Raw genomic sequence first — 57,671 nt, 5'->3', positions numbered from 1 at the left:
TATTTTACTCACACTACTTACCTTTATAATTGCGTGTGTAGTGACACCTTCAAACCCACAACAAGTGCTGAGCGCGTGGGGCAGTGGTTTTTGGAACTTACTAAGTTTTGCCATGCAGATGCTGTTGGTATTACTCACCGGATATATGCTGGCAAGTACACCGATGATGAGCCGACTGCTCACGCAATTAGCAAAACTTGCCAATACTGCGCCAAAAGCTATTTTATTAGTGACTTTCGTATCATTACTCGCCAGTTGGATTAACTGGGGATTTGGCTTAGTTATTGGCGCTTTATTTGCCAAAGCAATTGCCCGCCACACACTCGTTGATTATCGCTTACTGGTTGCCAGTGCGTATTCTGGCTTTATTGTTTGGCATGGTGGCTTGGCAGGCTCAATTCCTTTAACTATCGCAACGTCAGGGCATTTTGCACAGCAAAGCATTGGTGTGATAAACACCAGCGAAACACTGTTTTCAGGATTTAATATAGCTATAGTTATTGGCTTATTTATCATTATGCCACTGGTTAATCGTTATATGTTACCCAGCGCAAAAGACAGCATTTATGTTGATAAAACGCTATTAGCAGAACCGATACCTAAGCCCTACAATGTTAGTCGCCCTGCCGATAAAATTGAACACAGTAAGTTATTAGGACTAGGCATTGGAGTACTTGGGCTAGTTTATTTAGCTAATTATTTTGTGTTTAGTGGCGGCTCACTTAATTTAAACAGTGTGATTGCACTGTTTTTATTTTCTGCGATTTTACTGCATCAAACGCCGTATAATTTACTTAATAGCCTGCAGCAAGCAGTCCCCAGCGGCGCAGGGATTATTATCCAGTTTCCATTTTATGCAGGGATCATGGCAATCATGGTACAAACGGGTTTGGCGCAGCAGATATCACAAGGATTTATCGCCATCGCCAGTGCACAATCATTGCCATTTTGGAGCTTTTTAAGTGCTGGCTTAGTAAATATATTTGTGCCCTCAGGTGGCGGCCAATGGGCTGTACAAGCACCTATAGTGATACCCGCAGCACAAGCTCTGGGTGCAGATATGCCGCGCGTCGCGATGGCAGTAGCGTGGGGGGATGCGTGGACTAATCTTATTCAGCCATTCTGGGCTTTACCGGTATTGGCAATTGCCGGCCTAAAAGCCAAAGACATTATGGGCTTTTGTTTAGTGCAGCTAATTATAACCGGCGTGTTTATATCATTGATGTTGAGTTTTTATCCGTAACGCTTGCTGCAAAAATACAGCGTGAGTAACACCTCACGCTATTTAAATTTGTTAACTCGATAGAATTTTCATTGGCAGGCTTAAAATTGCGTTTTCAGAATCAGCAAAATGCATCATCACAGCCACATGGCCTGCAACTACCAAAGCGTACATCACAGCCGAAAAACCTTGCCCGTATTTATCTAGTGGCAGTAAATGCGAATAGTGGCGGCCGCGCCATTCAAAGGCGATTTCCAGTGCACCGATAAATAAGAAAAACACTAATAGCATTAAACCAAAGGTGTAGCTTAGCCATAAGCCAAATAACACGCCTAAAATACAAATACTTAAACCAACCCATGAACGCATTGAGAAGCTAATACTTTTTAATACATGCCCGCCATCAAGCGGTAAAATAGGCAGCAAGTTAAATAAATTCAATAATGCGCTGAGTACTGCGACCCCGGCAAATATTTCCATCTCGGTGGCATAATAAAGCACCACACCAAGTACGGAGGTGATCAAACCAAATGCAGGCCCCATTAAAGAAATCACCACATCTTGCCAGCGGGTGGTAATTTTATCGTCGCTTACGGCAAGCCCGCCAACAAATGGGATTAAATAGATACCCTTGGTTTTAATACCAAAATATTGCATTGCTCTGACATGGCCGTACTCGTGGATCACCAAACAAGCAATTAGCATAAGCGCAAACTCAAACGTAAATAACCAAGCATAACCAGCCACTGAGGCGCCCGCTAATACTACCTTGACGACTTTCGCACTTTTAAAAATCTTAAAACCGAGCGCAAATAATCCAAGCAGCCCCTGCTTAGGTTTAGTTTTTTCAATAGGCGGTAATGTCAGTTGTTTTACAAATTCATTATCAATATGTAGCGCTATACTATGCTCAATGACCGTACTGGTGTCTAAACCAATCACTTGATTATTTAGCTTAAATTCAAAATAGTTAACACGTGGATTATCAAATCCGATTGCCTGTTGTTGCTGAAAAATTTTTACAATTTGTTGCCCCGCGAGCACTAAACTAAATTGTTGATCAGCAAGGGTCAGCTGTATTTGCATGATGTCACTTCAAATCTTAAAAATTATATCGTTAGTATACCCATTTTTTTAGCTAGATTATGGAATATATTTGCAACTATAAAGCTGACACCTTCGCTATTCTCGACTACTTTTAATTAACGAGTAAATTTTATTTCAGGGAAGAAAATGACAAAGCTAGCACGCAGCATTTTGGTCGTTGATGATTCAAAAGCTATTTTAGTAGTGATGCAGGCTATCTTAAATGAGCTTGATGTGCCCAATGTAACAACCTGTTTAGATGCGCAAGATGCCCTCAATAAAGTAAAAGCGCATCCATATGCTTTTGATGCCGTATTTACTGATCTGAATATGCCGAACATGGATGGCATGGAGCTTATTCGTCACCTTGGCGAGTTACATTACCCTGGGGCAATTGTCATTATTTCTGAAATGAATTCAAAAATCATTGATTTAGCGGCTGATTTAGCGCGTAAAAACAACGTACATTTAATTGGTAATATCGCCAAACCAGTACAACTCAACCAAGTTTATACACTGCTACAAAAACTAGAGTATTTAGCTTGTCATACTGAAAAGCCCACAGAACCAATTTCTGAAACGCAATTACTGCATGCGATAAGCCATAATGAGATAACGCCGTTTTATCAACCAAAAATAAACCGTACTAATAATAAAGTTGAAAGCGTAGAAGTATTAGCCAGAATTGTGACCGCAGCACAAGGTGCTATATTTTTACCTGAACGGTTTATTTGTGTTGCTGAAGATTTAGATTTAATTAATCTGATCACGTTTCAGTTGTTTGAAAAGGCAACAGGCGATTTCTCAGAAATAAAAACTCGTTTAGGCTACAAACTTAAACTGGCTTTTAATTTGTCCCCCTGCCAGCTAGAAGATTTAAGCTGCCCGGATAAGCTGGCTTTAATTTTACATCTTAATCAACTGACCCCAAGTGAGATTATTTTAGAGATCACAGAACAGCATGCTTTATCCAGTTCTGCACAGCTAGAAACTCTAAACCGTTTACGAATGCGCGGTTTTGGCATTTCTCTTGATGATTTTGGCACCGGCTTTACCAATGTACAGCAATTAAAAACATTGCCTTTTACTGAGGTGAAAATAGATCGTACCTTGATCAGTAATATTGAAAGTGATTTATTTTCTCAAGTCATTGTTAGTAGCTTAGTAAATATAGCCATTCAAGATGACTTAACAATTGTCGCTGAAGGCATTGAGCGCGTTGAAGAGCTTGAATACTTAGATCGTTTTAAAGAGCACATCTTAATGCAGGGCTTTTTGATCAGTCGCCCAAAAGGCAAAACTGAATTTATTCGTTGGGCGCAATCATGGCTACATATGGTTTCATTAAATAGTCATAGCCGACGTTAATTTTTTCGTTTCGCCATGGTATTCTCAGCACTTAACAATTTATTGCTACTTTCCAAGCGCTGACGCCAGCGTTGCTTAGCAACTGCCTGCATATTAGCTGATTGATCATGCTCATCGACTATTTCAAAGCCCATTAACGCTTCGATCATATCTTCGAGTGTCACAATCCCCTGCACATCACCATATTCATCTATCACTAAACAAATATGAGTACGCTCAGCTAGCAAAGTATGCAATAAAGTAGGTACATATAAAGTCTCTGGCACAGTATAAATAGGTTTTATCAACTTACTGATTTTATAGTTTTCACCCAACCTATGATACGCCAGCATAATATCGTTTTTATGCACAAAACCGATAATATCATCACCATTTTTATCATATACCAACACCCGAGAAAACGACGCTGAACCATGCTCAGCCAAATATTGATTTACGGTTAAATCTTTATGTACTTTAAACAAAACGGTACGCGGGGTAATTAACGCATCTAATTTGGCGTGACGAAAATGCAATAAACTACGGATGATTTCAGACTCTTCCTGATGTAAGGCACCTGATTGCGATCCCATATCAGCCATGGCTTCAATTTCTTGGCGAATATAGTACTCTTCGTTGTAATTACGACCCAACATACCGGTGAGTTTTTCAGCAAGCCACACAAAAGGTTTGAGTGCGATAACTAAATACTGTAATGCTTTGGTCACCATAGGAGCAAGCGTTCGCCAATGCTTTGCGCCCAGAGTTTTTGGAATGATTTCCGACAACACTAATACTAACAAAGTCATTATCGCCGAAGCAATTCCCACCGCCGCATCAGAAAAAACTACGGCAGCTTGTGCCCCTACACCGGCAGCTCCAGCAGTATGGGCAACCGTATTTAAGGTTAAAATAGCAGCTAAAGGCTGATCAACATTGGTTTTCAAGTGCTCGAAACGCTTGGCTAGTTTAGGCTTTTTTTTACGTAATACTGCAACATAGCTAGACGTTATACTCAATAATACGGCTTCCATAATCGAACATAAAAAAGAAATCGTAATCGCCGCTACCATGTAAACGATTAATAATGTCACTGTTACCTCTACGCTACTCAATTGCTCAACACCTTACCAAGTGTCAGCCCTAACCTCAAACCTTATACTGCTGAGCAATGGAATCCATCGCAGAGCACTTTTTGACATCACAACCACATGCTATATTAAATTAAATTCCCTACATCAGGCTCAATAATGAATTTTAGTTCACTATGGCGCGGAAAAACACCTCGCCTAACAACCACACTCGCGGTGTTAACTTTAAGCACGTTAAGTAGCGCTCTAGTGGCTGCACCATTAGATAAAGCAGATATTAAGTTTATTGGCCCAATTGCAGCCGACATGCAGCTAAAGCCATACCAAACTGAGCATCAAGATGCGATTATTAACGCCCTATTACCTAGCATTCAACAACCAACAACAAGCATTACGGTATTTGGCGAAAAATTAAAATGGCAAACCTTAGATAAAGTAAATGCATTAACCCTCGGCGGTCTACAAGCATTAAAGTTTACCACTCATGCTGAGCGCTTTAGCCAAGGCACATTGACACTTAAAGGTATCGAAAAAGCGCAGTTGTTTATCAATGGTGAAAAACAAACAGCCACAAAAGAAAGCTATGAACTGGCATTACCGCAAGGCGATCACCAAATAGTGATTATTGCTGAACAAGTTGCTAATTGGCACGATGTTGACGTTGATTTCGAGCCTAAAGCAGCAATTGATCGATTAACTTTTAGCAATAAAGAGCAACATGGTTTATCTGCCAAGCAACTGTTTGATGCCACAACGGTCAGTTCACTATCTTTAGCACCTGATGCCAAACACTATTTAGTGGCAAAACGCCATTATCAAGATAGCACGGGTAATCAAGCAAATGTGATCACTGAGCTAAAAAATGATGATAATCAAATAGTTTACCGTTTTGAGTCGGGTCAACCGAGTAACATTATTTGGAGCCCTGATAACAATTATTTAGTCTATCTATTAGATGGAAAATTAAAGCAATTAAACCGCAAAACCCTTAATCTTAAAGTGATTGCCAACAACCTAGAGGGCGCGGGTGACTTTGCTTATTACGATAACAACAGCTTAATCTTCAGCTGGTCCAAATCACCAGCAGCTGATAACAGCCTAACTAAACACTACCAAGGTTTACAAGATCGCTGGTCATATGCCCGCACAACCTCACAAGCTTACTTATTAGATATAAGTACAGGCCTGAGTAAAGCATTGAGCCAAGGACCACTTAGTCACAGTATTGAAGATTTTAATAGCAAACGTGGTACGGTATTACTGAGTCGTGGTGTGCAAGTAATGCAAGCGTCGACTCACCCCACCACAGAGTTAGTGGAACTGAATATTGCCAATGCGAGCAACACAGTTATTGGTCAGTTTACTACGTTTAATCAAGCTAAATACACAGGTGATGACATTTATGTCACTGCGGGTCCTGATTTTAAAGATGGTTTAGGCAGAAACCTACCTGAGAATATGCTTGCCAACAACTATGATGGACAGCTTTACCTATTAACTGATCATGGTAAAAATGCAGCACCATTAAGTCGTGAATTTGATCCTGCCATTGGTCAACTTGAAGTACTCGCTAATGGCGATGCCCTCGTTAAAGTCACTGAGCAAGATACGATTGCTTTATACCTGTACGATAAAAGCAAACAACGCTTTAGCAAACTCAAAACAGGTTTTGATGTAGTTGAACAATTCAGTTATTCAAACAACCGCAGCCCAGCTATTTTAGTTAGCGGCTCTAATGCATCATCTCCACAGCAATTAAAACAGTTAAGTATTAATAAAAACACCGCAACCACATTGTGGGATTCTAAACCACAAGCGTATGCAAATACCGATATAGCCAGCTTAGATGAATTTAACTTCATCAATACCGCAGGTGTTGAAATTAAAGGTCGTGTTTACTTTCCAAGCAATCTTGATAAGAACAAACACTACCCAGCATTAGTATATTACTATGGCGGTACATCTCCGGTTACTCGTGGTTTTACTGGGCGTTATCCTTTCAATTTATGGGCAGAGCATGGCTATGTGGTTTATGTAGTGCAACCGACCGGTGCAACTGGATTTGGCCAACAGTTCTCTGCTAAGCATGTGAATGCGTGGGGTCAATATACTGCTGACGATATTATGCAAGGTACCCAAGCACTATTAAAACAGTATCCATTTATTGATAAAAATCGTTTAGGTAATTTAGGCGCATCATACGGTGGCTTTATGACTATGTTACTGACCACTAAAACAGACATGTTTAGTGCCTCAATCGCACACGCGGGGATTTCTAATATTACCTCGTATTGGGGTCATGGTTGGTGGGGCTATTTATATTCTGGCGAAGCTTCTAAAAACAGCTACCCTTGGAATAATAGTGAACTATACAGCCAACACAGTCCGGTTTTCCACGCAGACAAAGTAACTACACCGCTACTGCTATTACATGGTGATGCTGATACCAATGTACCAGTAGGCGAAAGTCACACTATGTACACTGCGCTGAAACTACTTGGCAAAGATGTTGATCTTATTGAATATAAAGGAGCGGACCATCAAATTTTTGCTCGCGATCAACGCTTTAACTGGTGGGATACTATGCTTGCCTACTTCGATAAGCATTTAAAAGAGCAACCGCAGTGGTGGCAGTACTTATACCCTGAAAAGTAGCTTTGCATACCGTTCAACAGGTAAGCCTAGTATGTTTACCTGTTGATAATAATTAAATAATCACCTAAATAGTGCATAAATACTAAAAATCGCCCTTCTCACCTTTTACGAATGAGTGATAACATAGAGGCATCATTAAAGGTAATTAAGATACTATGACTATTCATGTTTTATTGGTTGAAGATGACGAACTATTAGTTAAACGCATAATCAATCATTTTGCAGAGACTGAATTTTGCATTGAGAATGATGCAACTGGCGCTGATGCCTTAGCTATAGTGCAATCTCGCGCTAATAATTATGATGCCATATCATTAGCAATTATTGACATAGTATTACCTAAACGTGATGGCTTACATTTAGCAAAAGAACTCAACACCCTCACAGACATTGGTGTGATCATGCTTTCAAGCCGAGATTCTCAAGCCGATCGTATTGCCGGACTTGCTCAAGGCGCTGATGACTATATTTGTAAACCTGTTGATTTATTAGAGCTTGAACTGCGTATAAGAGCACTTTATAAGCGCTTAAAAAGCAATAATAACAGTAGCGATGAAAGCGAAGAATTTATTGAATATGCTGACTTCAAACTGCATCCAGACAACCGCACTTTAATCACTGCTAATGGCATTGAATCTAGGCTCACTGAAGCGGAACATAAAGTGTTAATTTGTTTGATCTCAAACGCAGGAAAAGCCACGTCTCGTGAAAAAATATCAGAAGAAATTGGCCAGCCAGATTGGAGTCCAAATGACAGAACTGTTGATGTTTTAATTGGTCGCTTACGTAAAAAACTGAGCGATGAAAAAGACCAAAAACGCATCGTTACGGTACGCGGTAAAGGCTACATGCTGTCAATTTAATGCAATCTAACCACTAATACTGGGTTAATTGTGATAACAAACGTTCAAATGCACGATAATTGAGTGCCTCTTTTAGTTCATCTAAACTAATATTATCTTGCCCTTTTAGATCACTAATAGTTCGCGCTACTTTGATCACTCGATGATAAGAGCGTGGCGATAATGATAGCTTTTCACTGGCTTTAGCTAAAAACTGTAACTCTGGCGCTGCAAGCGCGCAATACACACTCATTTCTTTATTATTAAGTCGCGCATTGACTTTACCTTGGCGACGCAATTGCAGATTATATGCCGCCTCCACCCGCGTGCGCACAGTCGCACTACTTTGTTCTTCTTGAGTGCTTTGCAATTGCGCACTGTTTAAACGTGGTAGCTCTATTTGTAAATCAATACGGTCAATAAATGGTCCTGACACTCGCGATAAATAACGCATAACTTGATCCGGAGTCGCGCGCTTATCATTATGGCAACCCGTAGGACTTGGATTAAGAGCCGCAATTAATTGAAACTGTGCAGGAAACTCCATTTGCCTTGCCGCTCTTGAAATCGTTACAGTGCCTGTCTCCATTGGCTCGCGTAATGAGTCAAGCACCTTACGTTCAAACTCAGGTAGTTCGTCAAGAAATAATACGCCATTATGTGCCAGTGAAATCTCCCCTGGTTTTGGGTTTGAAGAGCCTCCGACTAGCGCCACAGCGGAGCATGTGTGATGAGGATTACGAAATGGTCGCTTGCGCCAGTTAGTTAGATCGACACTTTGGCCAATAATTGAATACAACGCTGCGGTGGAAAGTGCCTCATCATCAGACATGCCCGGCATAATAGTCGGCATACGTTGCGCGAGCATTGACTTCCCCGTACCAGGTGGCCCCAAAAAAAGTAAATTATGGCCACCCGCCGCAGCGATTTCTAACACCCTTTTCGCGCCCGGCTGGCCTTTTACATCACTTAAATCAATTAAGAATTCAACACCGCTATGTTGCTGTTCTGGGTAGCTAATATTAAGAGGTAAAGGCTGCTGATTGAGTAAATCACTCCATACTTCTTGGATAGAAGAGACCGCTTTGCGCTCAACGCCATTTACTAAACTCGCTAAACTGTCATTTACTAAAGGTAAAAAACAACAACGCCCTTGTGCTTTAGCTGCTAAAACTGATGGGAGTATTGCATTCACGCCACGCACTTCGCCATTCAGTGCCAGCTCACCATAAAATTCATAGCGTTCAATATCAGTGCAAACAATTTGCTCTGAAGCGATGAGAATACCAACCGCAATCGCTAAATCAAAACGCCCCCCCTCTTTGGGTAAATCAGCAGGTGCTAAATTGACTGTAATGCGTTGGTCTGGAAAACCAAATTTAGAGTTTTCTAATGCGCTGCGTACACGATCTTTGGCTTCTTTTACTGAGGCTTCGGGCAAACCTACAATATGAAATGCTGGTAAACCATTACCTAGATGCACCTCAACGATCACTTCAGGTGCTTGAATACCCACTTGGGCACGAGAATAAATTCGAGCTAATGACATCCTTTGTCCCTGTAACGTTCTGTTCTTTACAGTCTAGTCAGGATATTTAAAAATATGTAGTGTTAGTTGCCATTTCATTGCTGCAAGGCGTAACAGCAAGGTGGTTAACATCGCTAACACCATCGCTATCTCTGTCTCAATGTTCAATACAATTGCTTGGGTATAAACAATACCACCAGCAATACAAGTAATTGCATATAGCTCACCTTTTAATAGCATAGGAATATTGCCTGCCAACACATCTCGCGTTACTCCGCCAAAGCAACCGGTGATCACTCCCATAATAATTGCGGTTGTAGCTGGCATCCCCGCGAGCAATGCTTTTTGCGCCCCCATTACAGCAAAGAACGCTAAACCAAACGCATCTGCAACTTGTAAATGATATAAAGGAATTGATTTTTGCTTATTGATCAATCGCGTGGTAACAAAGACAGACGCAAATATCGCGATAAAATAACTTTGGTCGTGTAACCAAAATACCGGAACATCTAAAATCAAATCTCGAATTGTGCCACCACCTATCGCGGTGACCGTCGCCAGTACCACGACTCCAAAGCCATCCATTTTTTTATCATAGGCAATTAAAGTGCCTGACATGGCAAATACGGCGATGCCAATTAAATCAAACCAATGATAAAGTTCAGTCATATATCCAAGCCATCCCAAGATGCGAATCGAAGTTAAAATAAACAGTGCTTAACGACGCCGTTTTAGCACAATAAATCCAAAGTTATAAGTGAACTTTAGATTTATTGCTATTTCTATTAATTCAGTAACTGCTGCGCTGTCTGCAACTGCTTATAGCGTACGATCAATGTAACACCACGCAGTAGCATAAAGCAGGTCATTGCTAACCAAAGCGCATGATTTTGCCAAGCATTAAACACCCAAAACACGCCAAAGAACCCAACTAATGCTGAAATTAGCATAGTATTTCGCATATCTTGAGCTCTGGTTAGGCCAACAAAAATACCATCAAACAAAAAGCAACTCATTGCCGCTAATGGCATAAAAATCAACCATGGTAAGTATTCATAGGCGGCTTTGATCACTTCAGGAATATCTGTTAATAAGGTAATAATTTGCGAACCAAACAATGCAAAAAACACGCTATAACAAAAAGCAAATAGCACTCCCCAAAATACGCTTATTTTTACCCATAAGTTTATACGTCGTACGCTATGTTGACCTTTTGCTTGGCCAACTTTTGCTTCACTTGCATAGGCAATACCATCAAGAGCAAAGCTCACTAGCATTAAAAAGTTCAGTAATACAGCATTTACCGCAAGCGTTACCTCGCCAATGCGTGCACCATAGAAGGTCATAAAGCTAAAACACAGTTGTAAAATTAAGGAGCGAATAAAAATATCACGGTTAAGACTTAATAACGCCCACATTTTATCTCGGCTAAACCACCCACCTAAAAATAGCGGCACAGTCATTTTTTTCGCCAACCTAAAAACCAAGAATAACGCAAATAATAGCGCGGTATAATCGGCAATCAACGATGCCCAAGCAGCTCCGGCGACTTGCCAATCTAAGTACACAACAAAATAAATATCTAAAACAATGTTGGTGATATTAGTAACTAGTAATAAATAAAAAGGCCCTTTACCGTAATGAATCCCTAACATCCAAGCTAATAATACCAAGTTACATAATGCCGCTGGTGCACTAAAAATACGAATTTCAAAATAACTATAAGCTTGTGCGAGCACCTGCGCACTGGAACCAGAAAGGTAAGCTATGGCATTTTTAATAAGTGGCGATAAAGCAATTAAAGAAAATGCCACGATAAGCGCTAATACTAAACTGCGCTTTAATAATCCGGCTAATTGAGGATAATCTTTCTTGCCATAAGCTTGCGCAACCAGCCCTGTGGTACTCATGCGTAAAAAGCCCGCCAACCAAAATAGCAATGAAATTACCGTGGCGCCCAAGGCAATTCCGGCAAGAAAATGAGCACTACCAAGATGCCCTATTACTGCAGTATCAACTATTCCTAACAGTGGCACGGTTATATTTGATAATATCATTGGACCAGCTAACAACAGCAAGCTTTTATGGTGTGCTTTATGACGATTAAGAAATTTTTTCACAGTCTGCTATCGATCCTCTTTTGTCTATCTTTACCTGCTCACAGCGCAGTTATTTTACAGTATCACCATGTCAGTGAGACCCTGCCAGCAGTCACCAGTGTCAGTGCAGAAACCTTCACTGAGCATTTAAACTATCTAAAACAGCATGACTTTAACGTAGTGCCACTGAATGAATTACTATCTGCTTTACAACAAGGCCAAAGTTTACCAGATAAAACCGTCGCTATTACCTTTGATGATGGTTACAACAATAATTATGAACAAGCAGCGCCGATATTAGAAAAGTTTGCTTACCCCTATACGATTTTCGTTAATCCAAAATTGATTGATGAAGGTAAAGGCTATGTAATGGGCTGGAATAAACTCAGAGAACTTGCCAAAAAAGGTGCTCTGATCAGCAATCACAGCGCACAACATGATTACCTACATCGTAAATTAGCCGATGAAACACCCCAACAATGGCAGGCGCGTATTAAGCAAGATATTTTGTCATCACAACAACGGATCAAAGAAGAAATTGGCCATGACTATAAATACTTAGCATATCCATATGGCGAGTTTAATAACCAATTACAAAGTTTAGTGAAAGAGTTGGGCTTTATTGGTATTGGCCAACACTCTGGTGCCATCAACAAAGATTCTGATTTTAGCCGTTTACCACGCTTTCCGGCTTCTGGGTTTTATAGCAAGCTTGATACGCTAGTGACCAAACTAAACTCTCGCGCATTTTCAATCCAAGAGCTTACTTATATTGATAGCGTGACCAGCCAAAATCCACCTCAGATCAGCATTAAATTTAATATGGGAGACTTTCATAAAAGTCAGCTAGCTTGTTATGTATCGGGCATCGGTCAGGCAAAACTAGACTGGTCAGCAGCTGATACTGTGACCATAAATTCACCGAAAAATTTAGCTCAAGGGCGATCACGATTTAACTGCACAGCGCCATCAATTGCTCATAAGAATAGCTATTATTGGTTTTCACAACCGTGGGTAATTGTGCAGTAAAAATATAATCCCTTGATAATTATCAACCTGAGCCCGGGATAATCAGCTCAAGTTTATAAGGTGACTACTTTTTCATTGCTTGGTTTAGTAGATGCTGCGTCACTTTATCAAGCGAGACCACCGCTAAAGCTGCTCCGATCTCTACAGCGGCTTTAGGCATGCCCCATACCACTGACGATAGTTCATCTTGCGCTACGGTATAAGCACCATGCTGTTTTAGCGCCAGTAAACCTTGCGCACCATCGCTCCCCATACCCGTTAATAAAGCTGCGATGGTATTTTTAGGGCACACTTTAACCAGCGAGTTAAACAATACATCAACCGCAGGACGATGACGGTTAACCGGCTCGCTCTCATCAAGCTGACAATATAAGCTGCCTCCTTGCTGTATAACGCTTAAGTGTTGACCACCCGGGGCGATAAACGCCCAGCCAGCTTTTAACTTATCGCCTTGCTGCGCCTCTTTGACATTAATAGTACATGTCCTATCCATGCGCAAAGCAAATGAACTACTAAACACAGGTGGAATATGCTGCGTGATAACGATCGGAGGGCAGTTTTCTGGCATTCTTATTAGCACCTCTTTAATCGCCTCTGTTCCTCCTGTTGAAGCTCCAATCGCCAAAACCTTATTGATACTAAACTGTGCATTACTTAACGTTTCGATAGGTTGTACTTGGCTTAATTTAAAAGGCCGTACTCGTGCAGCCGCTGCCGTAAGGACCTTTTGTTGCACTAATTTAGCATACTGGCTTAATTGCTCAGATACATTGACTGTCGGCTTAGCTATAAAATCAACTGCCCCTAATTCCAGCGCCTCCAAAGTCATCGGTGAACCTTTTTGGGTGAGCGTTGATATCATTACCACAGGCATAGGCCGTAGACGCATTAGGTTTTTCAAAAAACTAATGCCATCCATTTTCGGCATTTCAATATCTAAAGTCAGCACATCGGGATTAAGCTGTTTAATCATTTCTCGTGCTTGATAAGGGTCTTCTGCACACCCTACGACCTGAATATCATCAGCCTGGTGTAGTACCTCCGTCAATACTCGTCGAATCAATGGCGAGTCATCAATCACTAACACCTTGACCATTTTTTACCCCTTAAAATAACTCAATATCGGTTTTAGAATCTTGTTCTTCAATATCGTGTAAATAACGGACTTCGCGTTTTTCAATCACATCAGTGTGCATGTCGCGCAATTTTTTAACCTGTGCTTTGCCTGTTTGAGGGTTAAAATTGACCTTACGCGGCCAAGGCCCCCCCACATCATGAGACACTAATTCTAGCCCTTCTTCTTGCACATAAGAATAAGCAAAGCGAATATTACCAAGGCCAATATCTGTCATCGAGCGAATAATTTTACCGCCGCCAAACAGTTTTATTTTTAGATTTTGCCTAGAGGCGCCATTTTTAAGTACTTCATTAATTAAAAACTCCATCGCCCAGTTACCATAACGACAATTTAAGTTATGCGCACTAGTTGGCTCTGCGCCTTTTTCAATCGGTAACATAAAGTGATTCATGCCACCCACACCAAGCTTGTCATCATAAATGCAAGCTGCAATACATGAACCTAGCACAGTGGAAATCATCTCATCGTTTTTTGACACGTAAAATTCACCGGGCAATACTTTAGCAATAACTTGCCGCTGACCTGAGTCCCAAAACCGCTTAATATGCTCAAAGCCATGTAATACTGGCTTAAAATGACTATCCATAAATCACCTTCTGATACATAGTTTTACCTAAGTTTTTAAACTCACTATGCTCCTTTCCCATGGTTTCAGAATGACCTAATAATAGGTATCCATGATCAGCTAAAATATGACAATAACGGTGGAATAGCTGATCTTTTGTTTCTTTATCAAAATAAATCACCACATTACGACAAAAGATCACATCAAAAGGCCCTTTCATTGGCCAGTCTTGTAATAAATTCAACCGCTTAAAATGAATTTTTTGCTGTAATTCAGGTTTAACTTTGAATAACTCACCATCTTTAGTTTTTAAAAACCAGCGCTGTAATTGATGTTGTTCAAGTCCATTCACATTAGCCGCAGTGTAGGTACCTGATTGTGCTTTAGCTAATACGTTTGAATCCAAATCAGTGGCTAAAATTTTCACATCCCAATCGGCTGGAAATAACCCATGTAAGGTCATAGCTAAAGAATAGGGTTCTTCCCCAGTTGAACAACCTGCAGACCATATCCGAACTCGCCGAGTACTTTTATTTGTCACTAATAACTTTGGTATTACATGGGATTGCAAATAATCAAAATGATGTGATTCACGAAAAAAAGAAGTCAGATTAGTTGTTATTGCATTGATAAAATCACTAAATTCTTGCTCTTTATGTGCCTCTAAATAAGCTAAATACTGTTTAAAATTTGTCAGCTGCAATGTTCTGAGCCGACGAGCAAGACGTGAATAGACCATTTCTCGTTTATGATCACCTAATACAATGCCACACGCGTCATAAACTATTGCAGCTATTTGCTTGAAATCATGGTCGGTTAGTAAAAACTCTTTCATTACAATTACTCGCAATAGGCGTGACTGAGCTGCGATTGAATATTAACAAAATTGCTAAAAGTTAAGACTCTGGATTTTTCAAAGTACAGGGGCTTAACTAGTAATCCGATTGCAAAAAACGTTAAAATTCCTCCCATTCATCAGCTGAATTAGCAAAGTTATTACCTCGCGCTTTACTACGGATATTATTACTACGTGGTGGCGCGGTAGTAGGAGTTACTGATGCAGTATTAATTACAGCGTCTTGCTGACTTATAGTAAAAAAGTTCAGTAACCGGGTCATATCATTCGCTTGCTCTGACATTGACTCGCTGGCCGCGGATGCTTGCTCAACTAAGGCCGCATTTTGCTGGGTCATTTCATCCATTTGCGAAATAGCTTTGTTGACTTGCTCAATACCTGAACTTTGCTCTTCGGATGCTGCTGCAATATCAGATATCATTTCAGTTACTTTTTGTACTGCAATAACAATTTCTTTTAAAGTGGCTCCTGATTCATTAACTAATAAAGTGCCATCTTCAACTTTACCAACGCTATCTCTGATCAACTCTTTAATTTCTTTTGCAGCCCCCGCGGAACGCTGCGCTAGATTACGCACTTCGCCGGCAACGACAGCAAAGCCACGCCCTTGTTCACCAGCTCTAGCAGCTTCAACAGCGGCATTAAGAGCTAATAAATTAGTTTGAAAGGCAATCTCGTCAATCACGCTAATAATATCGGCAATTTTTTTACTCGACTCATTAATTGCCGACATGCTGATCACCGCGCGATTAACAACTTCGCCCCCTTGCTGCGCTTTGTCGCGCGTTTCTTCTGCTAATTCATTAACCACTTTTGCATTATCAGCATTTTGACGTACTGTACTGGTCATTTCCTCCATGCTAGATGCTGTTTCTTCAAGCGATGAGGCCTGCTCTTCTGTACGCTGGCTTAGATCAGCGTTGCCTTGAGATATTTCCTCTGCCCCACTTGCCACTAAGGTTGCCGAGGTATTAATACGATTAATGACTTCCGTTAATTTATCAGCCGTGGTATTGGCATCACGCTTGAGTTTTTCAAACGACCCCTGATACTCTTGCTCTATCCGTTTTGATAAATCACCATTGGCCATCGCATCAAGCATATTAGCAGTACCGGTGACAGCATCATCAACAATACCAATTAAACCATTTAGACCTTTAGCTAAACGTAAAAAGAAACCGCCCTTACCTTGCTCTGTAACACGAGCGTCTAGATTACCTTTGCGTGCAGAGCTGACTAAGTCAGCAATTTCTTTTTCTATTGCGACTTCGGCTGTTCGATCTTCCCACTCCACCACAGTGCCGATTCGTTCATTTTCTGAGTTAAAAATAGGGTTAGCAACTAAACCAAAAGTGCGCCCGCCAACCAGTATCTCTGCACTGTAAGTATCGGTTAGCTTGCTTAACAGATTGCGTTGATGCGCTGGATTTTTATGAAATACATCAATGTTTTGCCCTAATAACTGGCTACTATCAAAATTAGGTAAATCGCGACGTAAATCTTGCTCAGCGTTGCGCATCATATTTTGCACTGCTTCATTCATATAAATAATATCGTTTTTAGTATTTGCAATCATGGTATTTGTTGCAACTCGATCCAGGGCTTGACGCACCCTAAGATTTTCTTCAGCAGCACGTTTTTCAGCAGTCGCTTTTTTAATACTTTCGGTTAAATCTTGCCACTCAATTATAGTTCCTAATCGTTTACCTTCTTTATTAAACCAAGGGGTCGCAATAATATTAAAAATTAACGATGCAATTTCTAGTTTTGATTCAATAGAGTCGGTCAAGTTTGTATACAACTGAGCCTGCTGTGCTGTATTTTCAAAAAATGCCGTAATACTTGAGCCCACTATACTATTGACGGAAAAATCACCTAGTACACTCTGCAGCTCACCTTGTCTGGCTTGGAGCATTTGTTTTAGTTGATTATTAGCAAACACTATCTGTAAATCATTGTCTGCCATCATCACACTCGCCTGGCAGATCGTTAATGCGCTCGATAGATCAGCATCCCTTTTTGATTCTTTTTCTAATTCTTTTTGAGCTGTGATGTCTGTCGCATATTTAACCACCTTATAAGGTTTGCCACTGAGATCAAATATTGGATTATAAGATGCTTGGATCCATACTTCACTGCCATCTTTAGCAATACGTAAATACTCACCGGAGTCAAATTCACCACGGCCTAATTTTTGCCAAAACAGTTGGTATTGCTCACTTTTAGCAACCTCAGGCTCAATAAATATACGATGATGCCGTCCGACTATTTCCTCTAACTGATAACCAAATGTCTGCAAAAAGTTGTCATTCGCGGTCAACACGCTGCCATCTAAATCAAACTCAATCACCGCTTGAGATTTACTAATAGCAGCAATTTGCTCCGCAGCTTCAACAGCGACCATCTTTTGCGCCGAAATATCACTGGCAAATTTCACAACTTTTATAACATTTCCATGCTCATCCTTAACGGGGTTATAAGTTGCTTGGATCCACACTTCTTTGCCACTTTTACTGATCCGCTTAAACTCATCAGCAATAAACTCTCCGCCTTTCAAGCTTTGCCAAAAGCTTTTATATTCACTGCTCTGAGCTTCTTTTTTAGATACAAATATTGAATGATGCTGGCCCTGAATTTCTTCTAAGGGGTAACCCATTACATCTAAAAAGTTATTATTCGCCGTAATAATTATGCCGCTAGGCTCAAACTCAATCACCGCAAGTGACTTATTTAATGCCGTAACGATTAAATCATTATTTGATTTTTTAGAATTACTAAACCACCCCATGCCCATCACCTTCTTGTTGATCACCATTTGCTATATTTAGTATTTGGCTAAATATCCATTGTTTTTTGCAGGTCCAATAACGCGACCATCTTCTCACCGACATTCACTAACCCTGCGATAAATTCAGCATTCTCTGAGCCGCTAAAGTTAGGCACCGTCTTCGCATCTTGCTCTACAATACTGTAAACATCAGATACGGCATCGACTACCATTCCCATAATCTTGCTATTTTGCTCAAAAATTACTTTCACTACGATCACCACTGTTAACGGTCCATAGTCAATCGTCGCTAAGCCAAACCGTAATCTAAGATCTAAAATAGGTACTATGGTGCCACGTAGATTAATCACCCCTTTTACATAATCTGGGGCATTCGGGATCTCGGTGATCTCCTCCCAACTACGAATTTCTTGAACAGTTAAAATATCAACACCGTATTCTTCATCAGCCATAATAAAGGTTAAAAACTGCTTAACTCCTTGGCCCTGTTCAAGCATTATTTTGTTATTTAATTCGCTGTGCGCAGAGATCATGAAGCCTCCAAGTTAGCTTGCGATTCAATAATCAATTCTTGGCTACCGGGTTTTCTTAATCCTGATAATTTAATTAAGCCGCTGATATCGACAATCAACGAAACCCGACCATCCCCTAATATAGTGGCACCTGACACGCCATCTACTTTTTGGTAATTAGCTTCTAAACTTTTAATCACTACTTGTTGCTGTGACAATAAATCATCAACTAACAAACCAATTTTTTGATTATCGCTTTCAACTACCACTAACAAGGTTTTATCAAGCGCTTCTATCGCACCTTGATGATTGAAAATACTGTATAAACGCAAGATAGGAATGTATTCATCACGCAGTCTAAGTACGTCTAAGTCTTTACCCACTCGACTGACTTTATTGATATCAATTTGTAATGATTCAACAATAGATATTAATGGAATAATATAGGTGTGCTTTGCAACCCTCACTAACTGACCATCTAAAATAGCCAGAGTAAGTGGCAAGCGAATAGTAAAGGTAGACCCAACACCTGCAGCAGATGACACTTCAACCGAGCCATTAAGTGATTGGATATTACGCCTGACCACATCCATACCAACACCACGTCCGGATATGTCACTTACCTCATCTGCGGTTGAAAAACCGGGCATAAAAATGAGCTCATTAATTTCATCATCATCTAACTCATCAGCTTCGCTTACGAGCCCATTAGCAACCGCTTTTTGTTTAATCTTTACAGTATTAAGGCCTTGTCCGTCATCCATGATCTCTATAACAATATTGCCACCTTGGTGAAATGCATTAAGTGTGACTGTACCGACTGGGTCTTTACCTGCAGCAAGGCGCTGTTCAACCGTTTCTAGCCCATGATCCAGCGAATTTCGTACTAAGTGCACCATAGGATCTGATATTTTTTCCATTACGGTTTTATCAAGCTCGGTCTGTTCACCTAACAGTTTTAGCTCAACTTGCTTATTCAGTTTTTGCGAAATATCTCGCACCAAACGCGGAAAACGACTAAATACAAAGCTGATTGGCAGCATTCGGATACGCATTACATTTTCTTGTAAATCACGAGTGTTATGGGCCAATTGCGCTAAGCCTTCCTGCAAAGAGGCGATCGTCGCTTCGGTGATCTCTTGTTGACCAATTTGGCTCAACATGGCTTGAGTGATAACCAGCTCTCCAACCATATTGATCAATGAATCAACTTTATCTATGCCTACTCTGATTGAAGTAGATTCTGCAGCTGGAGTGCTTGCTTTGACCGCAGTGCCTTTTTTTATTGGTTTAACCGCAGCAACATTGACAACTGCAGGGGCTGAAGTTGAATTAGAGTTTTCCTCAATTACATCAGGTGTTGTAATTTGCGCATCATCATCAGCAAATAACCCTCCACACAACGCGATGGTAATATCAGCATCATCTTCAACCCACTCAAATATTTCTCGAATCGCACTCTCATCTTTTGCTGTGTTTAAAAAGAATCGCCAAGATAAAAAACAATCGTCGGGACTTAAATCAGCAATGTCAGGGATCTCATTATTGAAAGCTTGAGTCTCTAAATCGCCCAATTCAGCCAACTCACTGATCATATAAAGTGGCTCATTGCCTGTTTTAAATAAATGATGATGTGGTTTAAAATCAATCTGATAGGTGTTTAGCGCAAGTTGAGCGGGGCTAGCAGTGACTTCCAGTTTATTTTGTTCGGCTTGGTTTACTCCTAAAATCTGTTCAAACTTAATTCTCAGTGCAATTGCTTCTTCTAAATTAGGTTCTTGCTCTGCTTGTAAGCCACGAAGTAACTCCCGCAAGCAATCAACAGATTTAAGTAATAGGTTAACATGCTCTGCGGTAAGCTCTCGTTTCCCCTCACGAATTTGATCTAATAGGGTTTCTAGCACATGAGTAAAGTCAGACACAGAGTTAAAACCAAATGTACCACTGCCACCTTTGATAGAATGCGCAGCACGAAAAATGGTATTGATTGTTTCTAAATCTTCTTCGCCAGGTACTAAGTTTAATAACTCAGCTTCCATCGCATCTAAGCCTTCAAAACTTTCCTCAAAGAAGACTTCAAAAAATTGACTTAAATCTATACTCATACCCCGTCCCCTAGATTAGCGAATTACTTTTTTTAAAACCGCTAATAACTGTTCAGGATTAAAAGGTTTAACTATCCAGCCTGTTGCACCAGCAGCTTTCCCTTCTACTTTTTTGTCCATACCTGATTCTGTTGTTAGCATTAGCAATGGCGTAAATTTATAGTTTGGTAAGGTGCGTAACTCCCTGATCAAAGTAATACCATCCATCACTGGCATGTTTACATCTGAAATAACAGCATCAAAACCTTGTTGTTTTGCGATGCTAAGTGCTTCACTTCCGTCCTTTGCCTCAGTGACATCAAACCCCGCCTTTTTCAGTGTAAAACTCACCATTTGACGCATTGATGCCGAATCATCCACGGCTAAAATTCTTTTCATATGAACCCCTTAATCTACATTTTCAAGTATCAGATATTCACTTAGGCCTAAGCGACTAATGGCATTTTTTAAAGGCTCACTTTGCCCAACCCAAATAATTTTGTGATGTACGCATAGCAAGTGCTTTTGCAGAGCACACAATAATTGAATAGAGGCAGTATCTACGCGCACAACTTCACTAATGTCTAAACAAACATCATCATTGCGGTGTAATTCTTGTAATAAATCTTGGTGTAAGTTTTCAACTTGGGTGATTGCTAGTTCAGCGGGAAGCTTCATCATATTGTTCGCACTTTCCATGTTTAACCAATTCATAACAAAAGCTTAGACTGAGTTAGTAAAAATGCCATAAATGCGTTGAAAAAAGAGTGAAATTATTTGCTGGGGATAAAAGAAAAACAAAAAAGGAGCTCAACGCTCCTCGAAAAGAATTAAAGTATACTTTCTGGCTCATTTATTGATAATGATCGGCGATCTGCTTAAATTCAGTTATTAATAATTTAGCATTAATTAATGGCACACTGCCTTGTTTAAATTCAGGTTTAAATATGGCTCTTACCGCTCCTTGAGGGTCAACCATCGCAATTGAAGCACTATGGTCAACGGCATATTCTTGCTCATCACTATTACTAATTGCGTAAATCAAACCTAACTCTCTAACTAGTGGAAATAGATCTTTATGTTCCCCTGAGACCGCTAAAAAATCAGGATTAAAATAATCAATGTAGGCTTTGCGTTTAGCGACTGTATCGCGTTTTGGATCGACCGCTAAAAACCAAATTTGCAATGGGTATTCATCTTTCAACGCTTTATAAACGCCATTGAGTTTAGCTAATGTCAGAGGGCAAATATCTGGGCAACTGGTATAACCTAAAAACACTAAATTCCATTGACCTTGCAATGTTTGCTTAGTTACTGGCTGAGCATTTTGATCTTGTAAAGTAAAATCACTCAAAGGTTTGGCTTGTTCATATACCAAAGCTTCAACGTCAGGCATAGCGCTGTCACTACAAGCTGTTAACAGCAATAAACTTAACACCAACCACACTCTTGCCCCACGCTTAACTGCTAAGCTATTCATATAACGAACCATTTATCTATAAATAAGGCGACAAAGAGTATCATTAAATGAATAATTGAAAAACGGAATAAATCCATTGCTGTATCGTCATTCCCCGCTATTTTTAGTTTTACCGCTTTATAGATGAAAATCCCATTAAGTAGTGTCGCAGCAATTAAATAAATGAGCCCCGACATACCAATTAAATAAGGCAATACACATACCAAGGCCAATAAAATAGAGTATGCAACTACACAGGTTTTACAAAAATCAATACCATGAGTGACTGGCAACATGGGGATCTTAGCGCGTTCGTAATCACTTTTGCGAGCAATTGCCAGCGCCCAAAAGTGCGGCGGAGTCCAAGTAAATATGATCATCACTAATAACCAAGGAGCAGCTGCCATATGCCCGGTTTCTGATACCCACCCTAACAACGGCGGCATGGCACCGGCCAGCCCTCCTATAACAATATTTTGTGGCGTTGCACGCTTTAAAAAGGAGGTATAAATAAACGCATAACCAACTAACGCAAATAAGGTTAATACAGCGGTTAAAGTATTAGCCCAGATCATCAACATAATGAAACCACTCACCCCAATAACAGCGGCAAAACTTAAAGCATGCAGTTTAGATAACCGCCCCTTCGCCACTGGCCGATGGCGTGTACGTGCCATTTTGCTATCTATTTCGCTATCAACCACATGATTGATCACCGCAGCTGCTGCGGATAACAAGCCAATTCCCAGTAAACTAATAAACTGTTCGCCTATACCACGACCAACATCGGGTGCCAGCGCTAAACCAACCCATGCTGTTAATACCAACATTGCGACCACTTTAAATTTACTAATCGCTAAATAATCATTTATTAAGCCGCTAATTTGGCTAGGTGCTAACTTTGTTATTGCTATTAATGGTGTCATAACTGCCCCTATGTACGTGCTTTTAAGTAAAAACATAAACGAACGACTGTTAACAATAGTATGGCAGCCATTAAATTATGTGCCAGCGCAACGCCGAGCGGGAAATGCCAGTGCACAACCGCCAAGCCCAAACAAATTTGACACAGCAACGCGACCAATACGGAGACTGTACAATGCTTTATTTTTCTCGACACAGCACGGCTATAAATGCGCCACATGATCAGCGCTAATACTACACAGGTAACTAACGCCCACATTCGATGTAATAAATGGATCGACATTCTAGCCTGCTGTGAAAGTACACCATATTCATAAGTACTTTGCTCTAATGGCAACTGAAATACACTACTCAACGAAAACGGCTGTCCGTAACTACACAATGGCAAGCCATTGCAGTGCGGCGCCGCATAATTAGCAGCAAGCCAACCGCCTAGCGCTATTTGCAATACCAACACCACTAATGCGACTAGACTAAGCTTAAAGTAACGCCGAGCTGAGGCGTCGCCGCCAAAAATTGGTTTTGCCGTTAGCCGTAAATACAATAATGTAACCAATGATAAAATACTAAATCCACCTAATAAGTGCCCCAATACAATCAGCGGCTGTAAATTCATGGTGACGGTCCACATCCCTAAAGCCGCTTGAAACACCACCAGTATTAGTAATAGTAAGGGTAATTTAATTGGCGTGGTTGGATATTGACGTTTTAATAAAGCCAATATAAATAACGCTAAAATAAGTAAACCTAACGTGCCGGCAAAATAGCGATGGATCATTTCTTTCCACGCTTTAGCGGTTTCGAACATCATATCTGGGTAGGTTTGCTCTACATGGGCTAAATCAGCCTCATGCTTGGGTACCGTCAAAAAGCCATAGCAACCGGGCCAATCCGGACAACCCAATCCGGCATCACTCAAGCGCGTATAAGCCCCTAAGCCAACAACTAAGATCGATAACATAAAAGTGGCTAATACCAAATGTTTATAGTTTTTATACATAATTGGCACTCCTTAAATTAGCTAGAACGCGAATAGTTAAGTAATTTTTTTAAATCTTTTAACAGTCCTTTTTGAGTCAAACGGTTTTGCTGTGGCTCACTATGGTAAGGATACTGCAAGACCACTAAGCCCATATGATCAATTAGATATAAACTAGCTGGTTGCAGTACATCAACCTCAGGTAACTGACGCCATGGCAGCTCTTTTTGCTGTGTCTGGCCAAGGATGGCTACATCGACTTTACCTTGATTTTTACCAAGAGCGATGTAGAGGTTCTCTAGTGCTTGTAACTGCTGTGCACAAGCTTGTTGGCATTGTGCTGGGTGATTTAAAGCAATAGTCCATTGTTTATGCTCCGTTTTTTTCCAATCTTGTAGTTTTATTTCCTGTTTTAAAAATTCCCCTTTATTACTCGATGCACTAGGTATCCACTCAAGCTTTAACGCCAAATACGCCAGTATTAAAGGCACTAAACAACAGCCAATAAATATTAATAACGGATTGTTTTTCATTGTAATTCCTTCTTTTTAAAAGCAAATACAGCAATAACAAGGCAGGCAATCGCAATCAATAACCATTGCACTGCGTAGGCTTGATGTTTTTCGGGGCTCATCACCACAGCTTGGTAATGCGGCGCAGCAATCTCATCCGCGATACCTTGCCGATAACCAATAAAGTCAATCATGTCGCGACCTGTTTGCTGTGAAAACAATGCTAAATCGATAATTTGTACGCGCTTGGGCCATGCTGTATCCGTCTTGTGTTGTGCATCTTGCAAAGTAAAGCCACTGAGCTTTCCTTGCTTTAATTGCACGGTCATTGCCAAAGGAGTCGATGGTAGGTTTATACTAGGGAGTTGCTGGCGAGTAAGTGGTGCTTTAACCCAACCCAAATTCACCAACAGAGTTTGCTTACTTTGCTGTAAACGCAGCAAGGTAAGTACATCGTAGCCAACCTGACCTTGGTAAACTTGATTATCTAACAACCAATATTGCTGCGTATCTAGCACTCCAGAGATACTTATCTGCAAGCCCGTTTTATTCCAATCACTAGGCAGTTGCTGCATTTGCTGCCAGCTCATTACTCCCTGACTTTGCAGGGCTGCTATTTGTGTTAATTGCTCAGTTTTACTTTCAGCTCGCTGTAATTGCCAATACCCTAGGCGTAAACATACCAATACCACAATGGTTACCACGCAAATGGTAATAATTGAGCTAAGCTTTTGTTTACGCCATAAAATTAACTGCATAAAGGTGACCCAGTGATTATTAAAATTATTATCGTACTGTTGCTACTATTTATACTTTTTAACTTGTTCCGTGCCTTATTTATTATGGTATCGGGTAAAACAGATGGACGGCCTATGTCTCACTATTTAGGCCGTCGTGTGCTGTTTTCTGTTATCGTCTTAGTAATTGTTATTGCAGCCCTTAAACTAGGTTTCATCCACAGTAACTCATCACCAATTGATAAAGTTACAGCACATATACAAACACAAATAAACACAACCACACCACATCAACAAAATGCCAATACCAAGCTGCGGCTTGAAACGCAAAATGTTTATCTGGGCTAAAGTGGCCCTTTAAAATACGGATCAGCATGACTAATAATAAAATAGTTCCTAAGGTCACATGCATGCCATGAAAGCCGGTTAGTAAAAAGAAAGTATTGCCATATACGCCAGCATCTAAGGTCAGTCCTAAATCCTGATAAGCATGCATATACTCTACGACTTGCAGCCCTAAAAAACAGACCCCTAATAAGATTGTCAGTGCCATAAATACTTTTAATGGCCCACGCTTATTGTTCTCCATGCCTACATGAGCAAAATGTAAGGTAACCGACGAGGTTAGTAATATTAATGTGTTGATCAGCGGCAATCCCTGCCAACCCATAGCCTGTGTCGTACTACCACCAGGTGTAGTAACTAATGGCCAGATTGCTTCAAAAGTAGGCCACAGTACCTCATTGGTCATGGCATTATTTCCGGCGCCGCCAAGCCAAGGCACAGAGATCATCCGGGCATAAAAAAGGGCACCGAAAAAAGCCATAAAAAACATTACTTCAGAGAAAATAAACCAGCTCATACCTTGACGAAACGAGCGATCCATTTGCGCTGAATATAAGCCTTGATCAGACTCTTCAATGACATTTTTAAACCAGCGAAATAGCATAAACAGCAACACACCAATTCCTGCGTAAAGCACATAATGGCCAGCACCACCGCCGCTGCTTGCTTGCATTACGGTAAGACCTGCACCAACAGCAATAAAAAACATCGCAAATGCGCCAACTATTGGCCACGGACTTTGCGCGGGAACATAATATTTTTCGTAATTTTTATCCATTTTGTTTGCTCCTAATTAGCTATTAGCTTGGCAACCTAATTACTAGCCACTACCTGCCCGCTAATATCAAACACGGTATAAGACAAAGTTAACTCTTCAACATCTTCAGGTAATTGCGTATCAACATAAAAAAGCAGTTTAAATTCCACTTCTTCACCTGCTTTCAAAGGTTGTTGATCGAAACAAAAGCAAGCCATTTTATGCAAATACTTAGCTGCTTTGCCTGGAGACACCGACGGTACCGCTTGCATAACTTTATCTTCATTACTGGTATTTTTTGCTCTAAACAGCACTTCGCGCATAGCTCCGGGCTTTACTAGCACACTATACTCATGTGATTGCACCTCAAATGGCGCTCCACTTTGCGCATGAGTTGTGAAGCTTACGTCGATTTCTCGTGCCTCATTAACACTCGTACTTTGCTTTGCTTGCTCTAACGAAGGCTTACCATTAAGGCCTGTTACATCACAAAAAACGTCGTACAACGGCACCAAAGCAAACGCAAAAGCGAACATGCCAAGACATATTAAAACTAAGCGCTTAAGCAGTGGTGCATGACTCATTACTTAATCTCCGGTGGCGTTTCAAAAGTATGATAAGGCGCAGGAGATGCCACCTCCCATTCCAAACCCTCAGCACCATCCCACACTTTGGCGGGCACTTTATCGCCGCCTCGTGCACACTTAAATACTACAACCACAAATAACAATTGTGATAAACCAAAAGCAAAGCCACCAATACTAATAATCGCGTTAAAGTCTGCAAATTGCAGTGCGTAGTCAGGAATCCGGCGCGGCATACCGGCCAAACCAACAAAGTGCATAGGGAAAAACAATACATTCACGCTCACTAACGACAACCAAAAATGCCATTTAGCCAAGGTGATATTGAACATATTTCCCGTCCATTTTGGCAGCCAATAATACGCCCCGGCCATAATTGAAAATATCGCCCCAGTCACTAACACATAATGAAAATGCGCCACCACAAAATAAGTATCATGGTATTGAAAATCAGCAGGAGTAATCGCCAGCATCAACCCAGAGAAACCACCTAAAGTGAATAACACAATAAACGCAATACTAAATAACATAGGCACTTCAAAACTAATCGAACCACGCCACATGGTGGCTACCCAGTTAAATACTTTGACCCCAGTTGGCACCGATATCAGCATAGTGGCATACATAAAAAATAATTCGCCAGCGACAGGCATACCTGTGGTAAACATATGATGCGCCCAAACTATAAAGCTCAGTAAAGCAATCGAAGATGTGGCATATACCATAGAGGCATAACCAAATAATTTTTTACGTGAAAAGGTCGGCACTATAGTCGAGATAATGCCAAAGGCTGGCAGTATCATAATGTACACTTCAGGGTGACCAAAAAACCAAAATATGTGCTGGAACATCACCGGATCACCGCCCCCAGCAGCATCAAAAAAGCTGGTTGCAAAATACTTATCAGTCAATACCATAGTCACAGCACCGGCCAATACCGGCATCACAGCAATCAATAAAAAAGCGGTGATAAGCCATGTCCACACAAACAGCGGCAGCTTCATCCAAGTCATACCTGGCGCACGTAAATTAACGATAGTTACAATCACATTGATTGCGCCCATAATTGAACTAATACCCATGATGTGAATAGCAAAAACAAATAATGCGGTATTATCGTTACTGTAAGTTGTTGACAGTGGTGCATAAAAAGTCCAGCCAAATGCCGGGCCACCACCTGGCATAAATAGGGATGCCAGTAAAATAATAAAAGCAAAAGGTAAAATCCAAAAGCTCCAATTATTCATCCGTGGTAATGCCATATCTGGTGCGCCAATCATGAGTGGTACCATCCAGTTAGCCAATCCTGTAAAGGCCGGCATAACGGCACCAAAGACCATGATCAAGCCATGTACTGTGGTCATTTGATTAAAAAAGTGAGGCTCTACTAACTGTAAGCCAGGTTGAAATAACTCTGCGCGGATCACCATCGCCATGGCGCCACCAATTAAAAACATCGTCAACGAAAAAATTAAATATAAGCTTCCGATATCTTTATGGTTAGTAGTATAAAGCCAGCGTTTAAAACCTTTCGCAGGATGATGATGTCCATCATGGTGTGCAGCTTGATCATGTTGTTGCTCTGTTACGCTACTCATTATTTAGCCTCCGAAGTTGCATCAATCGCGGCTTGTATCTGACTCGGTTGAATTACATCCCCAGTGTCATTGCCCCATGCATTACGCTTATAGGTGATCACAGCTGCTAGCTGCTTGATTGATAACTGCTTGTCAAATGCTTGCATAGCGGTACCTGGGCGACCATGAAGCACGACATCAATATGATCTTTAATATCTCCTAATACTACCGGACTGCCTTTGAGCGCAGGGAAAACCCCCGGTAAGCCCATACCTGTTGGTTGGTGACACGCAGCGCAACTGGCCATATAGACTTGCTCGCCGAGTGTCATTAATTCTTCTTTTGGTAATGTTTGATCTAATAAGGCAGCATCAGCAATTGCAGCGTTTGCTTTTGCCTGCTTAGCTTCGCTCAGCCAGTTTGCAAATGCTTGCTCAGATTTAGCTTCAACCACCACAGGCATAAAGCCATGATCCTTTCCGCATAGTTCTGCACATTGCCCTCGATAAATGCCCTCTTCATTAATTCTGGTCCAAGTTTCATTGATAAACCCAGGGTTAGCATCTTTTTTCACTGCAAAATCAGGCACCCACCAAGAATGAATAACGTCGTCTGAGGTCATTAAAAATCGTACTTTTTGATTAATTGGCAACACCAAAGGTTTATCAACCTCTAGTAAATAGGTGCTTGATTTATCTGCTTGGTTGGTAATTTGTTCTTGCGGGGTAGCTAAAATAGAGTAAAAAGAAACATCTTCTCCCATATACTCATAATGCCACTTCCATTGAGAACCAGTAATTTTAATGGTGAGATCAGCCTTACTGGCGTCTTCCATCGAAATTAAGGTTTTAGTGGCGGGAACAGCCATGGCAATTAAAATCACAAATGGGATTGCCGTCCAAAGGATTTCAACTTTAGTACTTTCATGAAATTGGGCTGGTTTTGCCCCTTTAGATTTACGGTGGTGGATCAGTGCCCAAAACATCACGGCGAACACGATGACCCCAATCACACAACATATAATAAATATTGTCATGTGCAGCTGATAAACATCATTACTTATATCTGTTACGCCCTTACGCATATTAAACTGGCTATTAGCCAATACTTGCTGCGGTAGAACAAACAATATAAGCCACAAGGTAGAGCTCAATTTACCCATGTGACGGCTCCTTTAAATGCTATTGCAAAACGCAAAGCGAAAAGGCGGCACAGCTTTATTCGCGCCAATTCGTTATTTTTTATTGTTACTGAATATTAACGCAACCCTAAATTATGCTATTGAGCAAAATTGTTAGACTTTTAAAGTAGCTGTTAACACAGTGTATTAACCAATTAGTTAAAAAATGAACAATTAGCAAGTTTTAAGAGCAATTAAATTCTTTTTTGGTGCATAAATAACAGCTAAAAATCAGCGCGTTATTTTGTAATTAGGGATAATATTAGAGGGCTAAAAGTAGCTGGTAAGTAGATTTGATAGGGCTTAGGACGCTATAGCTAAGTATAAAATCTAGCCATTAAAGCGGTAAAAAATTAAATGCACCAAACTTCACCAATTTGGTGCAAAATATAGATCAAAAAATTTACATCCAATCAGCGTTGCGGATCACCCCAACAGCCAACCCTTCAATATTGAAAGATTCATGTTCAAGATCCACTTCAATCGGTGAAAATTCATCATTTTCAGCATGTAAAAAAACTTTTTTACCTGCTTTTTCAAGGCGTTTTACTGTTACATCGTCATCAACACGGGCAACCACCACTTGGCCATTTTCAGCAACTTGAGTGCTGTGTACTGCCAATAAATCGCCATCCATAATACCAATGTCTTTCATACTCATGCCTTGCACACGCAGTAAAAAATCAGCAGCCGGTTTAAACAAGAGTGGATCTATTTTGCAATGACTTTCAACATGCTGCTCTGCCAAAATAGGCTCACCAGCGGCAACTCTGCCTATTAGAGGTAAACCAAGTTGTTCCGGCTCATCCTCTTCAACTAACTGAATACCTCGACTAGCACCGGGCTTCATTTTAATAACGCCCTTTTTCGCTAATGCCTTTAAATGTTCTTCCGCTGCATTAGCACTTTTAAAACCTAACGTTTGCGCAATCTCAGCACGGGTTGGCGGCATACCGGTATCTTTAATAAAAACTTTAATAAGTTCGAGAATTTGAGCTTGGCGATTCGTTAATGGGCGCATACAACTGGTTTTCCATACAGTACATTTAACTGTGAGTATATACAGTTATCTGAAAATCGCAAATATAAATTGGCTTAAAATCGCGCCGTTAATAACAAGCTCATACTATTTAAACCACTTCCAGAATCTAGCGCAGATCCAAGACCAAACTTTAATGCTACATGTTGATTAAACCAATATTGCGTTTGCAGTTCATAGTTGTCTTTTAGATTTTTCTGATTACGAATATTAGCAACGACTCCCACTGACCATGCTTGATTTACATAATAAACCGCCTGCCCCTGCACATAACGATAACGCCCTGCCAATTGCTTTAGCTCTAAATCCCAACCTTGATTGCTAACTATATTTGTCCAACGAACATAAGGAGCATAAGTCCATTCAACCGCGACTCTTTCATTATCTTTGCCAAACCACATATCATGGCGCTCTAAGCGACTGTAATATACATTGAACCCTAGTTGTAACTGCTCATTCATTTGCTTACCAACAGCGGCACTCACTAAATAATCAGTATTTTGCCAATAGCTATTATCTTCACAGAGGCGCTGCGCGCTGGCACTAATAACTAATCCTGCGGGACCATAGATGGCAGCATCGGTATTTAAATAGCTAAAATCATCATTAGCAAACCCACCAATAGCATAATTATTGACTTGATTTAAATACGCTTTTAGCTCGTATGGACCAGTCAACGATTCAAGATCTTGCGCAAAATATCGATACCGTGCGCCTAAAAAAGATTCATCTAAACCAGCTAAATCGGTAAAACCAATATCGAGTTGATGTTGGGTACTAGCAACAGCCTGCGGCTGAGCAACAAGGCTCATTAATAATATTGCACCACATCCAAATACCTTTACTTTCATCCTTAAGATCCATTAACAGTTAGATAATATAGGTACATTTTATCTATTTTTATGATCTTAACTGTAGGAAAATGTTTAAAAGTGTAGACTGATTTAGTAAATAACTTAGTGAGGCAGGCAGATGAGTATTTGGTATCAACCGATCACCCTAGCACAATGTAAGCAACTTGATGACGGCATAAGTGGTCAAGGCACATTGATGAAAACCATGGGCATTGAAATAAGTGAAATAGGCGATGATTATTTAGTAGCAACGATGCCCGCGATCCCAGCTCATCATAACCCTATGGGTATGGTGCATGGCGGCGCAAATGTTGTACTTGCAGAAACGGTGGCGAGTTATGCTGCAAACTTTGCTGTTGATTTTACAAAGTTTTATTGTGTTGGCCAGGAGATCAATGCCAATCATCTAAAAGCATCACGTAATGGTATATTAACCGCGATAGCAACACCACTACACTTAGGCAAGCGTACATCCGTATGGGAAATAAAAATCACCAATAGTCGTGGAGAACTGTGCTGCGTATCAAGAATGACCGCAGCAATTGTAGAGCGAAAAGGCTAACTTGAAAGTGGATAAATTGTAATTTCAATACCTGCGCCAATAGCAGAAATACGCAATAAAGTATCGGCACTGAGCGCTTGATTAAAGCATTTTGGCGAAGTGCCTGATTCAAAGCCAATATCAAAGGTGCGCTTTGAGCATGATAACCACTGCTTTAATGCATTGCGTGAGCAAGATTCAATTAACTCACATAAGTGGTTAATCGCTTTATCTGGTGAGATAACGTCTTCATTAGACTCAATACGTGCTAGTTGACGGTACTCATCTTTATCGTAATGCAAAACCACAGCACTTTTTTTTAAGTCTGCAACTAACAAACTAATATCTTGCTTTGATTCAAGCTCTAGATCTACATTTAAAAATTGAATTTCCGACATTGTTTCATTTTTACCCTGCGTTAATAACAACGCAAACTTTAACCTAATTTTGCGTATATACCAAATCTAGAGTAGCTAGTTTTATTTTGTTGATGCGACAATTTGCCACATTGGCAAACTCAATATAATTTATAGAATACCGCACTAATAACAAACAGGTAGTCACTATGGATAAACGCATTTTTAAACATGCGCGTAAGTTTCACAAATGGTTAGGTTACTTATTAGCGCTACAAATTTTTGCATGGTTACTCGGTGGTTTAATTATGAGTGCTATACCGCTTGAAAAAGTTCACGGTAAACATTTAGCTGCGCGGCAATTAAATAACCCATTCAAACAAGCTGATTATCTAGCCTCAGTTGATAATATCGTTGCAAAAATTACTCAACCAAGACAAATTAGTTATAGTCACTTTTTAACAATCCCTACCATTATTGTGAGCAACAGTAACGGTGAGTACAGCTTTAACGGAGTTACTGGCCGTCCTTTGGTAGCACCGAGTAAAGCGCAAATTATTGCCAATGCCCAAGCTCATCTATTAATCAATGCGCAAGTAACAGACGTGATCAAACTAGCTAAAGGTACTAGCGAAGTTGGCTTTAAAGAAAATATTTGGCAAGTAAATTTTGACGATACGTTTAACACCACACTATATTTATCCGCTGATAGCGGCCAAGTTATTACTGTTCGCAGCACAATTTGGCGAATTTTCGATTTTTTCTGGATGTTACACATAATGGACTATGAGCAACGTGAAGATTTTAATAACCCATTATTAATAAGTTTTGCAGCCAGTAGCGTATTGTTTTGTTTAACTGGCTTTATTTTATTACTACAGAATATCCGTTTTAGAAAACGTACTTCCCGTCGCCCAAGTAGCTAACCTTACCTTAGAGATGAGTTAAAATTCCCACTACATCACACAGTTAAGCGATTTACTTTTTGAATAATCGCTCTAAACTAGCGCTTCCTGTAGTTCACTAAAGTGATTGGATATGCCGCATTTAATTATTGCGCTGGTATTGTGTTGTGTGAGTTTTAACCTTTATGCAGAACAATTCACCAGTTTTTACAGCGCAAAAAAACACCTCATCAAAACCCTTCCTGATAACGCCACCAGCCTCTATTGTGGCTGTAATATTAAACGCCAAGGTAAAAAACTGGTGCCCGACCCAAATGCATGTGGTTATGTGCCTCGCAATGCGGTTACTCGTTCAGGCAAACCAAATGCGCGCGCAACTCGGATTGAGTGGGAACATATTGTGTCTGCATGGGAATTTGGTCACCAGCTACAATGCTGGCAAGATGGCGGCCGAAAAAATTGCATTAAAGTCAGTGCGCAATTTCGGAAAATGGAAGCTGATATAAATAATCTCGCTCCGGCAATTGGTGAAATAAACGCAGACCGATCTAATTACAGCTTTGGCATGATTGCAGGTAATGCAAGCCAATATGGTCGCTGCCAGGTAAAGGTAGATTTTAAACAGCGTGTGGTAGAGCCGCCCTTTTATGCACGAAAACGCATTGCCGATGCTTATTTTTATATGCAAAAAACCTATGGTTTAAAAATTTCCGACAAGCAACAAAAATTATTTACCGCATGGCAAAACCAAGCTTTAGCAGCGAAAAATAGCAATGCTGTACTTTAAGTAGCCAAAACCATAAAAAAGGCGCATTTCGCGCCTTTTCACTTAAAACCTGCATTTAGTTTCGTCATTAAATATCTTGATGTGGGCCAAACACCTCGTAGTGAATACGCTCAGCAGCGACTCCTAATACGAGTAATTGCTGTTTAATTGCAGCCATAAACCCCGTTGGGCCACAGATGTAGAAATCACCTTCTTCAAGCGGTAGCTGCTCAGCAACAGCGCTGACATTCATCAATCCAGTAAACTCAGCTCCCTCGCCACCTTGATTAAACCAAGTGTAGTAATTTAATCGAGTATGCGCCGCGGCTTGCTCCGCCAAAAACTGACTAAATGAATGCTGCAGGATATTTTCACAGGCGTGTAAATAGGTGACCGCTTGATTCGATGTATCACATAATAATGTTTGTAACATTGCCAGCATCGGTGTTTGACCAACGCCCGCAGAAATTAATACCACAGGTTTTTTATTTGCGCGTAAAAAGAAGTCTCCAGCCGGTGGATAAAGCTCCACAACGCTGCCCACATCAAGTGAGTGCAAATAATTAGATACAATCCCCGCTGCTGGCAATAACTCTTTTTTCACGCTAATACGGTAATTTTCACCATTACTTTGCTGAGAAATAGAGTATTGGCGTATCTCACTATACTGTGTATAAGCTGGTTTTACTTTGATACCTAAATACTGCCCTGGTTTATGAGTCATTACCGCTTTACCATCGACTGGCACTAAAGTAAAACTGGTTACTAACTCTGATTCAGGCTGTTTTTTAGCAATAACAAATGCTCTAGTACCCGACCAGCCACCGTGGTTATTTTTACTGTGCTCGTATAGCGCCGCTTCTTCGGTAATACAAATATCAGCAAGTAGTGCGTAAGCCTCACGCCATGCATATTCAACTTCAGCTGTAAATTGCTCAGGGAGCAATTCTTTTAAAGTGCCAATCAGGTGTCCGCCAACTATTGGATAATGCTCAGGTAAAATATGCATGCTGGTATGCTTATGATTAATGCGTGCCAGCGCCTCTTTTAATACGGCTAAATTATCAATATTTTGAGCATACGCAGCCAAGGCATTAAATAATGCAAATTGCTGACGGCCACTACGTTGATTGGCCATATTAAAAATATCCTGCAGCTCAGGGTTATGACTAAACAGCCGGTTATAAAAATGCTCCGTGACAACGGTGCCCGCCTGCGCCAATAAAGGCGCTGTGCTTTTTACTATTTCAATGGTTTTATCAGATAACATACAACTTCCTTTAACCACGACGCCCATCAACACGACGCCGCGTTAAAATAGGAATACAGTGGAATAAGAACAATAAAAATGCCACGATCCACAGTACAGCACTCAGCTGCCATGCGATGTGTGGCCCAATAACAACAGGTAATAACGAACGAATAATTGCTGCAATAAACACTAAAGCAAACGCCACAGCCATAAAGTGAGGAATAGTTAAAGGGCGGCCAGTATGACCATGAGATACCCGCGTCATCATCGCTAAGATCATCATGCCAATCGTACCTATAGTGATCATATGCAGCGCGTCTTTAAACAAAATAACCGAGCTGTAAAAACTCAGCGCAAGCAATACTAAACCAAGCCCAAGAGCTAGATAAGAGAAGTGCAACGACCATAACAGTGGTACTTTGAGTATTTGATTATTCCACCACAACAATGAGCGACTTAAATGCACTACAGCAACAACAGCCAATGCCCAACCAGGATTAACGCTTGCTATAAATAATTGGCTGATAAAATAAAGCGCGACAGCAAACAATGAGCTGTAAAGCAGCACTTTATCTAAACGAGGAGTACGCACTTGCTCCGCTAAACCAAGACCACGAGCAGTAAAAAAAGGTAATACCCGCCCAGCCACCACACCGACAAGTAAGGTCATTACTAGTACTGCGGTATCGGCGACTGCCAATGCAAGTAGCATGTTTTGTTGTATTGCTAAGCATAAATAAATAATATTGAGCACACACAATGCGCTTAGCATCAGTAAAAATTGGTAGTTATTTTTATTGCCAGCTTTAAGGAGCATATTAGCCAGCGCCATAACTGCACCTAACCACCAAAGCAATTGGAACAATAACACCGCATATAAACTAAAGTTTTCAATACCTGCACTGGTAATAAAAAACGCAACACGAGCTGCTAGCCACACTAGGGTTAGCAACATCAATTTACGACCATTAATACTCGCAACCCCGCTCCAAGTTTGTGCTGCGGTTAATAAAAACCCCACAGCTACAGCGCCTGCAAAGCCAAACATCATTTCATGGGCATGCCAAAGTGTTGCTGGCATAGTCAATTGCCATCTGGCATGGCCTGTTAAAATGAGTAACCAATAACTAATCGACAAAACGGCCAATAAGCCAGCTCCTAAAAAGTAGGGCCGAAATGCTAACATCCATAACGGCCATTGACTGACTTGATAAAAACGCATTTTTTTGGGCATTGGTTCGGTTAAATTGATTGCTCGCATCAGCGTATTAGACTCATCTATCTAGGTATTTATAACACGCTATTGCACAAGCCGAGCCAAGATTTAAACTGCTTATTATTCAACATATTAACTATTTTGCTATTGACAAAAAAGTCTTTATGACTCACCTTTAAATAAGATAAAAACACATTGGAGTCATTTTGACATGGTAGATAAACAAAGCTTACTTAATGTCGCCCTTGTGCTTGCTAAAGTGAGCGACCAAAAGCAGCCTTTTCAGCAGTTAATTCAGTGTATCAAACAAGTAATACCCAGTGACGCTATTGCACTGCTTACCTTACAAGGCGATGTGTTAAAACCACAAGCTATTCATGGACTGACGCCTGACACCCTAGGACGACGCTTTGTAATAAACGAGCATCCACGTTTACATGCCATTTGCAACGCTAAGCAACCATTACAGTTTGCCCATGATTGCCCAATTCCTGATCCGTACGACGGTTTACTATCGAGCAAAGCTGGCGATATTCCTGTTCATGCTTGCTTAGGCATCCCTCTACTTGATAGCGACGATAACTTACTCGGGGTGATCACCCTCGACAGTCTCGATGCAAATGCATTCGACAGTTTTGACCTTGAGCTATTTACTCAACTAGGTACGCTTTGCACCGCGCATTTGCATACTGTATTAAAACTGCAGCAATATCAAAACCACGCGCAACATAGTAGCGCTTTAGTGCAAGAGCTAAACCGCGAAGCGCTTACCCGCGATGGTGCAGAGATCATCGGCCAAAGCACGGCCATGCAAGCCCTTCGAAGCGATATAAAACTAGTGGCGGCTTCTGAGTTTAGTGTCTTGATCCAAGGTGATACCGGGGTAGGTAAAGAGCTAGTAGCACGCAATATCCATCTTCATTCAAAGCGTAGCGAAATGCCGTTAATTCACTTGAATTGTGCATCATTACCAGAGAACCTCGCCGAAAGTGAATTTTTTGGCCACGCCAAAGGCGCATTTACCGGCGCCCATAATGCACGTCAAGGCAAGTTTCAGCTGGCTGATGGTGGCACCTTATTTTTAGATGAAATTGGTGAACTGCCACTTGCCATGCAAAGTAAACTATTGCGCGTCTTACAAAGTGGTGAAATCCAAACGGTTGGCGAAGATGAAGTAAAATACGTCGATGTAAGGGTTATTGCGGCTACAAACAGGCATTTAAAAAACGAAGTCGCTCAAGGGCGTTTTCGAGCCGATTTATATCATCGGTTAAGTGTTTACCCGCTCAACGTTGCGCCACTTAAACAACGCGAAAACGATGTAATTTTACTTGCAGGTTACTTTGTTGAAAGAACAGCCCGTAAGCTAGCTATCAAACAACTCAAACTCAGCGTCGAAACGCAACTACTACTCACTCAATATGACTGGCCGGGAAATGTGCGAGAACTTGAGCATGTGATCAGCCGTGCAGCATTAAAAGCCAAACAAAGCCAGTGGCAGCAAGCAATAATTACTATTGAACCTGCTCATTGTGAACTTAACCTAAGTACAAATAACCCAACGCCTGTCGCATTAACAACTGCCGATAACAATAACATAAATAAACAAAATTTCTCGCTCAAACAAGCAACGGATACATTTACTCAGCATTTAATCAGCCAACAGCTAGAACAACATAATTACAACTGGGCCAGTGCAGCACGAACATTAAAAGTTGATCGCGCTAACTTAGTGCGATTAGCCAAACGTCTTGGTATTACAGTAAAAAAATCTATTTAATGTGTATTTTATTCACCCAAACTTGGCTATAGTGCCAACTGGTGTAAAACCACAATAAACATCTAAACAGGAGATATTTGATGATTGTATTAAACCCCCTTGCTGGGCAAGTAAGTGCTTAATTTTATTTTTTAATATTAAGTTTTGCCCGGCCATTAGCCGGGGCGCTGTTGATAGCTAAAATTTAACAGCAAACCCCTTTGTTATTTTTACTCTTTGCAGTAATGGGGTTATATGAATACTAATTTAAGTTTAAGCCAACTGGGTTGGCGCGCATTTTTCCAACAACAACTTACGCTCAATGATTTAGAGCACACACTGATTGCACGGATCATTACCTACCATCGCAACCACTTTGTTGTACAGAGTGAGCAGGGTTGCCACAAGGTATTGGTAAATTCAGATCATCCCCCCTTAACTGTGGGTGACTGGATATTACTTACGCAACACAACGAACACTGGCTGTTTACCCGATTGCTTGAGCGCTTAACATTGCTCAGTCGCAAAAGTGCGGGAAGTAAATTAAGTGAACAGCTTATTGGCGCTAATATTGATACTTTGTTTATTGTCAGCTCGCATAATCAAGATTTCAATCTAAGCCGCTTTGAACGCTACTTAGCGTTAGCATATCAAAGTGAGTGTTTACCCGTTGTTGTACTGACCAAACGCGATCAATGTGCAGCACCAGAGCAACATATAGCACAACTAACAGCGCTTGATAATCACTTAACCGTGCTGTCTGTTAATGCATTAGAGCGTGGCAGTGTTGAGCAATTAATGCCATGGTGCGGCAAAGGTCAAACATTAGCTTTTGTTGGGTCTTCGGGTGTAGGTAAATCCAGCTTAGTTAATAGCTTATGTGAACAGCAGCTAAGTGACACTGGTGCAATTCGCGAGGACGACAGCAAAGGTCGCCACACCACGACTCATCGAGCATTGCATGTTCTTAACGTAGGAGCGCTGTTACTCGATACTCCCGGCATACGCGAGCTGCAACTAAGTGACTGTCAACAAGGTGTAGAGCTTACTTTTAACGATATAAGTGAACTGGCGCAGCAGTGTCGATTTGCCGATTGTAGTCATCAGCTAGAACCCGGTTGTCAGGTGCTAGCTGCGTTACAAAAAGGCTTATTAACGCAGCGGCGTATCACTAATTATCAAAAACTGTTAAAAGAGCAGCAACGCAATACTCAGAGCCTTGCGCAATTACGTAGCCAAGATAGAAGCTTAGGTCGGTTTTATCGTAACGTACAAGCAGACATGCGTAATTTAAAAGGACGTTAATTAATTTTTCTCAGTCGTTAAACAAAACGTGGCTAAATACTGTTTAGCCACGTTTTTGCTGATAGAAAGATTAACGCAGCTAAATTACGCGAGCTTATGCTCCTTAAAATACGCTTTTAAAAGCTGACTGAACGCCTGTACCTTAGCTGTTCGGTGCACTAAGTGATGGGTTACTAGCCATAAATCCGTTGGCCAACTCAGTTCATCCGCTAGTATTGGTACTAAATCAGCATACTGCGCCGCCACGTCATGCTGCATCCCGCCAATTCCCAAGCCTTTAACAATTGCACGGGTTGCCTCTGAGGTTTCAGACACGCGTAATTTCACTTGTGAAGTTGGTATATTTTCATCAACCCAAACAAAATAAGGCACTTTGCCATTATAGCCGGCCACCCCCGAAACAAAATTATGCAACGGCAATTGCTTAATACTTTTTGGCACGCCATGCTTATCAATATAACGCTTTGATGCATAAAATCCTGACGACAAATGCGCCAAATGCTGGGCGATATAATCACCTTCATCAGGACGGGGACCTGCGCGAACCGCTATATGTGCTTGGCCGTGGTCAAGACGTAAACGCTTTTGATCTAATATAACTTCCAGCTGCACCTGTGGATGTAAACTTTGAAATTGTTCACACACATCACTCAGTACATCAATAAAACCACTGACCGTTGTAAGCAATAAACTACCACGCAAAGTACTATCTGCGGCAATAATATCATTGTGTAAGCGTTCAAGTTCACTATTAATAGACTGCGCTGCTGTAAAGAGTTTAGCGCCAATCTCAGTTACTTTATAACCCCGGGCATGACGATGAAATAAACGTGCATTTAAACTTTGCTCAAGGTTATTAATGCGCCTAAGTACCGTACTGTGATGAACGTTGAGCTTTTCAGCCGCCGCTGTTAACGTTCCTAACCGCGCAACTTCATAGGCTACTTTTACATCTTGCCAGTCATCAAATTGAATCGCCATACCTGCCCTTAACCTTAAGTGTGCGTATATGCACATAAGTTTTGCGTTTATTTGGCTTTTCTGCAAGTAAATATTTGCTAAAGTAGTTAACAGGCAAACCCAACTACGTTATTGAAGGCGACCACCATGACAGCACCAAAAATTATTGCCTTAGCAGGCAGCTTACGTAAAGACAGCTTTAACCAAAAATTGATCAATGAAGCAGCCCGCTTTGCATTAGAAAGCGGTGCAGAAGTTGAAGTAATTAAACTGGCAGATCTAAACTTACCCATGTTTGACGAAGACGTTGAAGCGCAAGGCACACCAGTAGGCGCTCAGTTATTAAAAGACAAACTACGCGCTGCAGATGGCATCTTACTTGCGAGCCCTGAATATAACGGTTCAATTACGGCGGTACTAAAAAATGCCATTGATTGGTCATCACGTACTGAGCAAGGCGCAGTTCCAGCATTTCGTAACAAGGTAACGGCTTTATACGCCTCATCACCGGGAGGCTTAGGTGGCTTGCGTGGTCTAAATCACGTTCGCGATATTTTATCGGGTATCGGCAGCTTGGTATTGGCAGATCAACTTGCCGTACCTGCAATTCACACTTTGCTTGATGAAAATGGCCGCATTAGTGACCCAGTGACAGCAGAACGAATTGCAGGCCTTGCTCAGCAGCTCGTCAGCGTTGCCAGCAAATTAAATAAATAAACCGCTTAAGAAAGCTTTGTCGCTGCTAACTTGGCAGCGATAAAATCCTCATGCGCGACATACAACAAGTTAGAAACACGGCGAATTACATACTCTTCTTGCGGATCTAACTCACCATCGGCATACGCTAAGCGCCATAGCAGCTCTATAATTTCAATGCGTTGCTCTGCGCTGCATTGATCATTAATTTGTTTAGAAAACTGAAAGTAATCAATCGCGTCATCCAAACTTTTTCCTGCGCTTTGCATTAGCTCACTAACGTCTTCATCACTCAAATTAAAATACTTTTTTAAAGTCAGAGATAACGTTTTCAATTCATCGTCTTGCTGCTCGCGATCAGCACGCATGACTTCAATCAATAATGCCGCTACAGCCGTTTTCAAATCATGCTCTTGCAGCTGAGCTGGTTGCTCATCAAAAGCTGAAAATAGTTGTTTTATTTGTTTGAACATCACATTTTCCCTTTTTGGGTGTTAGACTTACAGCATAACTCGTTGCATCACTGTAATTAAATAGTGCGCTCAATACAATAATGGAGTTAAAGGTTTATGAAAGGAAAAACAGCAAATAGGCTAGTAATTATCAGTGCACTGGCACTATTAATAGGCAGTAATGCGGTATTAGCAGAAAAAGGTGAAACCGAAAAACTCTATGACTTTGATGAAAAAGTCCATTATTACCAAACAAAATTAGACGCAAATAACTATCATCTAGAAATTCAATCTGACGACTATCAGCACTTTAAAAATCAAAGTGTATTTTTATTGCGCCATGCTGACCGTTTATGCCGTGGTAATCCGTTTATGCTAAAAGTGACTGATGGTGTACAAGAGTATGATCGTTTCCCAACCAAACCCCGCGCCTATCAGCCACCTTTAACGGTATTACTACAATGTGAGACAAAGCCCAGCAAAGACTAATCTTTAGTCTTTATAACCCCAAGGCGCTGGCGGTGGTGTAATTGGTTTTGTTAAATCAAAATCAACGCGAAACTCGCGGCCTTGGCGAATTAAACGATAAGTAAACTTTTCAGGGTAAATATACATCTGCCATGTATTACCGATAGATTGTGGAATACTTTGGCTAACAAACAATTCTTTTGAATACTGATCCGCAGGGAACGACTGCACGTTAGCAAACCCAGCATCAACAGTATGACCACCGTACATAGTCGATACATCATCAGTTCCATCTTGATGGCGATGATCATGTTTTAAACTCAAACCACTACCGGTTTTGGTAATGATCCACGTACGTGATGCATCATCACCTACATGAAACGGAATTTGTAACTCACTATCAGTACATTTACGAACATGCATGACTAGTTTTTTGCCTGCAAACGAGCTAGGACCAGTGGCATTATCAACCGTTACTTTACCCTCAAAAGCTTTACCACAATAGGCGGCAATATTATCAAAAAAGTCATCATGTGTTGGGATAGATACTAAAGGCGCAGGGCGAGCAAACGCCGCCGTAGATGCCAGCAATAAAGTTGCCGCAGTTAATAATTTCATAGCATGTTCCTAAAAGTATAAAGTTGCAGCTTAGCCTGTTAATAAATACAAAGGAAGTAATCGCGGTGAATGGTGGTCCAGCGGTGAGTAAGCTAAAAAAGTTTGCAAGCCAACCATAAAATAGCTTAAACGGCTTTTTCAGCTCGGCTTTTCATCAACTTTAATAGTGAATTATGAAAGTCTTGAAAAATAACCTCACCCCATAATCGAGAGTAAATAGTAAAGTTGGTATTATCTTCAACAGTGGTTTTTAACGTTAAAACGGTTTGTCCATTAGCGGTTTCTGCTAAATAATAGCCTCCATAAAGAGGAGAAAAATATTCTCCACCTAGCTTTACATGTTTATCTAGTGCGTTGTCTGGAATCAAATCAGGGTCGATATCAAACTGGTAGAGCATTTGTTTATTTGGCTGCCAATCTGTTATAACTTCTTTAAATACAACGCCATTTTGCCATTTACTAGTTCTCACTGCACCTACACCTTGTGCATCCATATCCGCCTGCAAAGGGCGAGGAATACCAATCAATTGCGAAAATGACATTGGGAACTCCCCCTCTGCAATGTAACTTACATTCGCCAATTGCCGCCAAACAACATCTATTGGTGCATTGATAACAACTGAATTTTTAACTTCGTATGTTTGCGATAGCTTTAAAAAATTCACCTCTAGCGGTGATAAAATCAAAGGTATTAATGCCACTGACATGACGACTTTTTTACTTTCTTTTTCTAATTTACGATGTACAAATCCAGCTAAGACTCCTCCTATACTTGCAAATAACATAAATGCAGGTAGCGCCATAGCGACACAGATACTCCCCTCTAAAAGAGTGACTACACTGACCAGTAAAAATACAAAAATAGGCTGCCAAGCCTTAACTGCCATTTGCTTATAAGACATTGATTTATTGAGTTTGCATTCAAAATAAATACGAATATAGCCAATCGCAATGGGGACTAAAAACATAAAAGAAATAGTGACTAAACTGCCGAAGTTAAACGCATCACTAAACTCTAGAAATACCCGTATAGATATGCCGTAAAGCACACCTAAAATAATGCCTATATATTTTGGAGAAAGCGTTCGCATAAATAGTTCTTTCAATGTTTAATTGCCAATAATGTTCCGAAGTTAACAACTATTTCTAACCGCAGCAATAAAAAACGCGGCCTGAGCCGCGTTTCATTGTTTAATAACTTTTAAACCTTTACTGCCAAGGGCGCTCAGCGTTAAGCTTTGCCTCAAAGGCGTCAATTTGTGGGTTGAGGGTTTCGGTGACGCCGATAAAATCTAAGCCACTTAATAAACGCTCTTTTACGTCTTTGCGAATATCAAAGCAAATTGGTGCAAACTTGTTACTGATAAGTACCTGATTTTCAAGATCGATGTCGATATGAATATCGTCGTGTTGCTCGCTCAGTACAAACAAGTCTTCCAATGTTTGCGCTGGTAGTGCAATAGCTAGCATCTGGTTATTGCCACAGTTATTAAAGAAAATATCAGCAAAGCTTTCCGCTAAAATCACTTCAAAACCATATTGCTTAAGCGCCCATGGTGCATGTTCACGTGATGAGCCGCAGCCAAAGTTATCGCGAGTTAGTAATATTTGCGCGCCTTGGTAACATGGCCGATTTAAAATAAACTCAGGGTTTGGCTCGTCGTTATCTAAATAGCGCCAATCATAAAACAACGCCGCATCAAAACCATCGCGGCTGGTTGAAGTTAAAAACTGCTTTGGAATGATTTGGTCGGTATCGACGTTGTTTTTATCAAGTGGGGCCATTAAGCCACTAAAATAAATGCTCATTAGGCTTCTCCTCTAATATCAACAAAGCGACCATGAATAGCTGCCGCAGCGGCCATTGCAGGGCTTACTAAGTGTGTACGACCACCACGGCCTTGGCGACCTTCAAAGTTACGATTTGAGGTGGATGCACAGCGCTTGCCTGCACCTAAGCGGTCATCGTTCATCGCTAAGCACATTGAGCAACCCGGTTCACGCCACTCAAAACCAGCAGCTTTGAAAATATCAGCTAGGCCTTCATCTTCAGCCTGTTTTTTCACCAAGCCAGAGCCAGGTACGATTAACGCCTCAACACCAGCAGCCACTTTTTTACCTTCAACAATCTGTGCGGCGGCGCGTAAATCTTCAATTCGGCTATTGGTACATGAACCGATAAATACCGTATCTACGCTCGCTGACGATAACTTATCACCGGCTGTTAAGCCCATGTATTTAAGGGCACTGCGAATCGCATCAGCTTTAATTAAATCAGGCTCTTGATCTGGATCTGGAATGCATTCATCAACACCAATAACTTGCTCAGGGCTAGTGCCCCAAGTAATTTGCGGCTGAATGCTACTCGCTTCTAGTTCAACTTCTAAATCAAACTGCGCACCTTCGTCAGTTTTTAAGGTTTCCCAGTAGGCAACTGCAGCTTCAAAATCATCGCCTTGTGGAGCAAATGGGCGGCCTTTTAAGTAATCATAAGTGATTTGGTCTGAAGCGATTAAACCCGCTTTAGCGCCCATTTCAATACTCATGTTACACAATGTCATACGCGCTTCCATTGACAGTGCTGCAATACCTTCACCACAAAACTCTGCCACATAACCTGTACCACCAGCGGTACCTAGCTTACCAATCACCGCCATGATCAAATCTTTGGCTGTAACCGTTGGACGTAGTACACCATTAATTTGAATTTTTAATGACTTGGCTTTTTTCTGTTGTAGTGTTTGCGTCGCGAGTACGTGCTCAACCTCAGACGTACCAATACCATGGGCCAGCGCACCAAATGCACCGTGAGTAGAGGTATGGCTATCACCACAAACAATGGTAGTGCCAGGTAAAGTAATACCTTGCTCAGGCCCCATTACATGCACTATGCCTTGGTTAATTGAGTTTAAATCGTAAAGTACAATACCAAACTCTTTGCAGTTGGCATCAAGCGCCATCAATTGGTTTTTTGATACTTCACTGGCGGCATCTAATGAGCGGCTTTTGGTCGATACATTATGATCCATCGTTGCGATGGTTTTTTCAGGACAACGCACTTTACGGTTTTTCTCTCGCAGGCCAGCAAAAGCTTGCGGCGATGTCACTTCATGTACTAAATGACGGTCAATATAAAGTAAATCGGTTTGCTCATTAATACTAGCAACTACATGTGCTTGCCAGATTTTATCGTATAACGTTTGGGCCACTTGCTGATCCCCTAATTTGTTTGACTCGCCGCGTGACGGTGCAGCGAGTGAATAATTGTTTAAATACGTGCTGTTTTATATACGAGCGACAATTGCTGCGGCAACGTCTTGCGTTGTATAACCTGCATTTGGGTAAATATCCGGTGTACCTACGCCTGCTTCGACCGCTTCGGCTACTGCTTTTTCAATGCTGCGCGCCGCTTCATCTTGGCCTAGTGAATAACGTAGCATTAACGCGGCACTTAAAATTTGTGCGATTGGGTTTGCAACCCCTTTGCCAGCAATATCAGGTGCCGAACCACCAGCAGGTTCATACATACCAAAGCCTGACTGATTTAAACTTGCCGATGGCAATAAGCCCATAGATCCGGTGATCATCGCGCATTCATCTGACAATATGTCACCAAATAAGTTATCACACAGTAACACATCAAACTGGCTAGGTTGTTTAACCAGTTGCATTGCCGCGTTATCAACGTAAATATAATCAAGGCTTACTTCTGGGAAGTCTTTGCTTACTTCGGTTACTACTTCGCGCCATAATACACTTGATGCTAATACGTTGGCTTTATCAACCGACGTTACATGGTTATTACGTAATTTTGCTGCTTCAAAGGCAAAACGTGCAATGCGTTCAATTTCTTTGCGTGAATAAGTTTGCGTATCAAACGCCACTTCTTCAGCCCCTTCGCCACTGCGGCCTTTTTCGCCAAAGTAAATACCGCCGGTTAATTCACGCACGCATAAGATATCAAAGCCTTTTTCGCTTATATCGGCACGTAATGGCGATGCAGCGCTCAGTGCTGGTAATAGTTGCGCTGGGCGTAAGTTACAAAACAAACCAAAGTGTTTACGTAGTGGCAAAAGTGATGCGCGCTCTGGTTGCTCATTGGCAGGAAGATGCTCCCACTTTGGACCGCCCACTGAACCAAACAAAATTGCATCGGCACTTTCACACGCTGCAAGGGTTTGATCGGGTAACGCTTTACCAAATTGATCAATCGCAGCGCCGCCAATGGCATGATGATGACGAGTTAAAGTAAAACCAAATTTACTGCTCACAGCATCCAATACCTGCTCTGCTGCTGCCATTACTTCTGGGCCGATACCGTCGCCTGCTAATACTGCAACGCTATAATTTGATTGACTCATCCTGCTTTCCTTTGTTGTTTTAAATCAGACACTTTTTGTGCGCGATAAATTAAGTTATAAACGCGGATCATGGCGCGTACTGACGCCTCAACCACATCCGCTGCAATGCCCGCGCCGTGATAAGGGCGGCCATCGTATTTAGCTATTATATTTACTTCACCTAATGAGCTGGCACCTTCACCGGTCGCCTCTAGATTAAATTCAATCATTTCAACAGCCATACCCGTTAAACGTTCAATCGCTAAGAATGACGCCTCTACAGGGCCATTGCCGGTAGCCGCTTCTTGTTTAGACTCACCATTAATCGTCATCCCAATCGTTGAGCTTGCTACTGATTGCGAGTTAGACGTTGAGTTAACAAACTCTAATTGGTATTTGTCGTCTTTATCACTGATTTGGTTAAAATAAATCATCGCTTCTAGATCGTAGTCGTACACTGTGCCTTTTTGATCTGCAAGGGTTAAGAAGCTTTCATACAGGCTATCCATATCATAATCAGATTTTTGATAGCCCAATTCTTCAAGGCGGTGCTCAATAACATGGCGTCCTGAACGAGAGGTCATATTTAATTGGTTATTTGGCACACCGACGCTTTCTGGCGACATAATCTCATAGGTATTTTGCGCTTTTAATACACCGTCTTGGTGAATCCCTGAACTATGAGCAAACGCATTCTCACCAACAATGGCCTTATTGGGCTGTACTGGCATGTTACAAATTTTCGCCACTTGCCGTGAAGCACGGTAAATCTCTTCACTGCGAATATCGGTATACACATTTAAATGGTCTTTACGCATCTTCATGATCATCGCCACTTCTTCAAGTGAACAGTTACCCGCACGCTCACCAATGCCGTTAATCGTACATTCGATTTGCCGTGCACCGGCTTGCACCGCTGCAACAGAGTTGGCAACGGCCAAACCTAAGTCGTTATGGCAATGTACACTTAACCGCGCTTTATCAATATTTGGCACGTTATTCATTAAATGGCGGATCATCGCCGCATATTCGTCTGGCGTAACAAAACCAACTGTATCTGGTAAGTTGATGGTTGATGCACCAGCATTAATCGCCTGCTCAACAATTTTGCATAAATCCCAATGCGGTGTACGGCCTGCGTCTTCGCATGAAAATTCCACATCATCAGTATAATTACGGGCAAGCTTAATTGATTTAACCGCCATGGCTGTCGCATCATCTAAGCTCATACGTAGCTTGTGTTCTAAATGCAAAGGGCTGGTAGCAATAAAAGTATGAATTCGACTTTGTTGTGCTGTGCGAAGTGCTTCGCCACAGGCTTCAATATCTTTAGCAACAGCGCGTGCTAAACCACAAATAATAGGGCCTTTCACTTCTGTAGCTATACGTTGCACTGAACGAAAATCGGCAGGGCTCGAAACCGGAAAACCTACTTCCATCACATCCACATTTAGGCGGCTAATAGTATGCGCCAGCTGGATTTTATCTTCTTCAGTCAGGCTCGCTTTAAGCGCTTGCTCACCATCACGTAAAGTGGTGTCGAAAATCCATACTTTATCTTGTTCTTGCATAATCTACCCTTAATTCTCTGCTGCCCTGGATGCGAGATAAAAAAAACCCCGCGATATGCGGGGTTTTTTGTGTTTACTTAATGCAAATACACTAATCCCCGCTCACGTGCGCTTGCAGTAAGAGGTTCAGTTTTAATGTAATTAAATGAGTGTTTTGCATCGTCTTTACTAAATGTGTGTGTTCAGTGAGCCCTATTTTTAACACTTCAAAACTGCGCATGCAAGCATAATCTCACCTTTAAATGGAATGAAAAACCACAATAAAAGAAAATAAATTTCGTATAAAACCAACTTTAAGGTTATATAATTCAAACCAAACCTAAAGCAACCATAATATACTTTACTTTATGGCCGATCCTGCTTAGATAAGTTTTCTATTTTAATGTCAACCTACTCGCCGATAATACAATCCCGATATGCTCAATTAACAACGCCAACTTACTTATTGCATCAATTGCAGCTTTACTCACAGATACTTGAAGTGTCATGTTAGAAATAAAAGGCTAGCCGACATAAAGCAGCCTCTCTAATTGTCACTCATTCAATAAGTGTTATTTATATACATAAAGAGAATATTCTTTTAAAAGCTCTAAACTCGCTTTTTCTACTTTTAAGTTATTTACTTTTTTATGCGAGCCATACCATTGGATGGAGCCTTGGAATTCATCATCAAATGGTAACACTATAAAAGAAGATGTTTCTGAACCAATCGGTGAATTTGGCTCATACCAAATAAGATTACTATCTTGAGAGTAAATCCTCCCAGACTTGCCAGTAATGAGGTAATGGTAATACTTCCAATCCGGGCAACCTCCAAAAACAAATGCATCCATTCCTGTAGACATACTCAGCGTATTATTCATTTGTTCATTGAGCGTTATCCCCTGAGGACCATTCCTTGGCCCACCCATTAAACGAAAAGAACAACTTAAATCGAGGTTGTGAGCATTTATAAAATTTGTCCAATAATCCATATATTTAGACCAAGAAGCCTGCCTTTTTTTCTGCCTTTCTAAAAACTCTTGCTCGCGCTTATTTTGTATCTTTAATTGCAAGGCATTATTGACAACTTCACCATTAATATAGCTCTGCGCGCCTTTAGATTTTAAAAGATCGATGACTTTTGAATTATCATTTGTAATAGCAATGCCTAATGCTGTACTGCGGTCCATGTTTTTATAATTTAAATCAGCACCATACTTTATAAATATCTCAGTATGTTTTGCGTTCCCGCTATTATTGATAGAGTACATCAAGGGTGTGTCGCCAAATACATTCTGATGATTAATATCAACGCCTAGTCTTACTAACTTATCAATATATAACGCCAATGTTCTGTAATTCAAAGAACTAGACATTATATGAAAAGCATTTTCACCCACTTCATTTTCATATGAGTAGTTACAACCATTACTAGCCATGTAGTTCATTAAAGTAAGGTCAGTGGTATCTTTTAAAAGAGTTTCCATACAGACAGGCAAGCTGTCACGACTCTCTTTGCAATTAGGGTCAACCCCACCTTCAAGCGCATATTTAATCAAAGAAAAATAACTATGTTCAATGCCTTGGCTAAGCGTTCTGCAGCTTTTAGCTATTTTTTCATCATCCATAAAATCTTGTAATCGAGGAGTAACTTTTTTACCACCTCGAATAATCTCTACATCTAAAACTCGCTCATAATAACCACTGTTGTTTTTTTTATAATACAAATAGCTCGCCCAAGCGATAAGGCTCAGTAATACAAAACTTAAAAATATTTTTTTCATCTGTTATTCCTTAACGTAATTTATTAGAAGTTCCTTTTTTTTACACAACCGAATAGTGTATTATATTTACCGAAAATACGATATTACTTTTGCATTTTCAATAGTCATGTAAGACACGGAAACATTTTATAAAGGATTATTTATGCCAAAGCATACTGCTTTTAAGATCATTACATACCTCATTTTTGTCACTTTGCTTGGTTGTGAAAAGACTGACCCTGACCCTGACACACAAAAAAACGAATCTAAAGCAACCCAACCCATAGCTTTAAAAGAAGATATCACCGACGCTGCGCAATTTGATCAAGAGCGTATCCAGTTTTTGTGGCAGGGACCTCAGCAAGAAAAAAGAACGATATGGAGCATCAAAATAGATGGAACAGATCTTCGCCAGGTGCTTGATGAGAAAGAACTTTCATTCAACACCCCTCCTGGCGGTAATGGTGGGCACATAACATACCTTTCTCGCTCACCAAATAACCGCTATTTAGCGCTAATTATGTACCAAGAAGTCATTGTTTATGATCTGTTAACTCGAGATCACCTTATCATCGGTGAAGCAGTAAGAGGCCAACCACAACTGATAATTTGGAAAGATAATACCTTCAATGTTTACATGTCTAAATTTGGCGACCACTCGCGAAACTTATATGTCGACTTGAACAACCTAACAGTAACAGAGAAAAAAGAAAATAGTGATACGGTCTATTTAAAAGATGGTTCAACTCTCTCTTTTCACAAGTTTCATATGAGTAAATACAAGGACGATAAAAGGCTCTTTAAAATTGATCTAGATGGGTATGATAAACTTAACAAACCATATCTAAATGGATACGATAAACTTAATGAACTATATCTTAATAATGAACAAACACATGGGCTACTGCACACTAAAGAAAGGTCTTTTTACTTTAATATAACAACTGGAAAAATACTCAGCACCTTCGATAATAACTTTTTTACACCGTGGCATATTAACCATGCTAATAGCCAACTAATAGGCACTGACAAAGAGCATAAACAGTTAACCTTTTATAATATAACGACAAAAACAACAACAAACATTTTAACCTCCGCCACCAAATTAAGAATAATAAGCCCACTTAAAGCAAGTGCCTACAATCAAGAAAAGCCCTCCCTTTTACCTAAACTCTCAAACTTACCAAAAGGGTACATTTACGGAGACCGCAAAGTCGATGAAAATTATTATTTTGGAGAAAAAGTTGATGGAAAAGCAGAAGGTTATGGGGAAATGTATCAACGTTACACTCACCTTTGGCAATATCAAGAAAAAAACAATACTCTGATACCGCTTCACTATAAAGGAAATTGGAAAGCGGGTGTATTTGAGGGTAATGGCGAGGTTATTTATACAAACGGTAGTCGCTATAAAGGAGAGTTTTCTTCTTACCTTCATCACGGTCAAGGACGTTTTACTGATAAAGACGGAAACGGCTTTGATGGAAGCTGGAACAAAGGACAAAAACATGGCCGTGGCCTCTGCCTTACCTACCGTAAACCAACTCCATGTGAATACTACTACAATGCAATAGTTACTTATGAGGGAGAGCTAGACGACAACGGCATACGTAACGGTACGGGTACTTTTAGTTGGGTACCTTACATTAAAAAAAACATCTATAAAGGTAACTTCAAAAATGATTTATTTCACGGTCAAGGCGTGCTAACCAAGACCTATTATAGTAACGACGTTTATAAAGGGCAATGGCAATTGGGCCTGCGCCACGGTCAAGGCACACAAACCAATGGCGAAACTCATTATGAAGGACAATGGAAAGCCGATAAGCGCCATGGTAAAGGTACACAAACTAAAGGCAACATTCGCTACGAAGGCATGTGGCGAGTCGATTATTATAATGGTCAAGGAACATTAAATGAAAATGGTAATATCTACAGTGGACTATTCAGTGCTGGCTGGCTATTTGGTCAAGGCACATATAAAAACAAAAATGGAGACAGCTATAACGGAGAATTTGAATACTCCCGTTACAATGGATATGGAGTAATGAACTACGCAAATGGTGATCAATACAGTGGCCAATGGCTATCCCACATGAGGTGGGGTAAAGGCAAGTTAACCTTAGCAAATGGTGACTTTTATGATGGCGATTGGGACAACGATACAAAGCATGGCGAAGGAGTCTGTCAAGAGAATTCAGAGGAATACCCATGCCAATACTTTCGTGGTTATAAATTACATAATATACGTGATGGTTATACAAAATCTAGAGTTATCATAGACGATGGCTACGGTGAGGTGTTGGGCGACTATATTGGGGAGCTTGAAAACAATATCCCCCATGGACAAGGGTCATTTATAAATAAATATCAACGTTTTTATATTGGTCACTTTGACCACGGTCTATTCAATGGTCAGGGGATATTACTAACTTCACATCATGGCATTATCTATGATGGTATGTGGATCAAAGGCAAACCTAATGGCTACGGAAAAACGAATATATTTGAAGGGCACTGGAAAGATGGCGTGGCTCATGGAGTAGGTAAGTTACATATAGGTATTAACAGCACGAGGCGTATTATTAAAGGTAACTGGCAAGATGGAGAAATCAGTGAGGGAACTATTATATACCAAGATGTTGATTATATAGAAGATAAAGCTATTTACACTAATAACTGTGTTTATACTGGGAGGTTATCGTTATCTATTAATACAAAAATTACCTATTCAACAAGTGACATGACTTTTGTTAAGGTCACCCCACAAGGGAAATGTGTACGTGTAGAACAAGAAAAAGAACACAACACTAATGCTTTGAGTAAAAACCATTTACAAAAGGATAGCAAATGAAACGTATTATAGTATCGATATTAGTCATTTGTTTTAGCTTAGGCGAGTGCGAACATGAAGCTCGAGCTCAAGTCCCACCTAAAATGGAAGCACAGCAAATCAAACAACCATTACTTGACTTGTTTGCCAAGCCAAAGTTGACAACTGAAAAAGCTAAACTAGAGGAAGCGCTTATTCTAAAAGCAATAGCAGATGACCCTTCGGCCCAAATCGCATTAGCAAATATGTATGAAAATGATAACCAACAAAAACGCGCCTTATTTTGGTATCAGCAAGCAGTTGAACATGGCGGTATAGATGAAGAAAATGCCATTCTTAAATTTTCTCAACAAAAACTAGCACAAAGTAACGACCCTAAAGATATATTTATGTGGACAAAGTATGCAGCTGAACACGGCGATATTAGCGCACAAGAAAAAACAATGGAATACTATCGTAGGGGTCAAAAAGTTAAAAAAAACCTTATTGAAGCCGAAAAATGGCTAAGAAAACTAATTAGCCACGAAGCCAAAAAACCTACATTTAAACTGGTAGAGCTACAGTTAGATACAATTAATTCAAATAGAGAAAAGAACATCCCTAGCGCGATTGCCCTAGCCAAAAAACTCGCTGAATCGGGGTCTGTAGACGCGGCTTATTTTTTAGGTTGGTTGCACCAATTTGGCTCATTGTTGGATAAAGATATTACCAAAGCGATTTACTGGTATAAAAAAGCAGCCGAGTTAGCTGATATTCGTGCATATCGCAGTTTAGGGTGGATATATCACTCTCACTATAACGATAATAAAGCAGCCGCTCACTGGTATGAAAAATCTGCTTATTTAGAAGATCAAGTATCTCAGTTTAATTTAGCCGTTTTATATCACTTAGGGAAAGGGGTAGATAAAGATTTAAAAACTGCAGCCCAACTGTATGAAAAAGCAGCTTATACAGGGCATAATTCCGCAAGAATTAATTTGGCTAATATGTATGCGAATGGTATTGGGGTGAGCAAAAATAAAGAGCTGGCCGAGCAATATTATAACGGTTATCAGCATATAAACCTCGCGACTGAAAAAAAACAAAGTCAGCTAAATATAGAACCAAATATTGATTATATAAAAATAGATATAGCAGATTTGGATTTATCAACTCAAAACTTTTATACGCTCCATGAACGTTTAGGAATTTATAGCCACTCAATTGATATAAGTAAACTTCCCGTTTTAGAAGATAACTCAGTGATCCTATTATTTGTTAATATACCAACTTTAGGGCATTACTCTGTAAGTAAAGGAACAAAAAGTAGCTTATACCAACGAACTCTTATTAATGATGTAACTATTAATAATTTTAGATCTGGTAATTTATAACACAATAAAACGTTGGTCCATTATCATGGGTCAACGTTCATAATAAGCGCTTAAATAGGATAATTAAAAACATCACTCCAGTATTATGGACGGCATTACGGGCACATCCGAATACGGATTGTAAAGATCTTTATAGGCTACACCTTTTAAAATGTAAGTAGGATCTTCCCCATTTCTAAGATCTTGTAATAAATCAAAATCACCACTTTTAGGTATGTCGGTAAATTTTATATTTACATAAGCATTACCATCGAAAACACTAGATATTGACCTAATCTGCTGCCAGTCATGTTGTTTGTTTCTAAAAATCAATTGCGCTTGGCCATAATTAGGGTTACTGGCATTAACTTTGTAAACGTATTCATAATCACTGCTGGTAATTATTACTTTATTCAATTGGTTAACTTGGATTGGCACCAGCGGCGAAGCTTTAATACTAGCCGCCCCGAGCGAATTTTGCGATAGTAGCGCACTTAAGGCAACAATGACTGTTGTGTATCTTTTCAAAAAAAGCATTTTTCCCTCCTTGGTAAATTAAGATATGTTTATACTTTCACTTAAACTTTGTAGTAGAGCAACAACCAGCCACTATACTACGGCATAACATTAAACCATTGTTGTTCCTACTAGGTTTACCCATTAATGATAGTCGCACACTCTTCTCAACTGTTCTAGCAATCGTTTTTCCGATTTATTTTTGCACAATGGCTGTCAAGACAATAGTAAAGCTTTTTATCATCGTCATAGCATTGTTGCATTAATCTGGCTTGATATTCGCTATCGCTCAACGTTAATAGATTATTCAGCTCAGATATTACTGATTTATTTTGCATGTCCCACTTTTGCGTTCTCAGCTTTTGATCATTATTATTAATTACAGCGGTGTAAACTTTACTTTCTTCTCGTTTGGCCTCTGCTATATTAAAAAAACCTTTAATTGGCGTTTCAGTGCCTTTTACTATTTCAACATTACCATCGTCAGCTGCTAACGGAATAGAGCGGTTTACACTGAGCAACAGCGCCCGTGTTTTGGGTATAACATAACCATAAATATGGGTTACCTTGCTCTTAATAATGTGGTCGTTATACCAATCGCTGTAGGTTTTATCTTTACTATTAATATCAGGGCGCTTTAAATCTGCAACTGCAAATTTTTTGTAGCTAAGAGTATTGGTTTTACCCTTATAGCTTTCTAGTTGAGTTTTAAACGTATCAAACCACTTATCACCTTGGCTTGCCGCTAACAAGCTTATCGCATCAACCGGCGGCACAATAATAGGTCGGGTTTTATGGGCATGAAACGGGTTTCGTGTTGTTAACTGCTTGTCATCAACAGCCTCAAGCACCGCACCTTCATCACTGCTTAATAGTATTGGTGCGGCTCCATCGCTATCAGCCACCACTACACGATTAAACAACGGGGTGAGCTTACGAATTGGCTCCCCCTTATTAACATAACCGGTAAGTAAATACGCTTTAGGAAAACTAGATTGCCCTGTATTAAATTGCTCAGTCATTGTTCATCCTTGATATTAAACACGCCATAAATATATATTGACCCCATCCCCCAAATACCACATTCCTTTAAGGGTATTTTTCTCTTTTTTTGAGTAAGTAAATCCGTTTCTACAATATAGTCATCGAAATAGAATCGACCATTCGGCTTCACCTCCTCCGTTGACCTTATCGTTTCAATATATAATACTTTATTTTTTTTATCTGAGAAAAAATATGTATATCTATCATAGTCTAATATAATACGCTTACTAGGATCTGATAAATTAATCCAGTAATTTTTAGGGTATCCAAGTCCCTCTGATAAAAAAGAAATATAATCGCCGAAAGGGGATACTTTTAAATACTGCATAGTAAAATGGTTATTAAAACCTAAATCCACCTTCTCTATCACGTCGCCATTAAAATCATATAACCAGTATTTATTTTTTTTATCGGCTAAAAACGTTTTACCATCTGGCAATAAAAACAAGCCATTAGAGTAAATAATTGGTCGCTCAGTGAGTGTTTTAGTCGGTACATGGTAGTTATAATGCTTACCACTGGCGTAAAAAATCACATTTTCACTGTCTTTAGTCCAATTAAAATGAGCATAACCATGGCCTTTACTCATAAAAATAAACTGTTGGGTTTTGGTATCCCACAGCTCGCGGGTGAAACCGTGCTCTGTTGTATCCATGGATAAGGCAATGTAGCGGTTATCTGGCGAGCGCTTAGGCTTATGTAACCCAACCCTCCATTTATCTTTATAGGCAGTTTCGGGAATAATGCGGCGCCTATCAGAGCCATCCATGCGCGCAGAAAATAATGTAGTTTGCCCTGTCCACTCTATGTCGGCTTTAAATAAAATCCGCGGAGTTGAAAATGTTTCTTTATCGCCATACACCTCGTCGCGCACCTCTTTAGGCCACTCAGGATGATATGTATGGCGATATGCTCTTTTATCTTTACTAAATCGGCTGGGCTGTTCTTCAACAACTTGTTTAGCAGGTGGATTAGGCTCCTCACCACAGCCTGCTAATAGCAGCGTAGCGACACTTAGTAACATTATGACTGCACGGCGTGAAAATGACTTAGTTAACAGTGGCGTTATTGGTGATTTTTTTACTGAAATTAATGACATCAATAGTCCTTGATTGTACGGTGTAAATTGGTCGTAGAGGCAGCAATGCGAAGCATGAACGGGGTAGTTTTTTGGGCATGAAACGGT

The 57,671-nt window shown here is 40.5% G+C and carries 54 protein-coding genes (1 of these 54 running past the window's edge); 15 read left to right on the top strand and 39 right to left on the bottom strand.

Annotation, left to right across the window (positions count from 1 at the left end):
• Positions 1–1,243: the 3' portion of a short-chain fatty acid transporter gene (locus H5201_RS05750; protein ID WP_182718558.1), read on the top strand. Its footprint begins 71 nt before the window's first position; the window shows 1,243 of its 1,314 coding nt (coding positions 72–1,314); its start codon lies beyond the left edge, outside the window; it ends in the stop codon at positions 1,241–1,243.
• Between the two features lie 51 nt (positions 1,244–1,294).
• On the opposite strand, the gene H5201_RS05745 is transcribed toward H5201_RS05750, so the two are convergent.
• Positions 1,295–2,311 carry a metalloprotease gene (locus H5201_RS05745; protein ID WP_182718563.1) on the bottom strand — a complete coding sequence of 339 codons (1,017 nt, stop codon included), beginning with the start codon at positions 2,309–2,311 and terminating at the stop codon, positions 1,295–1,297.
• A gap of 144 nt (positions 2,312–2,455) precedes the next feature.
• On the opposite strand from H5201_RS05745, the gene H5201_RS05740 reads away from it, so the two are divergent.
• Positions 2,456–3,676 (top strand): EAL domain-containing protein, encoded by a 1,221-nt coding sequence (locus H5201_RS05740; RefSeq protein WP_149980438.1) that lies wholly within the window; start codon positions 2,456–2,458, stop codon positions 3,674–3,676.
• Here the strand turns inward: H5201_RS05740 and H5201_RS05735 are convergent.
• On the bottom strand, positions 3,673–4,749 hold the full coding sequence (locus H5201_RS05735; RefSeq protein WP_182783935.1) for a CNNM domain-containing protein: 1,077 nt from the start codon (positions 4,747–4,749) through the stop codon (positions 3,673–3,675). The genes H5201_RS05740 and H5201_RS05735 overlap by 4 nt on opposite strands.
• 156 nt (positions 4,750–4,905) lie before the next feature.
• On the opposite strand from H5201_RS05735, the gene H5201_RS05730 reads away from it, so the two are divergent.
• Together H5201_RS05730 and H5201_RS05725 are read left to right on the top strand one after the other, a co-directional pair.
• On the top strand, positions 4,906–7,401 hold the full coding sequence (locus H5201_RS05730; protein WP_182783899.1) for a S9 family peptidase: 2,496 nt from the start codon (positions 4,906–4,908) through the stop codon (positions 7,399–7,401).
• 155 nt (positions 7,402–7,556) lie between these two features.
• Positions 7,557–8,264 (top strand): response regulator transcription factor, encoded by a 708-nt coding sequence (locus H5201_RS05725; protein WP_149980436.1) that lies wholly within the window; start codon positions 7,557–7,559, stop codon positions 8,262–8,264.
• A 13-nt stretch (positions 8,265–8,277) separates the two neighbouring features.
• Here the strand turns inward: H5201_RS05725 and H5201_RS05720 are convergent, their stop codons facing one another.
• From H5201_RS05720 to dinF, 3 genes are all read right to left on the bottom strand, one after another.
• Positions 8,278–9,792 carry a YifB family Mg chelatase-like AAA ATPase gene (locus tag H5201_RS05720; protein WP_182718556.1) on the bottom strand — a complete coding sequence of 505 codons (1,515 nt, stop codon included), beginning with the start codon at positions 9,790–9,792 and terminating at the stop codon, positions 8,278–8,280.
• 33 nt (positions 9,793–9,825) lie between these two features.
• Complete coding sequence (locus H5201_RS05715) at positions 9,826–10,440, bottom strand: trimeric intracellular cation channel family protein (protein ID WP_145237840.1); 615 nt, start codon at positions 10,438–10,440, stop codon at positions 9,826–9,828.
• 116 nt (positions 10,441–10,556) lie between these two features.
• The gene (dinF, locus tag H5201_RS05710) at positions 10,557–11,891 is read right to left on the bottom strand and encodes an MATE family efflux transporter DinF (RefSeq protein WP_149980434.1); all 1,335 of its coding nucleotides are present in this window, start codon (positions 11,889–11,891) and stop codon (positions 10,557–10,559) included.
• Here dinF and H5201_RS05705 point away from each other — a divergent pair.
• The gene (locus tag H5201_RS05705) at positions 11,868–12,899 is read left to right on the top strand and encodes a polysaccharide deacetylase family protein (RefSeq protein WP_182739921.1); all 1,032 of its coding nucleotides are present in this window, start codon (positions 11,868–11,870) and stop codon (positions 12,897–12,899) included. The two genes, dinF and H5201_RS05705, sit on opposite strands and share 24 nt — an antisense overlap.
• A gap of 64 nt (positions 12,900–12,963) precedes the next feature.
• Here H5201_RS05705 and H5201_RS05700 read toward each other — a convergent pair whose 3' ends face one another.
• The 13 genes from H5201_RS05700 to H5201_RS05640 form a co-directional block, all read right to left on the bottom strand.
• Positions 12,964–13,995, bottom strand: a complete 1,032-nt coding sequence (locus H5201_RS05700) for a chemotaxis response regulator protein-glutamate methylesterase (protein ID WP_182783897.1) — start codon at positions 13,993–13,995, stop codon at positions 12,964–12,966.
• A 10-nt stretch (positions 13,996–14,005) separates the two neighbouring features.
• A complete protein-coding gene (gene cheD / locus H5201_RS05695; RefSeq protein WP_182718552.1) occupies positions 14,006–14,623 on the bottom strand; it encodes a chemoreceptor glutamine deamidase CheD in 618 nt (205 codons plus the stop codon).
• A complete protein-coding gene (locus H5201_RS05690) occupies positions 14,616–15,437 on the bottom strand; it encodes a protein-glutamate O-methyltransferase CheR (RefSeq protein WP_182718551.1) in 822 nt (273 codons plus the stop codon). Before H5201_RS05690 ends, cheD begins: the two co-directional genes overlap by 8 nt.
• A 121-nt stretch (positions 15,438–15,558) precedes the next feature.
• Entirely contained in the window at positions 15,559–18,246 is a 2,688-nt protein-coding gene (locus H5201_RS05685) for a methyl-accepting chemotaxis protein (RefSeq protein ID WP_182718550.1), read from the bottom strand.
• A 47-nt stretch (positions 18,247–18,293) separates the two neighbouring features.
• On the bottom strand, positions 18,294–18,779 hold the full coding sequence (locus H5201_RS05680; RefSeq protein WP_149980428.1) for a chemotaxis protein CheW: 486 nt from the start codon (positions 18,777–18,779) through the stop codon (positions 18,294–18,296).
• Complete coding sequence (locus tag H5201_RS05675) at positions 18,776–20,863, bottom strand: chemotaxis protein CheA (protein WP_182718549.1); 2,088 nt, start codon at positions 20,861–20,863, stop codon at positions 18,776–18,778. The genes H5201_RS05680 and H5201_RS05675 overlap by 4 nt, the downstream gene beginning before the upstream one ends.
• A gap of 15 nt (positions 20,864–20,878) precedes the next feature.
• A complete protein-coding gene (locus tag H5201_RS05670; protein WP_145237813.1) occupies positions 20,879–21,241 on the bottom strand; it encodes a response regulator in 363 nt (120 codons plus the stop codon).
• Positions 21,242–21,250: 9 nt separating this feature from the next.
• A complete protein-coding gene (locus tag H5201_RS05665) occupies positions 21,251–21,523 on the bottom strand; it encodes a lipid asymmetry maintenance protein MlaB (RefSeq protein ID WP_149980677.1) in 273 nt (90 codons plus the stop codon).
• Between the two features lie 172 nt (positions 21,524–21,695).
• Positions 21,696–22,322 carry an SCO family protein gene (locus tag H5201_RS05660; protein WP_149980426.1) on the bottom strand — a complete coding sequence of 209 codons (627 nt, stop codon included), beginning with the start codon at positions 22,320–22,322 and terminating at the stop codon, positions 21,696–21,698.
• Positions 22,319–23,227 carry a heme o synthase gene (gene cyoE / locus H5201_RS05655; protein WP_182783895.1) on the bottom strand — a complete coding sequence of 303 codons (909 nt, stop codon included), beginning with the start codon at positions 23,225–23,227 and terminating at the stop codon, positions 22,319–22,321. The genes H5201_RS05660 and cyoE overlap by 4 nt, the downstream gene beginning before the upstream one ends.
• A gap of 8 nt (positions 23,228–23,235) precedes the next feature.
• On the bottom strand, positions 23,236–24,225 hold the full coding sequence (locus tag H5201_RS05650; RefSeq protein WP_182783893.1) for a heme A synthase: 990 nt from the start codon (positions 24,223–24,225) through the stop codon (positions 23,236–23,238).
• A 17-nt stretch (positions 24,226–24,242) separates the two neighbouring features.
• Entirely contained in the window at positions 24,243–24,737 is a 495-nt protein-coding gene (locus H5201_RS05645) for a transmembrane cytochrome oxidase associated protein (protein WP_182718545.1), read from the bottom strand.
• Complete coding sequence (locus tag H5201_RS05640) at positions 24,734–25,474, bottom strand: SURF1 family protein (protein ID WP_145237798.1); 741 nt, start codon at positions 25,472–25,474, stop codon at positions 24,734–24,736. Before H5201_RS05640 ends, H5201_RS05645 begins: the two co-directional genes overlap by 4 nt.
• Before the next feature lie 12 nt (positions 25,475–25,486).
• On the opposite strand from H5201_RS05640, the gene H5201_RS23450 reads away from it, so the two are divergent.
• Positions 25,487–25,801: a DUF2909 domain-containing protein gene (locus tag H5201_RS23450; protein ID WP_149980424.1), complete on the top strand. Its 315-nt coding sequence runs from the start codon at positions 25,487–25,489 to the stop codon at positions 25,799–25,801.
• On the opposite strand, the gene H5201_RS05630 is transcribed toward H5201_RS23450, so the two are convergent.
• The 6 genes from H5201_RS05630 to H5201_RS05605 all read right to left on the bottom strand — a co-directional run bounded on the left by H5201_RS05630 (position 25,701) and on the right by H5201_RS05605 (position 31,787).
• Entirely contained in the window at positions 25,701–26,576 is an 876-nt protein-coding gene (locus tag H5201_RS05630; RefSeq protein ID WP_182739924.1) for a cytochrome c oxidase subunit 3, read from the bottom strand. The genes H5201_RS23450 and H5201_RS05630 overlap by 101 nt on opposite strands.
• A gap of 35 nt (positions 26,577–26,611) precedes the next feature.
• A complete protein-coding gene (locus H5201_RS05625) occupies positions 26,612–27,139 on the bottom strand; it encodes a cytochrome c oxidase assembly protein (RefSeq protein WP_182739925.1) in 528 nt (175 codons plus the stop codon).
• Complete coding sequence (ctaD, locus tag H5201_RS05620; protein WP_145237784.1) at positions 27,139–28,737, bottom strand: cytochrome c oxidase subunit I; 1,599 nt, start codon at positions 28,735–28,737, stop codon at positions 27,139–27,141. The genes H5201_RS05625 and ctaD overlap by 1 nt, the downstream gene beginning before the upstream one ends.
• Positions 28,737–29,879, bottom strand: a complete 1,143-nt coding sequence (coxB, locus tag H5201_RS05615) for a cytochrome c oxidase subunit II (protein ID WP_182718542.1) — start codon at positions 29,877–29,879, stop codon at positions 28,737–28,739. Before coxB ends, ctaD begins: the two co-directional genes overlap by 1 nt.
• A gap of 421 nt (positions 29,880–30,300) precedes the next feature.
• A complete protein-coding gene (gene lexA / locus H5201_RS05610) occupies positions 30,301–30,918 on the bottom strand; it encodes a transcriptional repressor LexA (protein WP_145237778.1) in 618 nt (205 codons plus the stop codon).
• 74 nt (positions 30,919–30,992) lie between these two features.
• The gene (locus H5201_RS05605; protein ID WP_182761246.1) at positions 30,993–31,787 is read right to left on the bottom strand and encodes a hypothetical protein; all 795 of its coding nucleotides are present in this window, start codon (positions 31,785–31,787) and stop codon (positions 30,993–30,995) included.
• Between the two features lie 121 nt (positions 31,788–31,908).
• On the opposite strand from H5201_RS05605, the gene H5201_RS05600 reads away from it, so the two are divergent.
• Positions 31,909–32,352: a PaaI family thioesterase gene (locus H5201_RS05600; RefSeq protein WP_149980420.1), complete on the top strand. Its 444-nt coding sequence runs from the start codon at positions 31,909–31,911 to the stop codon at positions 32,350–32,352.
• Here the strand turns inward: H5201_RS05600 and H5201_RS05595 are convergent.
• Complete coding sequence (locus tag H5201_RS05595) at positions 32,349–32,729, bottom strand: hypothetical protein (RefSeq protein ID WP_145242456.1); 381 nt, start codon at positions 32,727–32,729, stop codon at positions 32,349–32,351. The two genes, H5201_RS05600 and H5201_RS05595, sit on opposite strands and share 4 nt — an antisense overlap.
• A gap of 167 nt (positions 32,730–32,896) precedes the next feature.
• Between H5201_RS05595 and H5201_RS05590 the strand changes: the two genes are divergently transcribed.
• Together H5201_RS05590 and H5201_RS05585 are read left to right on the top strand one after the other, a co-directional pair.
• Complete coding sequence (locus tag H5201_RS05590) at positions 32,897–33,613, top strand: hypothetical protein (protein ID WP_182718540.1); 717 nt, start codon at positions 32,897–32,899, stop codon at positions 33,611–33,613.
• 112 nt (positions 33,614–33,725) lie between these two features.
• Entirely contained in the window at positions 33,726–34,379 is a 654-nt protein-coding gene (locus tag H5201_RS05585; protein ID WP_145242452.1) for an endonuclease, read from the top strand.
• A gap of 67 nt (positions 34,380–34,446) precedes the next feature.
• Here the strand turns inward: H5201_RS05585 and hmpA are convergent, their stop codons facing one another.
• Positions 34,447–35,628 (bottom strand): NO-inducible flavohemoprotein, encoded by a 1,182-nt coding sequence (hmpA, locus tag H5201_RS05580; protein ID WP_182718539.1) that lies wholly within the window; start codon positions 35,626–35,628, stop codon positions 34,447–34,449.
• 10 nt (positions 35,629–35,638) lie between these two features.
• Complete coding sequence (locus H5201_RS05575; protein WP_182739929.1) at positions 35,639–36,871, bottom strand: NnrS family protein; 1,233 nt, start codon at positions 36,869–36,871, stop codon at positions 35,639–35,641.
• A 166-nt stretch (positions 36,872–37,037) separates the two neighbouring features.
• Here H5201_RS05575 and norR point away from each other — a divergent pair, with 166 nt between their 5' ends.
• Positions 37,038–38,606, top strand: a complete 1,569-nt coding sequence (norR, locus tag H5201_RS05570) for a nitric oxide reductase transcriptional regulator NorR (RefSeq protein ID WP_182718537.1) — start codon at positions 37,038–37,040, stop codon at positions 38,604–38,606.
• A gap of 234 nt (positions 38,607–38,840) precedes the next feature.
• Positions 38,841–39,890, top strand: coding sequence for a ribosome small subunit-dependent GTPase A (gene rsgA / locus H5201_RS05565; protein ID WP_182783891.1), 1,050 nt, complete (start codon positions 38,841–38,843; stop codon positions 39,888–39,890).
• An 84-nt stretch (positions 39,891–39,974) separates the two neighbouring features.
• Here the strand turns inward: rsgA and H5201_RS05560 are convergent, their stop codons facing one another.
• On the bottom strand, positions 39,975–40,871 hold the full coding sequence (locus tag H5201_RS05560; RefSeq protein WP_182783889.1) for a LysR family transcriptional regulator: 897 nt from the start codon (positions 40,869–40,871) through the stop codon (positions 39,975–39,977).
• A gap of 126 nt (positions 40,872–40,997) precedes the next feature.
• Here H5201_RS05560 and H5201_RS05555 point away from each other — a divergent pair, with 126 nt between their 5' ends.
• Positions 40,998–41,567: an NADPH-dependent FMN reductase gene (locus tag H5201_RS05555; protein ID WP_182783887.1), complete on the top strand. Its 570-nt coding sequence runs from the start codon at positions 40,998–41,000 to the stop codon at positions 41,565–41,567.
• Positions 41,568–41,572: 5 nt separating this feature from the next.
• On the opposite strand, the gene H5201_RS05550 is transcribed toward H5201_RS05555, so the two are convergent.
• Entirely contained in the window at positions 41,573–42,019 is a 447-nt protein-coding gene (locus H5201_RS05550) for a TerB family tellurite resistance protein (RefSeq protein WP_145242439.1), read from the bottom strand.
• A 96-nt stretch (positions 42,020–42,115) separates the two neighbouring features.
• Between H5201_RS05550 and H5201_RS05545 the strand changes: the two genes are divergently transcribed.
• Positions 42,116–42,487, top strand: a complete 372-nt coding sequence (locus H5201_RS05545; RefSeq protein ID WP_145242437.1) for a hypothetical protein — start codon at positions 42,116–42,118, stop codon at positions 42,485–42,487.
• Between the two features lie 3 nt (positions 42,488–42,490).
• Here the strand turns inward: H5201_RS05545 and H5201_RS05540 are convergent, their stop codons facing one another.
• From H5201_RS05540 to H5201_RS05510, 7 genes are all read right to left on the bottom strand, one after another.
• A complete protein-coding gene (locus H5201_RS05540; RefSeq protein WP_182739931.1) occupies positions 42,491–43,084 on the bottom strand; it encodes a hypothetical protein in 594 nt (197 codons plus the stop codon).
• Positions 43,085–43,209: 125 nt separating this feature from the next.
• Complete coding sequence (locus tag H5201_RS05535) at positions 43,210–44,175, bottom strand: hypothetical protein (protein WP_145242433.1); 966 nt, start codon at positions 44,173–44,175, stop codon at positions 43,210–43,212.
• 118 nt (positions 44,176–44,293) lie between these two features.
• Positions 44,294–44,893: a 3-isopropylmalate dehydratase small subunit gene (gene leuD, locus H5201_RS05530; RefSeq protein WP_182739932.1), complete on the bottom strand. Its 600-nt coding sequence runs from the start codon at positions 44,891–44,893 to the stop codon at positions 44,294–44,296.
• Positions 44,893–46,293: a 3-isopropylmalate dehydratase large subunit gene (gene leuC, locus H5201_RS05525; RefSeq protein WP_145242429.1), complete on the bottom strand. Its 1,401-nt coding sequence runs from the start codon at positions 46,291–46,293 to the stop codon at positions 44,893–44,895. The genes leuD and leuC overlap by 1 nt, the downstream gene beginning before the upstream one ends.
• A 75-nt stretch (positions 46,294–46,368) precedes the next feature.
• Positions 46,369–47,445 (bottom strand): 3-isopropylmalate dehydrogenase, encoded by a 1,077-nt coding sequence (leuB, locus tag H5201_RS05520; RefSeq protein ID WP_182735445.1) that lies wholly within the window; start codon positions 47,443–47,445, stop codon positions 46,369–46,371.
• The gene (gene leuA, locus H5201_RS05515; protein ID WP_182739934.1) at positions 47,442–48,995 is read right to left on the bottom strand and encodes a 2-isopropylmalate synthase; all 1,554 of its coding nucleotides are present in this window, start codon (positions 48,993–48,995) and stop codon (positions 47,442–47,444) included. Before leuA ends, leuB begins: the two co-directional genes overlap by 4 nt.
• Positions 48,996–49,546: 551 nt before the next feature.
• Positions 49,547–50,761, bottom strand: coding sequence for an ankyrin repeat domain-containing protein (locus H5201_RS05510; RefSeq protein ID WP_182718531.1), 1,215 nt, complete (start codon positions 50,759–50,761; stop codon positions 49,547–49,549).
• 142 nt (positions 50,762–50,903) lie between these two features.
• Between H5201_RS05510 and H5201_RS05505 the strand changes: the two genes are divergently transcribed.
• A complete protein-coding gene (locus H5201_RS05505; RefSeq protein ID WP_182767852.1) occupies positions 50,904–53,594 on the top strand; it encodes a hypothetical protein in 2,691 nt (896 codons plus the stop codon).
• Complete coding sequence (locus tag H5201_RS05500; RefSeq protein ID WP_182718529.1) at positions 53,591–54,946, top strand: tetratricopeptide repeat protein; 1,356 nt, start codon at positions 53,591–53,593, stop codon at positions 54,944–54,946. The genes H5201_RS05505 and H5201_RS05500 overlap by 4 nt, the downstream gene beginning before the upstream one ends.
• 72 nt (positions 54,947–55,018) lie before the next feature.
• Here the strand turns inward: H5201_RS05500 and H5201_RS05495 are convergent, their stop codons facing one another.
• The 3 genes from H5201_RS05495 to H5201_RS05485 all read right to left on the bottom strand — a co-directional run.
• On the bottom strand, positions 55,019–55,462 hold the full coding sequence (locus H5201_RS05495) for a hypothetical protein (RefSeq protein ID WP_182718528.1): 444 nt from the start codon (positions 55,460–55,462) through the stop codon (positions 55,019–55,021).
• 155 nt (positions 55,463–55,617) lie between these two features.
• Positions 55,618–56,463, bottom strand: coding sequence for a hypothetical protein (locus H5201_RS23090; protein WP_259399657.1), 846 nt, complete (start codon positions 56,461–56,463; stop codon positions 55,618–55,620).
• A partial coding sequence (locus H5201_RS05485) for a hypothetical protein (protein WP_310736928.1) occupies positions 56,460–57,671 on the bottom strand: 1,212 nt, incomplete at its 5' end. The genes H5201_RS05485 and H5201_RS23090, both read right to left, overlap by 4 nt.

This window comes from Pseudoalteromonas sp. SG43-6 (assembly GCF_014164365.1).
In the GTDB taxonomy this organism is placed as follows: Bacteria; Pseudomonadota; Gammaproteobacteria; order Enterobacterales; family Alteromonadaceae; genus Pseudoalteromonas; species Pseudoalteromonas rhizosphaerae.
This window is presented reverse-complemented; position numbering and strand designations above follow the sequence as displayed.

What these genes read in the sequence shown, in the direction of transcription:
- H5201_RS05740 (WP_149980438.1), top strand. Translation starts at nt 2,456, where the DNA reads ATGACAAAGCTAGCACGCAGCATTTTGGTCGTTGATGATTCAAAAGCT.
- H5201_RS05730 (WP_182783899.1), top strand. Translation starts at nt 4,906, where the DNA reads ATGAATTTTAGTTCACTATGGCGCGGAAAAACACCTCGCCTAACAACC.
- H5201_RS05725 (WP_149980436.1), top strand. Translation starts at nt 7,557, where the DNA reads ATGACTATTCATGTTTTATTGGTTGAAGATGACGAACTATTAGTTAAA.
- H5201_RS05720 (WP_182718556.1), bottom strand. Translation starts at nt 9,792, where the DNA reads ATGTCATTAGCTCGAATTTATTCTCGTGCCCAAGTGGGTATTCAAGCA.
- H5201_RS05715 (WP_145237840.1), bottom strand. Translation starts at nt 10,440, where the DNA reads ATGACTGAACTTTATCATTGGTTTGATTTAATTGGCATCGCCGTATTT.
- H5201_RS05705 (WP_182739921.1), top strand. Translation starts at nt 11,868, where the DNA reads ATGACGATTAAGAAATTTTTTCACAGTCTGCTATCGATCCTCTTTTGT.
- H5201_RS05700 (WP_182783897.1), bottom strand. Translation starts at nt 13,995, where the DNA reads ATGGTCAAGGTGTTAGTGATTGATGACTCGCCATTGATTCGACGAGTA.
- cheD (WP_182718552.1), bottom strand. Translation starts at nt 14,623, where the DNA reads ATGGATAGTCATTTTAAGCCAGTATTACATGGCTTTGAGCATATTAAG.
- H5201_RS05690 (WP_182718551.1), bottom strand. Translation starts at nt 15,437, where the DNA reads ATGAAAGAGTTTTTACTAACCGACCATGATTTCAAGCAAATAGCTGCA.
- H5201_RS05685 (WP_182718550.1), bottom strand. Translation starts at nt 18,246, where the DNA reads ATGGGGTGGTTTAGTAATTCTAAAAAATCAAATAATGATTTAATCGTT.
- H5201_RS05680 (WP_149980428.1), bottom strand. Translation starts at nt 18,779, where the DNA reads ATGATCTCTGCGCACAGCGAATTAAATAACAAAATAATGCTTGAACAG.
- H5201_RS05675 (WP_182718549.1), bottom strand. Translation starts at nt 20,863, where the DNA reads ATGAGTATAGATTTAAGTCAATTTTTTGAAGTCTTCTTTGAGGAAAGT.
- H5201_RS05670 (WP_145237813.1), bottom strand. Translation starts at nt 21,241, where the DNA reads ATGAAAAGAATTTTAGCCGTGGATGATTCGGCATCAATGCGTCAAATG.
- H5201_RS05665 (WP_149980677.1), bottom strand. Translation starts at nt 21,523, where the DNA reads ATGATGAAGCTTCCCGCTGAACTAGCAATCACCCAAGTTGAAAACTTA.
- H5201_RS05660 (WP_149980426.1), bottom strand. Translation starts at nt 22,322, where the DNA reads ATGAATAGCTTAGCAGTTAAGCGTGGGGCAAGAGTGTGGTTGGTGTTA.
- cyoE (WP_182783895.1), bottom strand. Translation starts at nt 23,227, where the DNA reads ATGACACCATTAATAGCAATAACAAAGTTAGCACCTAGCCAAATTAGC.
- H5201_RS05650 (WP_182783893.1), bottom strand. Translation starts at nt 24,225, where the DNA reads ATGTATAAAAACTATAAACATTTGGTATTAGCCACTTTTATGTTATCG.
- H5201_RS05645 (WP_182718545.1), bottom strand. Translation starts at nt 24,737, where the DNA reads ATGAAAAACAATCCGTTATTAATATTTATTGGCTGTTGTTTAGTGCCT.
- H5201_RS05640 (WP_145237798.1), bottom strand. Translation starts at nt 25,474, where the DNA reads ATGCAGTTAATTTTATGGCGTAAACAAAAGCTTAGCTCAATTATTACC.
- H5201_RS05630 (WP_182739924.1), bottom strand. Translation starts at nt 26,576, where the DNA reads ATGGATAAAAATTACGAAAAATATTATGTTCCCGCGCAAAGTCCGTGG.
- H5201_RS05625 (WP_182739925.1), bottom strand. Translation starts at nt 27,139, where the DNA reads ATGAGTCATGCACCACTGCTTAAGCGCTTAGTTTTAATATGTCTTGGC.
- ctaD (WP_145237784.1), bottom strand. Translation starts at nt 28,737, where the DNA reads ATGAGTAGCGTAACAGAGCAACAACATGATCAAGCTGCACACCATGAT.
- coxB (WP_182718542.1), bottom strand. Translation starts at nt 29,879, where the DNA reads ATGGGTAAATTGAGCTCTACCTTGTGGCTTATATTGTTTGTTCTACCG.
- lexA (WP_145237778.1), bottom strand. Translation starts at nt 30,918, where the DNA reads ATGCGCCCATTAACGAATCGCCAAGCTCAAATTCTCGAACTTATTAAA.
- H5201_RS05605 (WP_182761246.1), bottom strand. Translation starts at nt 31,787, where the DNA reads ATGAAAGTAAAGGTATTTGGATGTGGTGCAATATTATTAATGAGCCTT.
- H5201_RS05600 (WP_149980420.1), top strand. Translation starts at nt 31,909, where the DNA reads ATGAGTATTTGGTATCAACCGATCACCCTAGCACAATGTAAGCAACTT.
- H5201_RS05595 (WP_145242456.1), bottom strand. Translation starts at nt 32,729, where the DNA reads ATGTCGGAAATTCAATTTTTAAATGTAGATCTAGAGCTTGAATCAAAG.
- H5201_RS05590 (WP_182718540.1), top strand. Translation starts at nt 32,897, where the DNA reads ATGGATAAACGCATTTTTAAACATGCGCGTAAGTTTCACAAATGGTTA.
- H5201_RS05585 (WP_145242452.1), top strand. Translation starts at nt 33,726, where the DNA reads ATGCCGCATTTAATTATTGCGCTGGTATTGTGTTGTGTGAGTTTTAAC.
- hmpA (WP_182718539.1), bottom strand. Translation starts at nt 35,628, where the DNA reads ATGTTATCTGATAAAACCATTGAAATAGTAAAAAGCACAGCGCCTTTA.
- H5201_RS05575 (WP_182739929.1), bottom strand. Translation starts at nt 36,871, where the DNA reads ATGCGAGCAATCAATTTAACCGAACCAATGCCCAAAAAAATGCGTTTT.
- norR (WP_182718537.1), top strand. Translation starts at nt 37,038, where the DNA reads ATGGTAGATAAACAAAGCTTACTTAATGTCGCCCTTGTGCTTGCTAAA.
- rsgA (WP_182783891.1), top strand. Translation starts at nt 38,841, where the DNA reads ATGAATACTAATTTAAGTTTAAGCCAACTGGGTTGGCGCGCATTTTTC.
- H5201_RS05560 (WP_182783889.1), bottom strand. Translation starts at nt 40,871, where the DNA reads ATGGCGATTCAATTTGATGACTGGCAAGATGTAAAAGTAGCCTATGAA.
- H5201_RS05555 (WP_182783887.1), top strand. Translation starts at nt 40,998, where the DNA reads ATGACAGCACCAAAAATTATTGCCTTAGCAGGCAGCTTACGTAAAGAC.
- H5201_RS05550 (WP_145242439.1), bottom strand. Translation starts at nt 42,019, where the DNA reads ATGTTCAAACAAATAAAACAACTATTTTCAGCTTTTGATGAGCAACCA.
- H5201_RS05545 (WP_145242437.1), top strand. Translation starts at nt 42,116, where the DNA reads ATGAAAGGAAAAACAGCAAATAGGCTAGTAATTATCAGTGCACTGGCA.
- H5201_RS05540 (WP_182739931.1), bottom strand. Translation starts at nt 43,084, where the DNA reads ATGAAATTATTAACTGCGGCAACTTTATTGCTGGCATCTACGGCGGCG.
- H5201_RS05535 (WP_145242433.1), bottom strand. Translation starts at nt 44,175, where the DNA reads ATGCGAACGCTTTCTCCAAAATATATAGGCATTATTTTAGGTGTGCTT.
- leuD (WP_182739932.1), bottom strand. Translation starts at nt 44,893, where the DNA reads ATGAGCATTTATTTTAGTGGCTTAATGGCCCCACTTGATAAAAACAAC.
- leuB (WP_182735445.1), bottom strand. Translation starts at nt 47,445, where the DNA reads ATGAGTCAATCAAATTATAGCGTTGCAGTATTAGCAGGCGACGGTATC.
- leuA (WP_182739934.1), bottom strand. Translation starts at nt 48,995, where the DNA reads ATGCAAGAACAAGATAAAGTATGGATTTTCGACACCACTTTACGTGAT.
- H5201_RS05510 (WP_182718531.1), bottom strand. Translation starts at nt 50,761, where the DNA reads ATGAAAAAAATATTTTTAAGTTTTGTATTACTGAGCCTTATCGCTTGG.
- H5201_RS05505 (WP_182767852.1), top strand. Translation starts at nt 50,904, where the DNA reads ATGCCAAAGCATACTGCTTTTAAGATCATTACATACCTCATTTTTGTC.
- H5201_RS05500 (WP_182718529.1), top strand. Translation starts at nt 53,591, where the DNA reads ATGAAACGTATTATAGTATCGATATTAGTCATTTGTTTTAGCTTAGGC.
- H5201_RS05495 (WP_182718528.1), bottom strand. Translation starts at nt 55,462, where the DNA reads ATGCTTTTTTTGAAAAGATACACAACAGTCATTGTTGCCTTAAGTGCG.
- H5201_RS23090 (WP_259399657.1), bottom strand. Translation starts at nt 56,463, where the DNA reads ATGACTGAGCAATTTAATACAGGGCAATCTAGTTTTCCTAAAGCGTAT.